We start from the raw sequence: 55,802 nt of genomic DNA on the forward strand, positions 1-55,802 counted from the left end.
CCGTCTCCGCCGCCCGCAGGGAGCTTCGATGTCGGACGTCACCAAGGTCGAGGTCGGGGGCGCGACCCTCTTCGTGGAAGCGCGGCGGCTCGGGCCCGACACCGAGCTCGAAGGGTTCGGCGACCGGCTGCCCGACCTCTCCGCCGTCACCGGAGCGCTCGCCGCCTTCGCCGGGCAGATCGGCGAGGCGCTCGACCGGGCGGCGCCGGACCGGGCGACCGTCGAGTTCGGCTGCCAGCTCGGCCTGGACGCGGGCAGACTCACCGCCCTTGTCGTCCAGGGCAGCGCCAACGCCAGCCTGCGGGTGACCCTCGAATGGGAGAAGTCGCCCCGCTGACCAGGGTGGGCCGGGGGAGGGGCGCGAGGGCCGGGTGGTCCTCTGCTCCGCTACTCCGTCCGGGTGTCCAAGGCCCGCTGAGCGTCCGGATCGGCCGGGGCCTCGACGCCGGACGGGGCCGGGGGAGCGGGGGCGCCGAGCAGGAGCTTGGGGCGCTGCTGGAGTCCGGCGCCGACGAGGACGCCCATGGCGATCGAGGCCACCGTGATCACCATGCTGACCATGCTGTCCAGGCCGCCTCCGGTGTCGCCCGCCACGATGATCTCGGAGATGCTGGTCAGCCCGACCGCGCCCGGGACGAGCAGCCAGAAGCAGGGCAGGAACACCACCTGGTCCGGGGTGTGCGAGCGCCGCGCGATCCATTTCGCCATCGGCGGCAGCAGCACCCCGGCCGCGAAGGCTCCGAAGGTCGGGCCGGCGAACTCCGAGGCCAGCGACTGCACGAGCCGCTCGGTGAGCAGGGCGCCGAGCAGCCAGCCCGTGACCCGCGGCGGGGCGGAGAAGTACAGGAGGAAGCCGAAGCCGAGGAGCAGCACGCCGACCCAGGGCGCCCAGGCCCCGAGCGGATCGGAGGCGGGCCCGTCCGGCGGGCGGGGGCTGAGCACTTCGGTGCCGACCAGGATGCCGATGGCGAGCAGCAGGAGCACGTTCGCGGCACCGGCCAGCCGGGAGATGCCCGACAGGGCGGCGCCGGTGGCGAGTTCGATGGCGCCCAGTGTCAGCGCGGAGCCCGGGAGGAAGGCGATCAGCGGGGGGATGTACAGGACGGTGGGCGCCTCGTGGAGGAGCGGTCCCGCCCACGCCTGCGAGGCCGTCGTGACGAGGATCGCCGCGACCACCGGCAGGGCGGTGCGGGCAGCCGGGAGCCGGTCGCCGAACAGGCGCAGCAGGCCGACGCCCGCGCCGAGCACCGCGTATCCGATGATGGCGGGGACGGTCGCGTGCCGCATCGTGCCCAGGCCGACGGTGAGCAGGACGTAGCCGAGGATGGTGGCGGCCGGGCTGAACCGCTCGGGTTTCGCCCGGACTTCCCGCAGCGCACGCCGCGCGTCGTCGAACGGCACTTCCCGCGTCCGCATCCGCTCGACCAGCGACTGGACCGCCTCCACCTGGTCGAGCCGCAGGTCCGGCCCCTCGACGGGGGCGAAGTCGAGCTCGCCGCCCCGGCCGTCGGGGCCGCCCCCGACCCGGACGAACAGCCCGGTCGGCACCACGAAACTTCGCACCCGCATGCCGTAGCGGGCGGCCACGTCGTGCAGGACCCGCTCGACCTCGGCGGTCCGCTCCCCGGCGCGCAGCAGCTCGGAGCCGAGTTCGCACAGGAGCGCGGCGAGATCCCGCAACCACTCCCGCCCGGCGCCTTCCGCCTCCGGCACGGTCACGGTGCTCCCGCGCCGCCGGGGCCGCAACGAGGCTGCCCGGCGGGCGAGACCACGCACATCGATACGGGACAAAAGGCGCATTCGCGCACGTTAGCAGCGCATTCACACCCTCACACCCGTGCCTCGTGCCCCGGCGCGGAGCCGCGTCGCGCCGGGTAGGGACCACGGCCGGTCTCTCCCTGAACTCGACCGTGAGAGTTACCGGCGTGTCCCCGTTCACGAAGAGTGGCCGCACGAGCTGCGAGGATGCCCTCATGGAGCACCACGAGGAGAAGAACGACCTGTTGGCCGAGGCGGTCGCCCTGCGCGAGCAGGGACGGAGGGAGGAGGCGCGCGAGCTGCTCGTCGCGCTCGCCGCCGACCGGCCGGACGACGCGGAGGTCGCGTACCAGACGGCCTGGGCACACGACGTCCTCGGTCTGGAGGCGGAGGCCGTGCCGTACTACGAGCGCGCCCTCGCCGGAGCCGGCACCGGGCTCACGCCGGACGACCGCCGCGGCGCCCTCCTCGGCCTCGGGAGCACCTACCGGATCCTCGGCAGGTACGACGAGGCGGTCACCCTGCTCACCGGCGCCGTCGAGGAGTTCCCCGAGGACGGGTCCCTGCGCACCTTCCTCGCCATGGCCCTCTACAACACGGGCCGGCACCACGAGTCGGTCCGTACCCTGCTGCGCCTGCTGGCGGCCACCAGCGAGGACCCGTCCGTACGCGAGTACAGGCGGGCCATCGAGCACTACGCCGAGGACCTCGACGCGACCGAGTGACCGCCTGACCGCACCCCGGACGCCTGCCGGGCGTCCGTCAGTCGTTCACGGCGGTCAGGAGGACCACCGCGTCCTCCAGAGCCGTCAGCCCGTGCCGCTCCTTCGGGATCATCCGCAGGGTCGCCGCGGGGAGCTCCTCCGCCCACCCGGGCGTCGTCAGCTTCACCCGGCCCCGCAGCACCTGGAGGCTCGCGGCCGGCGGCGCGTTGTGCTCGTCCAGCGACGTGCCCGACGTCAGGGCGATGACGGTCTGCCGGAGCACCCCGTCGTGCATCACCAGATGGGCGCTGCGCCCGTGCGGCGCGCTGCGGGCCGCGGTCAGGTGCTCGTCGGCGAGCGCGGCGAGGTCCAGGATCATGTCTCTCCCTGCGGGGTTCACTCCTGCGAGGTGCGCGGGCGGATACTCCCAGCCTCTCGTGTGGCGTCCGGGACGCAACTCGGGGCCGCCGGTCGCGCCGCGACCGTCACCACGAACCCGGCGACGGCCACGAACACGCCCGCGAGCAGCAGGGCGGCGGACCAGCCGTACGCCGTGTACAGCCAGGACCCGACGAACGAGCCGATCGCACCGCCGCAGAACGTCGCCAGCATGAAGACCGTGTTCACCCGGGCCGCCACCGCCCGGCCGATCGCGAAGATCAAGGCCTGACTCGCCACCTGGCTGGAGCTCACCCCCACGACCAGCAGGTTCGCCCCGACCACCAGCGCCACGGGGGAGTACGGGGCGAGCCCCGCCACCCCCAGACCGAGGCCCGCGCCCACCAGCCCCAGGGCGTTCACCGCCCATGGCCCGTACCGGTCGGCGAGCTGCCCGGCCCCTGCGGAGAGCAGCGCCGCCGGCAGCGTCAGCACCCCGTAGAGCCCGGCTGCGCCCGGCCCGTACCCGAGCGGCGGAGCAGCCAGGTGGAAGGCGAGCACGGCCCAGAAGACACTGAACGCGGCGAAGACGCAGGCCCCGAGCAGCGCCGAGATCCGCAGCTCCCGGTGCTCGGCGAGGAGCCGGGGCAGTCCGGCCAGGAGCCGGAGGTACGAGGAACGGCGGCGCGCACCCTTCGGTACCGCGCCACCCGTCCCCATCCGCTCGGGCAGCCGCCGCGGCAGGACCCACAGAAGCGCCGCCGTCGCCGCCGCTGCCACCACGTAGGCCGTACGCCAGCTTCCGCTCGCGTCGGTCACGGCCCCCGAGACCGTACGGGAGAGTGTCGAGCCCAGGGTGAGGCCGAGTCCGACGAGGCCCACGACCCTGCCCCGCCGACCCGGCCCCGCGAGCACCGCCGCCACCGGCGTGAGGATCTGCGGCAGGACCGTCGTGGTGGAGAGGGCCAGCGTGGCGAGCGCGAGCGTGACCACGTCCGGCGCCGCCGCGGCGACGAGCAGCGCGAGGACGGTCAGTGCCAGCAGCACCGAGGTGAGCCGGCGCAGCCGGGCGGTGTCGGCGAGCGGCACGAGCAGCAGGATGCCGAGCGCGTACCCGATCTGGGCCGCCGAGGCGATCAGCCCCGCCGTCCGCTCCGAGACGTCCAGACCGTGGGCGACGGCGGCGAGCAGCGGTTGCGGGAAGTAGATGTTGGCGACGGTGACCGCCCCGGCCACGGCGAACAACAGGACGTTCACGGACCCGGCGGGGGCGGGCGCGGCGGAGGGGACGGCGGCGGGGCTCGGTTCCACGGACTCTCTTCCGTACGGGGAGGGCGACGCCTCCAGGCTCCTCGCCGCGACCCCGCTCGAACAAGATGCGATCATCGAAGCGGCGTTGAGCCACACTCAACGATCATCGGGGGGATCCATGCTGGAACGGTACGAACTGGAGGCGTTCCTCACGCTTGCCGAGGAGCTCCACTTCGGGCGCACCGCCGAACGCCTCGGCGTCTCCACCGGCCGGATCAGCCAGACCGTCAAGAAGCTGGAGCGCCGCTTCGGCACCCCGCTGTTCGTCCGCACCAGCCGCAGCGTCCGCCTCACCCCCGTCGGTCTGCGCCTGTACGAGGACCTCCTGCCCGCGTACCGGCAGATCCGCGCCGCGGTCGAACGCGCCACCGATGCCGGGCGGGGCGTCCACGGCAGGCTCCGGACCGGTTTCGCCACGCCCTGGGGCGGCGACCTCCTCACGGCCGCCGCCGACACGCTCCTCACCCGCCACCCGGGGTGCGAGATCACGGTCCGCGAGGTCCCGCTCGACGGCGGCCTCGGCCCCCTCCGGGACGGAACGCTCGACGTCCAGTTCGTCGCGTTCCCCGTTCGCGAGCCGGACCTCACCGTCGGCCCCGTCGTCCTCGCGGAGGACCGGGTGCTGCTCCTGCCCGCCGCCCATCCCCTGGCGGGCCGGTCCTCCCTCGGTCTGGAGGACCTCGCGGGACTGTCCCTGATCGCCCCCGAGGGCGCCAACCCCCGCTACTGGCGCGACCACCACTACCCGTGCCGCACCCCGTCCGGCGCCCATGTCGGCCGGGGCCCCGTCGCCGCGACCTGGCAGGAGGTCCTCTCCCATGTGAGCGCCGGCCGGGGCGTCGCCCCCGGCGCGGCGCTCGGCGCCCGGTACCACCCGCGCCCCGGCATCGCCTACGTCCCCCTCCGGGGCGCCCCGCCCGTCGAGTACGGCCTGGTCTGGCCGACGGCCGCGGACACCGCGCTGCTCAGGGCCTTCGTGGAGGCGGTCGGCGGATCACGGCCCTGACGCCTCCGACGCCTCCTGAGACGCGTCGACGGGCGTGTGCGGGGACGTGGGTGGGGGCGAGTCCGGGTGTGGGGGCGTGGGTACAGGTACGGGTGCGGATGCCACCAGTGCCCCCGTCAGATGGTCGTACGCCACGTGCGCGTGGAGCCGGACGCCGGTGACGAGGGTGTCGTCATCCGCGTAGAAGCGCGGGTTGTGGTTGGTGGCGATCCCGCGCCCGCCCGGCACCGGCACCGGCCGCCCCGAGGCGTCCAGGGCCGCGTCCTGGACGCCGAGCATCACGTACAGGCCGCCGAAGCGGCGTACGAACTCGGAGACGTCGTCGTACCCGAGCGTCCCGCCGGTCTCCACCACCCGCTCCTCGCCCACCACCCGGCGGAAGGTCGGCAGCGCCGACTCGACCCAGGGCCGGCTGTTGTGCACGGGCGGCACGGGCTGCAGGTACTCCACCGAGGCCGTCGCCCCGTACGCCGCGGCGGAGTGCTCCACGAGCGTCGTGAGCCGGCGCCGGACCTCCGCCATGTCGGACTCCACGGCGCAGCGGACCGTGCCCCACAGGGTCACCGTCTCCCCGATGATGTTGAACCGGCCGACGTCCTCCACGTGCCCGATGGAGACCGTGACCGGCGCGAAGGCCGAGACCTGCCGGTACAGCTGGCCGACGCCCGTCAGGACCGCACCCACCGCCGGCATCGGATCGACGCCCTCCCAGGGCGTGGAGCCGTGCGTCTGCCTGCCGGTGACGACCACGCGGACGAGGGTGGACGCGGCGTACTGGTTGCCGATCCGGTACCCCACGTACCCCTTCGGATAGGGCGTCACATGCAGCCCGAACGCCATCGTCGGCACCGGGTCGGCGAAGGCGCCCGCCTCCACCATGGCCCGCGCCCCGCCCTCCTCCGTCACCGGAGGGCCCTCCTCAGCGGGCTGGAAGACGAAGAGCACGGTGCCCGGGAGCCGGTCGCGGACCCCGGCGAGCACCGCCGCCGCGCCGAGCAGCATCGCCGTGTGACAGTCGTGTCCGCAGGCGTGCGAGACCGGGAACGGGCCGCCGGGATAGTCGGCGTCCACGACCTCGGAGGCGAACTCCGTCCCGCACAGGTCCTTGACCGGCAGCGCGTCCGTGTCCGCCCGCAGCGCCACCACGCGCCCTCCCGGTGACGCGGCGCCGCCGCGCAGGACGCCCACGACCCCGTGGCCCGCGATGCCGGTACGGACCTCGTCGAGGCCCAGCGCGCGCAGCTCGTCCGCCACCAGCCGGGCCGTGTTCACCTCCCGGTTCGACAGCTCCGGATGCCGGTGCAGATGGCGCCGCCAGGCCACCACCCGGTCCGCCACCTTCGCCGCCCGCTCGTCCAGTTCGCCGTGGATCGACTCCGTACCCAACGGGGACTCCCTCCCGTTCCGGCTCACGCCGTGGCCATGGGGACCGTGCGCCAACAGCCTCCCACCCCGGGGTCACTCATGCCGGGTGAGTCCGGACACCCCGGGGTCACTCATGCCGGGTGAGTCCGGACACGCCGGGGTCACTCATGCCGGGCGAGTCCGGACACGCCGGGGACGCGGCACGCGGGGCTCAGGTCCGATCGACGGCCAGCGGCGAGAGCGGCCGCTCGAAGAAGGTCTCCAGCACCACGGTGGCCTGTGTCCCGCTGACTCCGTCGATGGCGTAGATCCGCCGCAGCACGTCCTGCAGTTGTTCGGTGGTAGCGGTCCTGACCTTCACGAGTACCGAGGCGCTGCCGGCGATGACGTGCGCCTCCAGGATCTCGGGGAGCGCGGCGAAGTCCTCCGCCGAATCGCCCATCCAGGAGGTCGAGTCGACCATCACGTAGGCGAGGACGGCGCTGCCCACCGCGACCGGGTCCACCTCGACGGCGGTGCGCCGGATGACACCGCGCTCCCGCAGCTTCCGCACACGCTCATGAGCGGCGCCGGCGGACAGGCCGACGGCCTGGCCCAGCGCGGCGTAGGACTGGGTGGCGTCCAGCTGGAGTTGGGCCAGCAGAGCGCGATCGATGTGATCCATAAGACTCCGTTCGAGATCTTCTTGTGCTGACCGTAGCTCATCCTGCAATCTTCCCCTGAAGCAAGATGAGCTTCGGTGAATGGTCTCCGTGAGAAGGGAAGTGCCCCATGAGCGGCGAGGGCCCCGGGCTGTACGAGATGCTCGACGACCGGTTCCGTACCGGGCGGTGCATGAACGGTGACGAAGCGCTGGAGGTCCTGTACACGGGCTGCCGCTGGGCCGAGGGGCCGATCTACGTGCCCGCCTGGCGCCAGCTGGTCTGGAGCGACATCCCGAACGACCGGATGCTGCGATGGGACGAGGAGACGGGCGCCGTCGGTGTCTTTCGCCGCGACGCCGGGCACACGAACGGCAACACCCTCGACCGGCAGGGCCGGTTGATCACCTGTGAGCAGGGCAACCGCCGCGTGACGCGCACCGAACACGACGGCACCGTCACCGTGCTGGCGGACCGGTGGAACGGCAAGCGGCTGAACAGCCCGAACGACGCGGCGGTGAAGTCCGACGGCTCGATCTGGTTCTCCGACCCGGACTTCGGCATCACCAGCGACTACGAGGGTTATCGCGCGGAGAGCGAGATCGGCTCCAACAACGTCTACCGCATCGACCCGGCCACGGGCGAAGTACGACTGGTGGCCGACTGCTTCGGCGCGCCGAACGGGCTGGTCTTCTCGCACGACGAGCAGCAGCTGTACGTTTCCGACACCCGGGCCGGCTTCATCAGGGTCTTCGACGTGCGCGACGACGGCACCCTCTCCGAGGGCAAGGTCTTCGCCGACGCCGCGGCACGCGAGAAGGCTCGCTTCGACAACCTGCGCTTCGACGACGGCGGTCGGCTCTGGGCCGCCGCGATGGACGACGGGGTGCACTGCTACGACCCCGACGGCACCCTCATCGGGCGGCTCAACGTCCCCGAGGCGGTCGCCAACATCTCCTGGGGCGGCGCCAAGCGCAACCGCCTCTTCATCGCCGCGGAGACCAGCCTCTACTCGGTGGTCATGGGCGCCACGGGCACGCACCCGACCGGACCGGGACGCCGCCCCTGGCTGGAGCCGGTGCGCGGCTGACGCCCGCACGGGCGTGGATCGGTAAGCCGGGCTACGCACGACGATACCTCGCCGACGTGCCCGGTCCCGGGCAGATCCGCACCTCTTTCCGGAGCCTGTCGTCGAAGTCCCGCCTGGGCCGCGGCGTCAGGCACGCACGCTTGCGGAGTCAGGCACGCACACTTGCGGAGTCAGGCACGCACACTCTCGGGGTCAGTGCGCGTCCGGACCGCTCCGCGCGATGATCGCCGCCGTGTCCACCCCGGGCGGCAGCGTGCCGAAGGCCAGGCCCCGGTCGCCGTCCAGGCGCGAGGCGCAGAACGCGTCCGCGATCGCCGGGTGACCGTGCCGGACGAGCAGCGAACCCTGGAGGACCAGTGCGAGCCGCTCGACGAGCCGCCGCGCCCCGTACGCCGCCGCCTCCGGGTCGCCGAGCCCCGCGAGCTCCTTGCGGAGGCCCGCGACCGCCGCGTCGAGCCGCCGGTCGGCACCCGCACCCCGGTCGACCTCCGCGAAGTACGCCTCCACCGCCTGCGGCTGACGGCCCATCGCCCGCAGCACGTCGAGCGCGGCGACGTTCCCCGAGCCCTCCCAGATGGACGGCAGCGGGGACTCCCGGTAGAGCCTCGGAAGGCCCGAGTCCTCCACGTAGCCGTTGCCGCCGAGGCATTCGAGCGCCTCGGCCGCGTGCGCGGGCGCCCGCTTGCACACCCAGTACTTGGTGACCGCGAGGCCCAGCCGCCGCAGCTGATCCTCCTCCGCGTCACCGCGCGTCGCCCGGTCCACCGCCCCGGCAAGGCGCAGCGCCGCGACCGTGGCCGCCTCGGCCTCCACCGCCAGGTCGGCCAGGACGTTCCGCATCAGCGGCTGGTCCACGAGCCGCGCCCCGAACGCCTCGCGGTGCGACGCGTGGTGCACCGCCTGTACGAGTCCCAGCCGCATCCCGGACGCCGAGCTGATGGCGCAGTCGAGCCGCGTCATGTTGACCATCCGGATGATGGTGGCCACGCCCCGCCCCTCCTCGCCGACGAGCCGGCCGAGGGCGCCCTCGTACTCGATCTCGGAGGAGGCGTTCGAGCGGTTGCCCAGCTTGTCCTTGAGGCGCTGGAGGCGGATCGCGTTGCGGCTGCCGTCGGGCAGCACCCGGGGGACCAGGAAGCAGGACAGGCCTCCGGGCGCCTGCGCGAGGGTGAGGAAGACGTCCGACATCGGCGCCGAGGTGAACCACTTGTGCCCGGTCAGCGCGTACAGGCCGGGCTCGCCCGCCGGCACCGCCCGGGTCGTGTTCGCCCGGACGTCCGAGCCGCCCTGCTTCTCGGTCATCGACATCCCGGCGATGATCCCGCGCTTCTCCGTCGGCACCCGCAGACCGAAGTCGTACGAGGAGGAGGTCAGCAGCGGCTCGTAGACCTCGGCCAGCTCCGGCTGGGCGCGCAGCGCCGGCACCGCCGCGTACGTCATCGACACCGGACACAGATGCCCGGCGTCCGCCTGCCCCCACACGAACACCTTGGCCGCGCGCGCCACGTGCGCGCCGGGCCGTTCGTCCCGCCACGGCGCGCCGTGCAGCCCGTTGCGGACGGCCACGTCCATCAGCTCGTGCCAGTACGGATGGAACTCGACCTCGTCGATCCGGTTCCCGTACCGGTCGTGGGTGTGCAGGACGGGGGAGTGGCGCTCGGCGAGCCGCCCCCACTCCTGGGCCCGCTCGCCGCCGGCCAGCGCGCCGAGCTCGCGCACCTCGCCCTCGGCCCAGCCGGCGCCCTCCCGGCGCAGCGCCTCCAGGAGCGCGGGATCGGCGGAGACGTCGTAACCGCTCAGCGGCGGTGCCTGGTTGGTGACCTCATGCGTGGTCGGCATCGGGAACTCCCAGTGCTCGCAGGGTGAAAGTGACGAGTGCGGGTACGGTGCCGGGCCCGACGGACCCTTCCGCCAGCGGACCGACGAGCGCCTCGGCGCCCGCGCCGACCAGGGCCGAGGCCGTGAGCGCCGGGTCCTGGGGCGGCAGCTCGCCGCTCCGTACGCCCTCGGCGACGCGCTCGGCGAACACGTCCCGGAACGCGCGCCGGAAGACCAGTCGTTCGGCGTCCACGGCGGGGTCGACCGGCTCGGCGAGCAGCGCGTACGCGAGGCGCGGCGACTTCAGGGCGCGCAGGGCGAAGGTCTCGATGACGGCGACGACCCGCTCGGCGGCCGAGCCGTGCCCGGGGTGCCCGGCAGCCTCGGAGACGGCCGCGACCTCCCGGCTCACCACGGTCCGGAAGAGCTCGACGGCGAGCTCGGCCTTGCTGGGGAAGTGGCGGTACACGCTGCCCGTGGCGATGCCGGCGCGGCCGGCGACCGCGGCCATCGTGCATCCCGCGTAGCCCTGCTCGGCGAGGAGCCCGAGCGCCGCGTCGACGACGGAGGCGCGCTGGGCGTCGAGCCGGGCCTGGACGGCGGGGGTGCGTCGGTAGGGCATGGAAGGAGTGAAGCAGTGATTCACTGCTTCATCAAGAGGTCCGACAACGGCGCCCCTGCCTGCGGGCAAGGGCGCCGGGTAGGGTCAGCGGCCGGTCAGGTCGGAGAGCCTGAAGTCGTCCGGCAGCGGTGTGCCGAGCTCGTTGAGGGCGGCGACGAGCTTCTTCTCCTCGTACGTGAAGTGTGACTCCACGAGGGCGATGAGCCCGTCCAGTTCGCCCCGCACCCGCCGTACCTCGGCAGGGTCCCGGGCGGCGCCGGATTCCGCGTCGCCCGTCGGCAGTCCGTCCAGGAGGCCCTGGAGGCGGAGCAGGATCTCCTCCACCTGTTCGTGGTCACGGGCGAGCTCGTCGAGTACCGGCCGCAGCGCGGGGAAGGTCTCGGCGAGGACGGGGAAGACGCCCTGGTCCTCCGCGGTGTGATGGCGGGTGAGCGCGGTGCAGAAGGCGAGGCAGTGCGCCCGCAGGTTCCGGGGGCGGCCGCTGTCGCCGGAGAGGAAGGAGTCGACGTCCTCGCGGAGTCGGGAGAGCTCCTCCCGGAGCCAGATGTGTACGTCGACGAGTTGGTTGCCGAACGCCGCGAGGCGGTCGCCCGGTTCGGAGGTGAGGGACATCCCCGCATGATCGCACCGGGGCCCGGACGCCGCACACCCCCGCCCGGGAGAGGACGGGGGTGCGCGGAGCGTGCCGGGGTCGCCGTCAGCCGGTGAAGACCTCGACCAGCGACCAGATCGCGAGACCCGCCATGCACACGCCGCCGACGCGCTGCACGGTCTTGAGCGGTACGCGCTTCGCGATGAACCGGCCCGCGACCAGGGCGAGGGCGGAGACGCTCATCAGGGCGGCGAGCGAACCGATGGCCGTCGACCAGGTGCCGTTGGTGGCGGCGAGGTTGGCGGTGGTGATCTGGGTGAGGTCGCCCCACTCGCTGATGAAGACGGCCATGAAAGCGGTCGAGAAGACCGGCCAGAAACCGGTCACCGTCCGGCCGCCCGTGTCGTCGTCCTCGTCGTCGCCCCCGCTGCGCAGCAGCATGAAGGCGCCGAAGCCGAACAGCAGGGCCGAGACCAGTTTGACGATCCAGCCGGGGAGCAGCCCGAGCAGGCTGCCGGCGCCCACGGCGATGGCGACGTGCGCCAGGAAGGCGGTCGAGGTGCCGATCCAGACGTACAGGGGACGCATCCGCGTGCCCATGGCGAGGGACGCGAACATCGTCTTGTCGGGAAGCTCGGCGAGGAAGATCAGCCCGAAGGCGGTGAGGATCGCCAAGGGGTCGAGGTGCATACCGGGGCTCTCTGCTCGGTCCGGGCCCGTGGGCTCCGCACCTCGAAGGCGACGGGAGGACCACTCGGCCCGGCATGACGGACCACGCCCACGGATGCGCGGACGCGGTTGATGCCTGGCCGAAGGTCTCGCCCGTCCGCGTCGTGCGCGGACCCGGTCACCGGGAACCCGGGGGTTCCAGTGTGTCGACGACCGGTTTGCAGGGCTACTCCCCTTCGCTGTCCCTCAGTGTAACCGAAGAGGGCGCGAGCGTAGGTAGACACCGTCTACTCGATCTTGGTAGACAGTGTCTATGCAGCATGAGGAGAAGAACGAGGGACATGACGAGCGCGAGGACGGACTGCGCGGACGGCTCGTCCGGGCCGGCGTCGAGCTGGTGAACGCCGAAGGCGCGCAGGCCCTGTCCCTGCGCGAGATCGCCCGCAGGGCGGGTGTCTCCCATGGCGCGCCCCGCCGCTACTTCCCGACCCACCTGGACCTCCTGTCGGCCATCGCGCGCCAGGGCTTCGCCGAACTGGCCGGCCGCCTCGCCGAGGAGGACCGGGAGGACGCGGGGCCGCGCGAACGGATCGCGATCCTCGCCCGCGTCTACCTCGCGTACGCGGGGACGCGGCGCGGCATGTACGAGCTGATGTTCCGGCACGACCTGCTCGAAAGCGGCCGGCTGGGCCTGCGGGAGACGAGCCTGCCGCTCTTCGCCCACCTCACCGGGCTCGTCGCGCGCGTCACGGCTCCGGGATCGGTCGCCGAACCCGGCGCGGGTGACGAGACCGGAGCCGGAGCCGCCGTCGGAGCCGGAGCCGGAGCCGACGCGGCGGTCCGCGCGGGCGCGCTCTGGGCCAACCTCCACGGCATCGCCCAGCTCTGGCACTGGGGCAGCCTCCGGCTCGTCACCGGAGGCGACGACCCCGGACCGCTCATCGCGGCGGCCCTCGACGCCCACCTCGGTCCCGTGGAGCCCGCGTCGTGAGCGGGCTTCACGGGACCGGTACGGGCTCCGCGACCGGGGCCGGTATGAGCTCCGCGACCGGGGCCGGTGCGAGCTCCGCGACCGGGGCCGGGACCGGCGCAGGTACCGGCGACAAGGCCGGCGCGGACACCGGCGCGCGCCGCGCCTCGACCGCCTCCACCCTCGCCTGCAGCGTCGTCGGCGCCGCCGTCGTCGCGCTCGACGGCACCGTCCTCACCGTCGCCCAACCCGCCCTCCAACGTGACCTCCACGCCGACGTCGGCCAGGTCCAGTGGACCAGCACCGCCTACCTCGTGGCCGTAGCGAGCCTCCTCGTCTTCGCGGGCCGTCTCGGCGACCGCTACGGCCACCGCCGTGTCTTCGCCGTCGGCGCCCTCGGCTTCGCCGCCGCCTCCACCGGCATCGCCCTCGCCCCCGGCATCGGCGCCGTGATCGCGCTGCGGGTGGTCCAAGGGGTGTGCGGGGCGCTCCTGCAGCCCGCGACCCTCGGGATGCTGCGCACCGCCTTCCCGCCCGAGCGACTCGCGACCCCGATCGCCGTGCGCACCGCCGCCATCGGCCTCGCCGCGGCGGCCGGGCCCCTCGTGGGCGGCGCGCTCGTCTCCTCGTACGGCTGGCGCGCGGTCTTCCTCCTGGGGGTGCCGCCCACCCTCGCCATCGGCCTGCTCGCCCTCGCCGGACCGGAACCGCGCGCCGGCCGGGAGCGCCGCCCCGCCACCGGACTCGCCGCGCTCGACCCTCTCGGAGCCGTCCTGCTCGCGGCCGCCCTCGGCCTCCTGATCCACGGACTCGTCGACGCACCCCGCCCCAGCGGAACCGGAACCGGACCCGGGGCATGGACCACCGCGCTCGTGGTCGCCGCCGCCCTGGCCGCCGGCGCCGCGCTCGTCCGGCACGAGCGGCGCGCCCCGTACCCCCTCCTCCCGCCGGAGCTGATGAGGAGCGGGCCCGTCCTCGCGGGGCTCGCCGTCCTCCTCGCCGCCTCCGCCGCCCTCTTCGGGTCGCTCTTCGTGGCGACGTACTTCCTCCAGGACGTCCAGGGCCTCGACCCCCTCGCCTGCGCGCTGCGCGTCCTGCCGCTCGCCGTCCTCATGGTGCTCGGCGCGCCGCTCTGCCCGCTGCTCCAGCGCCGGTTCGGCCCCCGGCGTACGGCGACCGCGGGCGCCGTCCTGCTCGCGCTCGGCGTCCTCCTGCTCTCGCGGCTCGACGCGACGGCCTCCGCGTCCTCCGTCGGCACCGCCTCCGCACTCCTCGGCGCGGGCTTCGTCACCCTCATGGTCACCGCGACCTCCGTCGTCGTGCACCGCGCCCCCGAGGCCCACGCGGGAGTCGCCGGCGGCCTCCAGCAGACGGCGATGAACATCGGCCCCGCGCTGGGCGTCGCCACCGCGACCCTGCTCCTCGCCCTCGTACCGGAAGGCGGCTTCGTCCCCGACCGGGGCGCCGCCCTCCCCGTCCTCGCCGTGATCGCGGCCCTCGCCCTCCCCGCCGCCCTCGCCCTGCCGGGAGCGGCGCGCGACCCGGGGACACGCCCGGGGCCGACGCCACCCCGGTCGGGACGGCGGTTCTGCGTACGATCATGAAATGCCCGATGCCGGTCACCGGCGCCCGCCGACCAGAGCGGAGCGCAACCAGTTCAACATCGGTCGGGCCCTGCCCTTCCTGATCCTCGCCGTGACGGCCGTCGCCGACGTCCTCACCCCCGACAAGGAGCGCTTCGAACGCCTCCTCGTCGCCGCGCCCGCGCTCGCCGCCGTCACCTGGAGCGTGCGCGGGACCATCGGCATCGGGCTGCTCGCCATGGGGGTGCGCGCCCTGCTCCACCTCGGCAGGTCCGAGACCCTCGTGCCCGAACTCCTCGCCAGCGAGGTCGTCCTCGCCCTCGTCACCGCTTCCGCCGCCTGGGCCAGCAGGGTCCGCACCCGCTACGAACAGGACCTGCGCGAGGTCACCGCCGTCGCCGAGGTCGTCCAGCGCGTGGTCCTGCGCCCGCTGCCCGGCCGTCTGGGCCGGTTCGACCTCCACCTGCTGTACGTCGCAGCAGCCGCCAAGGCCCGGATCGGCGGCGACTTCTACGAAGCCGTCCGGGTCCCCGGAGCCGTACGGATCATGCTCGGCGACGTCCAGGGCAAGGGCCTCGGCGCCGTCGAGACCGCCTCCGTCCTGCTCGGCTCCTTCCGCGCCACCGTCAACGAGGCCCCCGACCTCGCCGCCCTCGCCGACAGACTCGACGAGGGCCTCGCGCGCTACGGCGGCTGGGACCCCGAGTCCGACGCCGCCGAACGCTTCGCGACCGTCGTCCTCGTGGAGCTCCCCGACGACCGGGACGTCGCCCGGCTCCTCAGCTGCGGCCACCCCGCCCCGATGCTCCAGCACGGGAGCGAGGTCGCGCCCGTCGCCTTCGCCGACCCCTCGCTGCCCGTCAACCTCGCCGGCCTCGCCGAGAACCACCACCGGATCGAGGAGGTGCCCTTCGGCCCGGGGGACCGGCTGCTCCTCTACACGGACGGCGTCAGCGAGACCCGCGACCGGGCCGGCACCTTCTATCCGCTGGAACTGCGCCTGCGCGGCTGGGTACGGGAACCGGCCGCCGAGGTGCCCGGGCTCCTCCACCGGGATCTCGCCGCGTACGGCGCCGGCGGCCTCGACGACGACGTCGCCGCGTTGCTCGTCGTCCGTCCGCCCGAGTCCCACTGACTGCCCGCCGCACCACCCGCGCCGCCCTCAAACATCGAGTTCGGGGCGCCTTGTGTCGTTCCCGCACGGTTGCGTGACACGTGCGCCGTTCGTGCGCTCTGGTCGCTCCGCGCCACATACGTGAGGCTTGCGACCGTCCGCATCGCGGACAGTCAGCAGTCCACTCGAGAGGAACGGGTGCACGTGCCCCAGGACAACCCCATCGCCACCGGATCGTCCGAAGAGTTCCCCGGCTTCCCGGACGTCACGGCGGGCCTCACCGCCGCCGACACCGCCCGCATCGCCGAGAGCGGGAACGGCCTCTGGGCCGCCGACGGAACGGTGAACGCCGACGCGGTCCGGCTCGGCCAGACACTCGCCACCGCGCTCCTCGGCGGCGGCCCGGCCGAGAGGGCGGGCGCCGAACCCCTGCTCCCGGCCGAACTCGCCGCGCACGTCGAGGAGGTCCGCGGCCTGGCCTGGCCCGCGTACCACCGCATCGAGGCCGCGGACGGCGTCCGGCTCTCCGCCTTCAGCCTCCGGCAGCTCGGCCCCGGCCCGCACCCGCTGGTCGTCGTCCCGGCCGGCTGGACCCCCTTCGGCTGGCCGCTGTTCCTCTGGTCGTACCTCACCCTCGCCCGCAAGGGCTACCACGTCCTCGCCTACACGCCCCGCGGCCTCGGCATTCCCGGGCTGCCCTCCACCTCCGAGGGCTTCGTGGACGTCGCGGGACCCCACGACTGGGCCGACGGCTCGGCCGTCATCGACTTCGCCGTCGAGCACCTCGCCCCGAGCACCATCGGATTCCTCGGCGAGTCCTACGGCTCCGGCATCAGCCAGCTCGTCGCCGCGCACGACGACCGGGTCGCCGCCGTCGTCGCCCTCAGCACCTGGGGCAACCTCGCCACCAGCCTCTACGACAACAAGACCCGCCACCTCGCGGCCGTGAAGGCGCTGATCGGGCTGACCGGCGGACCGGTGGAGGACAAGTTCGACGAGGGGAACCAGCAGATCCTCGCCGACTTCCAGGCCGACCGGAACCTGGACAAGGTCGTCACGTGGGGCCGGCTGCGCTCGCCGGAGTCGTACCTGGAACTCACCCGCGAGAACGAGACACCCACCTTCTTCTCCAACACCTGGCACGAGAGTCTGTTCGCGGTCAACCAGGTCCTGACGACCTTCGAGGCCCTGCAGGTGCCCAAGCGGCTCAACCTCTGGATCGGCGACCACGCGGCCCCCGAGGGCCCGGGCCTCATCGGCACGGAACCCCGCAAGGTCAACCTCCCCATGGCGGAGGCGTACGCCTGGCTCGACCACCACCTCAAGGGCGAGAGCAACGGGGTGGAGGACTGGGAGCAGGTCAGCAACCAGGTGATGTTCACCTACGTCACGGAACCCGTGACGGATCCCGGCACCGGCGAGCCGACCGGGGAGAACCGCATCGTCGAACCCGCGGTCCGTGAGACCCGCGCCGACTGGAGCGAGGTGACCACCGGCGTCGAGGTGTTCGGCCTCACCGGCGACGGTGCCGGAGGCGCCGACGGCCTGCTCGTACCGCGCGTCGGCGAGGGGCCGACCCCACCGGAGGAGACCGGCTGGCGACGCGCGTTCGTCGCGGGCGTCGACACCGAGGCCACCGCCATGGACATGCCGCTCATGAAGACCGGCCAGGCGGAGTGGGGCGGCAACCCCAAGATCTACGACACCCGCAAGATCGACCGCCGGCACGCCGTGGCCTGGACCACCGAACCACTCCGCGCTCCCGACGGGGGACAGGCCGGCCGCCGCGTCCGGGGCATCCCGCGCCTGCGCCTCACGGTCCGCTCCACGTCCACCTCGGCGGGTCTCGTCGCCCATCTCCTGGACGTCGCCGAGGACGAGACGGCCCGGATCATCACCCACGAACCGCTCAACGTGTACGGCCTGACGCCCGAGCAGGACACCACCGTGACCTGGCGGCTCCAGGCGGCCGCGTACGACATCCCCGCCGGCCACCGGCTGATGCTGGTCGTCGACAGCATGGACCCGCTGTACGGCGGCGCCTCCATCACCTGGACGCAGACCGCCGTCGGCTCACCGGAGGACGAGCCGTCGTTCCTGGAACTGCCCCTCGGCTGAGTCCGGGAGGCCGTACGTGAGGTGGGTGGGGGCGCGTCCCGAGGCCGTGCCCCCACCGCGTCACGTCACTCCACCGGCGCGAGGCCCAGGTGTTCGCGGAGCGTCGTCCCCGTGTACGCGGTCCGGTACACCCCCCGCTCCTGGAGCTCGGGCACGAGCAGGTCCACGATGTCGTCGAGTCCGTCAGGCACCAGGTACGGCGAGATGTTGAAGCCGTCGACCGCGCCGTGCCGGGCGAACCGCGCGAACTTCTCCGCGAGCCCCGCGGGAGTGCCCACGTGCCCGCGCTGCGGGCCGAGTTCGATGACGGTCTCGCGGAGCGACCAGCCGTTGGCCTCCGCCCTGGCCCGCCACTCGGCGACCACGGCCCCGGGATCCTTCACCGAGCGCGTCCCGAACGTCCCCGTGTACGCGGCGACGACCGGGTCCTCGGCGGGCAGGGGACCGTCGGCGTCCCGCCCGGACAGGTCGAAGCCCCACAGTCGGCTCGCGATGCCGAGGGCCACGGCGGGCGTGACCTGTTCGAGGCGGACCCAGCGCTCCTTCTCCTCCGCCTCCTTCTCCGTGGCTCCGATGATGATCTCCGTACCCGGCAGGATCCGCAGGGCGTCCTCGGGCCGCCCCACCGCACGCAGCCGGCCTCGGACGTCCTCGGCGAAGGCCAGGGCGTCGTCGAACTCCGTCCCGTGCGCGGAGAAGATGACGTCCGCGTTGCGCGCCGCGAAGTCCCGGCCCTCGCCGGAGTCCCCGGCCTGGAAGATCACCGGGTGGCCCTGCGCGCTGCGCGGCAGGGTCGGCGCGAGATCGACGTCGAACTGCGCCCCCCGTGACCGGACGTGCCCGACCGCCCCCGGCACCGACCAGGACCGGGCCTCGGCGGAGCCGGCCACCGCACCCTCCGCCCAGCCGTCCCACACGGCACGCGCCACGGAGAGGAACTCCTCAGCGCGCCGGTAGCGGTCGGCGTGGTCGAGGTAGCCGCCGCGCCGGAAGTTCTCCCCGGTCCAGGCGTTGTGCGTGGTCACCACGTTCCAGCCGGCCCGGCCGCCGGAGAGCAGGTCGAGGCCCGCGAGGCGCCGGGCCAGATCGCCGGGCTCGTTGTAGGTGGTGTTGGAGGTGGAGACCAGCCCGATGCGGTCGGTGCCGGCGGCGAGCGCCGACAACTGGGTGATCGAGTCCGGCCGGCCCGCGACGTCCAGCTCGTGGATGCCGCCCTCCGACTCGCGCAGCCGGAGCCCGTCACCGAGGAAGAAGGCGTCGAAGAGCCCGCGTTCGGCGGTCCGGGCCACGCGCAGGAAGGAGGCCGGATCGATCTGCGAGCCGCTCGACGGGTCGGACCAGATCGTCCAGTGGTTGACCCCCTGGAAGAAGACCCCGAAGTGGAGCCGGGCGTCGGGACGGGGGACGTCGGTGGGGTCGGTGCGGGTCATCGGGTCTCCTCCCGGACGAGAGCGGCGGTGGCGTCGGCGTCGGCGGCGGGGCCGGCCGCGAACCGGCTGACGGGCCGGGGGAGCCCCAGCGACGTACGCAGGGTGCTGCCCGGCAGCGGGCGGGTCGCGAGCCTCCGGACGAACAGCTCGGGCAGGACGAGACGCGAGAGCACCGACAGGTCCTCGTCGAGGACGAGCGGCAGCAGCCGCACCCCGTCGACCTTCCCGGCGAGCTCCGCGAGGAGGGCCACCAGACCGTCCGCGGACCCCGTGTACCGGAGCCGGTCCGAGCGGCCCGCCCAGGGCGCGTACCGCTCCAGATCGGCGATCCGCTCCCCGGCCGCCTCGCGCGGGGTGTCGAGGGCCACCTCGATCTCGGCGAAGGCCAGCGGCGCACCGGCGGCCGCGGCCGTCCCGGCCGCCGCGGCCGTCTCGCCGGCGGTGGGCCCGCCGACCAGCGCCACGTCGGTCAGCCCGGCCGGGACGAGACCGGCGCGGGCGAGGACCACGGGACGGCCCTGCGGGGGACGCGGCACGATGGACGGGCCCTTCACCGAGTACGTCTCACCGGCGAAGTCGATGGAGTGGAGCCGCTTCCGGTCCAGATAGCGGCTCGTGGCGACGGACCGGATCACCGCGTCGTCCTCCCAGGAGTCCCACAGGTCCCGGACGACACGCAGGCCGTCATGCGCCTCGCGGGCGAGCGCCCCGTCGCCTTCGACGAGCGGGCGCCCCCAGGCCCGCGCGGCCGCCGGGTCGTCCTCGACTCCCACCACCCAGCCGGCGCGGCCGGCCGAGACGTGGTCGAGGGAGGCGAGCTGCGAGGAGACGTGGAACGGTTCGGCGTAGGTGGTGGCGAGCACCGGGGCCACTCCGAGGACGCTCGTCGACGCGGCGACGAACGCGGCCCGCTCGACCGCGCCGATCCGGCCGACCGGGTCGGTGCCGGAAGCCGGCGGCAGGATCGAGTCGTCGAGGGTGACGAGCGTGAACCCGGCGTTCTCGGCGGCGGCCGCGGTCCGGGTGAGCCGACGCGGTGTCAGCAGCTCGCCGGGGGCGTGCGCGGCACGGCGCCACGCGGCCGGATGGGCACCGTCGCCGTCGAGCTCGACGGCCAGGTGCAGGGCAGGGCGGGGCATGGAGGTGTCCTTCCGGAAGACAGGAGCGCGCGACGGGGCACGGGCGCGCGGAGACGCGCCGGCGTACGGCCGTGCGGCGGGATGTCACGGAACGCGCGGACCCGCGCGAAGCGGGGTCAGGCGCCGGGGGAAGGACAGATGGCCGAGGACGTACGGCAGAAGTCGACGTGCCGCCGGCAGACCAGCGGCGCACTCGCCCGGCCGGGGCCGTGCGCCACGGTGATCGCTGCGTCCACGTGCGCCTCCCCTCGGATCCGGTCCCGCTCCGCCCCGTGCGTCAGGGAAGGAACGTCTCACCTTAGGCAGGCGGGCTTCCCCACTGTCAAGGCCCGTCCCGGCTGGTGGGAGCGTCAGCGGGCCATGGGGGGAGGGCAGTTGGCGCGTACGGGGGCGGGGAGGCGATCCGTATGGCGGAGACACAGTTCCGTGCGGTGGGGACACAGCTCCGTGCGGCGAGGAGCCGGCCCGTACGGAGGCGGCGAGGAGCCGGCCCGTGCAGGCGCGGGCGGCCCGGGTCCTGTACGCCAAGGGTCTCCCGACCGCGCTCCCGCACCTGCCGGCCCGGTCGAAGATGCACCCGCAGAAGGACGCGTCGCCCCGCCCGATCCCCCTAGCGTGCCCGCATGACCCGATTCTCCCGGGCGGCCGCGGCCGCCGTACTCGCCTGCTCCCTCGCCTTACCCGGCGCCCTCGCCACCGCCGGCCCGTCCGCCGCGGCCCCGGCCACGGCCGTGGCCTCCATCGCCCCCTCCACCGCCGCACCCGCGCTGCCGGCTCCCACCGGGCCGTACGCCGTCGGCAGCACCGTCATCCCGCTTGTCGACCGGTCGCGTACCGATCCCTGGGTCCCGACCGCCGCCGGGCGCGAACTGATGGTCACCCTTCACTACCCGGCCGCGCGCCCCGGCGACGGGCGTCCCGCCCCGTACGCCACCGGTGAGGAGGCGCGCCTTCTGACCGAGGCGCTCGGCATCGGCTCCGTCGTCCCTGGCGACGCGCTCGCCCGGATGCGCACCCACAGCAGGACAGACGCCCGTCCCGCCCCCGGTCGGTACCCGCTCGTGCTGCTCTCGCCGGGATTCGGCGCCTCGCGCTGGACGCTCACCCACCTTGCCGAGGACCTCGCCTCGCGCGGCTACGTCGTCGCCTCGGTCGACCACGCCTACGAGTCGTACGGCATCTCCGTCCCCGGCGGCCGGACCCTCGACTGCGTCGCCTGCACGGCGCTCGACGAGGGAGGTGTCCACGCGAGCGTGGTGACCGCGACCCGCGCCGCCGACATGCGCTTCGTCCTCGACCGCCTCACCGGGCCGCGACCCGCCTGGCGCCATGCCCGGGTCATCGACGCGCGCCGCGTCGGCATGGCGGGCCACTCGATCGGCGGGGCGAGCGCGGCCACCGCCATGGCGGCCGACCGGCGGATCGACGCCGGGCTCAACATGGACGGCGCCTTCTGGGAGGACCTGCCGGTGGAGGGTCTGCGGGGCCGCCCCTTCCTGATGCTCGGCACGCACGACGCGATGCACCTGCCCGGCGGGGAGGACGCCAGCTGGGACCGGACGTGGCCCACGCTCGACGGCTGGAAGCGGTGGGTCACCGTGGCCGGTGCGGAGCACTTCACCTTCTCCGACTACCCCGTGATCCAGAGCGGGTTCGGACTGCCCGGGCCGACGCTCCCGGCCGACCGGGCCGTCGCCGTCACCCGGACGTACGTGGCCGCCTTCTTCGACCGGCACCTGCGCGGTGTCGCGCGGCCCGTGCTCGACGGGCCGACCGCCGACAACCCGGAGGTCCACTTCCAGCACCGCTGACCCCCGTCTGCCGGAGGCGGGGACGGGGGCGGGGCCAGGGGCGGTGCGGGGCCGTCAGGCGCGGTACGGGGTGTTCTCCGCCGCCCAGTCCGCCAGTGCCCGCGCGCACTCGGCGACCGACTCGCGCCAGGTGCGGGCCGCTCCGTCCCCCGCCTCGTCGCTGACGTGCTTCACGATGCGCAGCGGTACTCCGGCGAGCTCCGCGGCCGTCGCCAGCGCGTAGCCCTCCATGTCGACGAGCGCCGCCCGCTCCGCGAGCCGGACGCGAGAGGCCTCGTCCGAGATGAACGCGTCGCCGGTGGCCAGAACCACGTCCCCGCCGTCCGGCAGCGTCAGCGGCGCCCCGTACGTCTCGCCGGTGAGGGTGGCGAGGAGCGCGCCGTCCAGGTCGTGCTGGAGCACGGTGCCGACGACGTGCGTCCCGGTCCAGCCCGGGCGCAGCGCCCCGGCCGTGCCCAGGTTCACGATCCCGGACGGCCGCGGCCCCCGGCCGAGTACCGTCGCGAGGGCGGTCGCCGCGTTGACCTTGCCCATGCCGGTGAGCAGCACCGGCAGATCCGTGTCGAGGTACTGGGCCTCCTCCTTGACGGCGAGGACGAAGAGGGGACGGTCGGCGGTGATCTCTCCCAAGAGTTCCATGGGGGCCACGCTAGTTCGCCGCCCCGCCCGCCGTGAAACCGACGGCACCGCGAACCCTTGGAACCCTCGGGCTCACCCCAGGGTGCGCACGGCGCCCCGGACCGGGGGTCAGATCGGCAGCAGGCGCCCGATCAGCGTTCCGAGCCGGCGTGCGTTGCGGCACGGGCGCATGTCCACGACCTCGGCGTAGGCGGGAGCCTCCGAGTCGCCCGTGCCCCACAGCGAGGGCTGTTCGGGGTTGAGCCAGTAGACCCGGCGCGCCCGGTCCGCTACCCGCTTCAGCGCCGCGAGGTTGGGGTCGGCGCGGTTGGTCCGGCCGTCGCCGAGGACGAAGAGCACCGTGCGCGGGCCGACGGCCTCCGCGTACCGGTCGGCGAACTCCCCGAGCGCCGTCCCGTAGTCGCTCTGCCCGTGCCACCCGGTCACCTCCGCCTCCGCGAGGATGCGGTCGCCGAGCCCCGCCGGGTCCGCCGCGCCGCGTGCGATCAGCCCCGTCACCTCGTCGACGCGGTTGACGAAGGCGAAGACCCGTACCCGACTGAACTGGTCGTGCAGCGCCTGCACCAGCAACATCGTGAACTGCGCGAAGCCGGCCACCGAGCCCGACACGTCGCACAGCAGCACCAGCTCGGGCCGTCCGGGACGGCGCCGCCGAAACACCGGACGCACCGGGACGCCCCCGGTCGACAGCGAGCGCCGCAGTGTCCGCCGCAGGTCGATCTCCCCGCGTGCCGCCCGCCGCCGCCGGGCCGCCAGCCGGGTGGCCAGCTTCCGCGCCAGCGGTCGTACCGTACGGCGCAACTCGGCCAGCTGCTCCCGCCCCGCCAGCAGGAAGTCCACCCCGTCCACCGTCCCCGCGACCGCCCGCCGCGCGACCCGGTCCCGGCCCTGCCGCTCGGCGACCCGCCGTCGGGCCTCGCTCCGCACCCGCTCGCGGAAGGCCTCGATGCGCCGCCGGATCTCGTCGTCGAGCAGCCGGTCGGCGAACTCCGGCTCCTCGCTCCGCTCCGCCGCCCGCACCCGGGCGAGCAAGGTCTCGGGGCGGAGCCGGGAGAGCGTCTGGTACGAGGACCAGCCGTCCGACTCCGGGCCGGAACCGAAGCCGCCGAAACCGCCCACCGCCTCGGCGGCCAGCCCGTCGAGCGCGGCTCCGTCACCGGCGGCGAGCGCGGCCGCGAGCCGGTCCCGCAGCGCCGCGAGGTCGGCCGCCGTGCCGTGGAGCACCGCAGGGTCGGAGTCCCCGGCGAGCGGGAAGTACAGGTCGAAGACCCGGTCGAACACCGGGCGCTGCCGCTCTCCGTGGAGCAGCGTCGCCGCCAGCGCCTCCCGCATCAGCTCGCGGTCCGTGAACCCGACGGCCTCCAGGGCGTGGCCGGCGTCCACCGTCTCTCCGGTCCCGATCCCGAACCCGTGGTCGCGCAGGGCACCCACCAACCCGGTGAGCCGCGCGACGGTCCCGTCCGAAGGATCCGCCGTCGACCCGGCTGCCGCCGTCGACCCGGCTGCCGCCGTCGACCCGGCTGCCGCCGTCGACCCGGCTGCCGCCGTCGACCCGGCTGCCGCCGTCGACCTGGACGCCGCCGTCGAGCCGGTCTCACCCGTCGAGCCGGTCTCCGCCGTTGCCCCGGTCTCCGCCGTCGACCCGGCCGGGTCCGTCGGGCTCACACCGCGTCCAGGTCGAGCTTGGCCGCGGCCTTCACGATGTCCTCCTGGTGCTTGAGAAGGACCCCCAGGCTGTCCCGTACGACCCGCTCGTCCAGCCGGTCCGCGCCGAGCGCCAGCAGCGTGCGGGCCCAGTCGATCGTCTCCGAGACCGACGGCGCCTTGCGCAGGTCCATCGTCCGCAGCGCCCCCACGACCCGTACGACGGACGTGGCGAGCGCGGCGTCGAGCCCCGGGACCTTGAGGGTCACGATCCGGCGCTCCAGCTCTTCCTCCGGGAAGTCGATGTGCAGGAAGAGACAGCGCCGCCGCAGCGCCTCGGAGAGTTCGCGGCTCGCGTTCGACGTGAGCACGACGAACGGCCGGCGCGCCGCCCTGATCGTGCCGAGCTCGGGGACGGTCACCTGGAAGTCGCTGAGGACCTCCAGGAGCAGGCCCTCCACCTCGACGTCGGCCTTGTCGGTCTCGTCGACGAGGAGGACGGTCGGGTCCTCGGAGCGGATGGCGGTCAGCAGCGGCCGGGCGAGCAGGAACTCCTCGGAGAAGATGTCCGTCCGCGTCTCGTCCCAGGACTCGCCGCGGCCGGCGGTGATCCGCAGCAGCTGCTTGGCGTGGTTCCACTCGTACAGCGCGCGGGACTCGTCGACGCCCTCGTAGCACTGGAGCCGGACGAGCCGGGCGCCCGTCACCTCGGTGACGGCCTTGGCGAGCTCCGTCTTGCCGACTCCGGCGGGCCCCTCGACCAGGAGGGGCTTGCCCAACCGGTCGGCGAGGAAGACGGTGGTGGCGACGGCCCGCGACGCCAGGTAGCCGGTCGTGGCGAGTCGCTCGGCGACGTCGTCGACGGAGCTGAAGAATCCGGTCGTCATGTCTGTCCCCCCGGGGAGCGGAAACTCTTACTGGCCAGTAGCCTCGGTGGTACTTGATCAGATGCCGGAGCGCCGCACAACCGTTCCGCGCGAGGTCCCTGCCCGCGCGCGGAACGCGACCCGCTGGTCCAATGGGGGGACCGGGTACGCCGCCGGGAGAACCGCGCGGCGGTGGAGGTGTCGTGGCGGAACGGGACGAGGCACTCCTGGCCAGGGTGCGGGCGATGGAGCAGGCGATCGGCGAGATCGGTACGACGCTCGACGAGACGAACACCTGCCGCGAGCTCGCCGGCTTCCTCGTGCGCCGGTTGGGCGGCTCGGTGACGGTCGACCTCTTCACGGAGCCGGGCACCCCGGCCCGCCGCGCCGCGACGGCGAGAACAGCGACGGAGTCGCACCGGTCGGGCCCCGGCTCCGAGGCCCCCACGCGCGACGCACCCGGCGGGCCGGATTCCGTCGCGCCCGCAGCCCGCGCGCCCGAAACCCTTGGATCGTCCGAAGCCCCCGGCTCCGGATCCCCCGGCTCCGAAGCCCCCGGCTCCGGATCCCCCGGCTCCGGATCCCCCGGCTCCGAAGCCCCCGGATCCGACACCCCCGGATCCGACACCCCCGTGCGCACCCTCACCGCCGAGCTCGCCGTCGGCCGCGACGAGAAGCCCCTCGGCGCGGTCACCGTCACCCGTACCGGTGGCGCTTCCTTCGCCGATCACGAGGCCGCCGTCCTCCACCACGCCGCGCGGCTCGCCGCCCGGCACATCCGGCACGCGCGCCGCCTGGCCGTCACCGAGGACACCGCGCTCCACCTCCAGCGCGCCCTCGTCGCCGAGCCGGGCCGGCCGCATCCCAACCTGGAGATCGCGGGCGGCTATCTGCCCGCCGGGCACCACACCCTCGTCGGCGGCGACTGGTTCGAGACGGTACGGCTCCACTTCGGCCGCACCCTCCTCGTCGTCGGCGACGTGATGGGCCACGGCCTGGACGCGGCCGTGGACATGAACGCGTACCGCACGGTGCTCCGCGAGGTGGCCGCCACCGACCTGCCGCCCCACCGGGTCCTGCGCCACCTGGACTCCGTCGTCGCCGGGGACGACGCCCGACGCCCCGCCACCTGCCTGCTCGTCCGGGTCGACCCGGCCCGCGGCGCCGCGACCTTCGCCAGCGCGGGCCACCTGCCGCCCGCCGTGTTCGGCGCGGACGGTTCGGCGGAGCTGGTCGACCTCCCGGTCGGCCCGCCGCTGGGCACCGGGGTCGGCGGCTACGAGCCCGTCACCCGCCCCCTGACTCCGGCCGAGACGCTGCTGCTCTTCACCGACGGCCTCGTCGAGCGCCGCGGCGAGGACATCGACGTGTCGCTGGCGCGCCTCGCCGCGCTCCGGCTGCCCCCGGACCCGGGCCCGGAACAGGTCGTCGACGAGGTGCTGCACCGCCTCGGCGCCCACCAGGCCGAGGACGACGTGGCCGTCCTCGCGGCCCGCGTCCGCGCGCGTCGGACCACGTGACATGACGTCACTCCCGCGTCGACCCCACGCCACTCCCTCCCCGCGGGGAGGCCGTGACACACGGTCACACCGGCAAGTCCGCAGCAGGTTTCCCACCTGCGCGGGATTCTTTCGCCAGGATGCTTGTGCGCGGCCCCGGGGCCCGGCACGCTCCTCGTATGAACACGGCCAGGCATGCCAGTGAACGTCTGATGAGCTGGCCCTCGCTGACCCCCGGCCGCGCCCATTGCGGCGCCGAGCTCGGACTGGGCACCGCGACGCAGGAAATCGTGCACTTCCACGGGGAGCACGAGGCCGACGTCCACCTCACCCGCGCCATGGTCGCGAAACTGCGCCCGGCCCTCCTGGGGTCGAGCGCCGTCCGGCTGTGCGCCGGATCGGGGTGGGTGACGGTCCGGCTGGACATGGGCTCGGACATCGACCTGCTCGCCACGCTGGTGAGCGCGGCCCTCCAGGCCAACGGCGTCCCCGACGTCGCTCCGGACGGCTGCACCCGCACCCGCCCGGTACAGGGCATCCGCTGAACCACGTTCCTAGGTCGTGCCCCCGGAGCCCTGTCCGGGCATCGGGAACAGCATGCACGTGCTGGTCGCGTGGCCGAGCAGACGGTCCTCGGAGTCGTACAGGCCGGCCTCGGCCAACGCCGTGCGGCGTCCGCGTGACAGGACCGTGCCGATGGCCCGGACCTTCCCCGTGTCCGTGGTGATGGGCCGGAGGAAGCGGGTCGACAGGTCGAGCGACGTGTACGCCGTGCCCTGCGGGAGCGTCGAGTGCACCGCGCAGCCGGCGGCCGAGTCGAGCAGGGTCGCGTACATCCCGCCGTGCACGCTCCCGATCGGGTTGTAGTGCTCCTCGCCCGGCTCGAAGGCGAACACGGCACGGCCGTCCTCGACCTCCTCCAGGGTGAAGCCGAGCAGCGCGGCGATCGGAGGCCCGGGCAGCCGCCCGGCCACCATCTCGCGCAGGAAGTCGAGCCCCGCCATCGTCCCCGCGGCCCGGGCACTGACCCCGGCGTCCTGCCACTCGACCGTCCGTGACCGCACCGTCACCACTCCGCTCCGTGTCCGCCGACCGTGTCGACGCTGCTGACTCTGTACGGCGAAGCTAGCCCTCGTGTGAGCTGACTGTCAACGACGCAGTCAGGTGGTTAGAGTGTGACGATGAAGTGGCTGGAGACGGATACGGAGAACTGCTCGGTCCGCCGGACCCTGGACCTCGTGGGCGAGAAGTGGAGCCTGCTCATCCTGCGGGACGCCTTCAACGGGATCCGCCGGTACGACGAGTTCCGGCGCCACCTCGGCCTCTCCGAGGCCGTCCTCGCCGACCGCCTCCGCAAGCTCGTCGCGGCCGGTGTCCTGCGCGCGGAGCCCTACCGTGAACCCGGCGCGCGCACCCGGTACGAGTACCGGCTCACCGCCAAGGGCGTCGACCTCTGGCCCGTACTCCTCGCCCTCAAGCAGTGGGGCGACACCCACGCGGGGGACCCCGAGGGCCCCGCGCTCGACATCCGGCACACCGACTGCGGGGCGCCGGTCCGTGTGGTCGTCCAGTGCGAGGGCGAGGAGCACGCCACCCTCGCCGCCCGGGACGTCACCGTCCGGCCGGGCCCGGGAGCCCGCCCGCTCGTCCGCTGACGCACCCCTCCATCCGGCGTGGCTGCACCCGTTCGGCGGCACAGGGGAGGTGTCACACCTCCCATACGGGTACCCCACGAACCATGCCCCCCACTCCCGGCCCGCCGGACGACGGTTCCCCCGCCGAGCACGGCCACTGGCTCCACCGGCTCCACGCGCGCGTCGTCGCCTCACCGGTCGGCGTCGCGTGGAACCGCGGCCGCGCCATGGAGCTCATGCACCGCGCCATGGGTTTCGCGGCGCTCAGCCTGCTCACCCTCGTGCCCCTCCTCATCGTCGTCGCGGCGGCCGACCTCGCCAGGGGTCAGGGCTTCGCCCGCTGGCTCGTCCAGGGCCTCGGCGTCTCCGAGGTCTCGCAGGAGGAGGTCGAGCGGCTCTTCGGCCAGCCGGGGCAGGCCCTCCAGCGCACCACGGCCTTCGGTCTCGCGGCCCTCGCCGCGTTCGGTGTCACCTTCGGCTCCGCGGTCCAGACCGGGTACGAGCGTGCCTGGGACCTCCCCACCGCCCGCTGGCACACCATGTGGCGGCACGTCGTGTGGCTCGCCGTCCTCGTCGCCGCCCTGCTCCTCTTCGTCGCCACGCCCGCCCCCGAGGAGTCCCCGGCCTCGGTCACCGCGCTCGTCGCCGTCGCCGACGTCATCGGCACCTTCCTCTTCTTCTGGTGGTCGCAGCGCTTCCTCCTCTGTGGCCGCATCCGCTGGCGCGCGCTCGCCCCCGGCGCCGCCCTCACGGCGCTCGGCCTCCTCGGGCTGCGGATCTTCTCCCAGTTCGTGTTCTCCCCGCTCATCGCCTCCAACGCGGTCACGTACGGCCAGTTCGGTACCGTCCTCGTCCTCCAGTCCTGGCTCGTCGGCGTCGGATTCGTCGTGTACGGAGGCGCCCTCACCGGGCGCCTCGTCCACGAGCACCTCCTCCGCCGCCGCATCGGCCGGTCTCCGCTTCCTGACCCGGTTCGCCGACAGCCGTGATCACACGATCCGGTGATCTCCCCGTCACGGGCCGGTCGGCGGCCCCGGGGCCGATTGGATGGAGGAGTCCCACCGGCCCGTCGAAAGAGAGCGCCCATGGCGAACATCTGGCTGCCGCCCGTCGAGTACGTCGCGACCCTGCCGAGAGCGACGGCGTACGCCTGCCTGTACTTCACCGACACGGCAGGCCGCCCGTTCCAGCTCCGCGCCACCTACCGCACCGAGCTGTGGCAGTGGCCCGGCGGAAACATGGACCCGGGGGAGACCCCGTGGGAGACGGCGGTGCGCGAGTGCCACGAGGAGACGGGACTCGTCTTCACCGGGGAGCCGCGTCTCCTCGGTACCCATTTCATGACCGATCGGGGCGAGGAGTGGCCGGCCAACCACATCGGCTTCATCTTCGACGGCGGCGAGCTGACGGACGAGCAGATCGCCGCCGTCGTCCTCGACCCCGATGAGCACAGCGAGTACAGCGTGCGCAGCCTTGCGGAGTGGGAGCGCGAGATGACGCCGAGCGAGTTCACCCGCCTCGCCGAGATCGACCGGGCCCGCAGGACGGGATCGACCGTGTACGTGGAGGCCGGCGCCTCCGTGGACTGAAGCGGGGTGGGGCCGTCCGCCCGGACGGCCCCACCCGTGCCCGTCTTCCCTTCGTGGCGTCTCAGGCAGCCCGGCAGCCGACCGGGTGGGCGATGTCGACCACGAGGCGCTCAGGGGAGTGCAGTGTGAAGGTCTTGAAGGCGGGCTTGGTGTCGAAGGCCGCTCCGATCGTGACCACACCCTCGAAGTTGCCGGTGAGAGCGAGCCCCTTGAGCGTGGGCAGATAGATCTTCAGCAGCCGGGGCCCCTGGTAGACGTTCCTTCCGTTGTCGTCGTGGGCGGCGGCGGGGGAGAGGCTGATCTGCAGGAAGTACTTCCCCGCGAGGGGGACCTTCTGCCCCGAGCCGTCGTAGTGCAGGGCGCTCGCCTGCCGGACGGTGACCGGGGGCACGGCGCCCCGGATGTCGATGACGATCCGGTCGAAGCCGGCGTGTCCGCCCCAACGGGCGTTGACGACCTGGGCCGTGGCCGGTGGTGCGGAGGCGCGGGACGGGGCGCTCGAAGCGCCTGCCGGGATCGTGGCGCCGATTCCGGCGGTCAGGAGGATCCCTGCGGCGACGGCCGCGAGAGTGTGACGGTGATGCATGACGTCCCCCAATTTCTCCAGCTCCGGGGACAGTGGTGTCACTGACAGAGACATCCACCACAACCATACGGTTCCACCCGATATGGGGTAGAAGTGCGCTATGTGCTGGAGCGCGACGGCCGACCTCTGGGCCGGCCTCGGGGTCGGCGCCGTCGGCGTGGCCGCGATCGCCTCCGCACGCCGCGCCGGGGACGTCCCGCTCGCCGCGCTGCCCCTGCTCCTCGGCGCCCACCAGGTCGTCGAGTCCGCCGTCTGGCGCAACGGCGGGGGAGCGGGCCCCGCCGTCCTCGCCTGGGCCGTGATCGCGCTGCCCCTGCTGCCCGTCTGGGTCCCGGTCGGCGTCCTGACCGCGGCCCGTCCCGCCGGGCGACGGCGCGCGCTCGTACCGCTCGCGGCGGGTCTCGCGACCGCGGGCGCCCTCGCGTACCACCTCGTGACACGCCCGGTCACCGCGGAGATCCGCGGACACACCGTCGGGTACGTCGTCGACCTTCCGTACGCGGCCCTGCTCCTGGCCGGCTATCTCCTCGCCACCGTCGGCGCCCTGCTCCTCGCAGGCGACCGGCTCCTGCGGCTGCTCGGGCTTCTGACCGGAGCCGGAGCCGCCGTCTGCGCGCTGCTGTGGAGCGCGGAGTTCGTCTCCACCTGGTGCGCCCTCGCCGCCGTCGCGTCGCTGGTGCTCCTGGCCTGGGTCCGAAGTCGGCCGTAACCCCTCGGCGCCTCAGCAGTTGACCAGGGCATGAAGAAGCGCAGCATGCTCGCCATCGCCTCCCTCGCCGCAGGCGTCGTCACCGCCCTCGTCACCCCGCCGCCGCAGGCCAGCGCCGCCGAGAGCCCCCTCGGTGGGGCCACCGGCCTCCTCCAGGAGGATCAGGGCGTCGAGACCGTCGTCGAGACGGTCGAGACCGTGCAGGGCGCCGGCTCCGCCCTTCAGGCGCCGCAGACCGGCGGACTCCTCTGACCCCTCGCCCGAACCGCTGCGACCGGTCCCCCGCGTCCTCCAGGGCGGCGCGGGGCACCGGCGCGCCGTGACCCGGGAGGGGGTAGCCCGTGCGCGCGCCGTGCGTGAGTAATGACAGGATGTCCCCATGAGCGACAACGTTTACTTCGACATCACCATCAACGACGAGCCCGCGGGCCGGATCACCTTCAAGCTCTTCGACGACGTCGTCCCGAAGACCGCGCAGAACTTCCGCGAGCTGTGCACCGGCGAGCACGGCTTCGGCTACGCCGGCTCCCCGTTCCACCGCGTCATCCCGCAGTTCATGCTGCAGGGCGGCGACTTCACCCGCGGCAACGGCACCGGCGGCAAGAGCATCTACGGCGAGAAGTTCGCGGACGAGAACTTCAAGCTCAAGCACGACCGCCCGTTCCTGCTCTCGATGGCCAACGCCGGCCCGAACAGCAACGGCTCGCAGTTCTTCATCACGACGATCGTCACCGACTGGCTCGACGGCAAGCACGTCGTCTTCGGCGAGGTCGTCGAGGGCCAGGACCTGGTCAAGAAGATCGAGGGCCTCGGCTCCCGCTCCGGCGCCACCAGCGCCACCATCAAGGTCGCCGAGTCCGGCATCGTCAAGGTCTGAACAGGCTCTTGACCTGAGGCCGGATCAGCAGCACTGGTTCCAGCAGCACTGATCGGTAGCCTCGGCGGAGTACGAGCCGAGGGCCCGAGGCCCTCGCTCGCCCCGCACGGCGGGGCAGGGGAGCACCGTCCACCGGACACGCCGTCCCACTGGACACGCCGTCCACCGGACACGACGTCCAGCCGGACGCACCGTCCATGGGGCGCGGCTCCCCGCCCCGGCCACCCTCCCGCGAGCTGAGCCCCCGTTCGACGCCGTTCGGCCCTGTTGGGCCAGTTCGGCCTCCTCGCCTCAGGCGAAGGCGAAGGCGTTCCGCTTGGCCCACGCCGAGAACGGGCGCGGCGCACGGCCCAGGACCCGCTCCACGTCCGGGCTCACCCGCTGTTCCTCCGCGCTGGGCTCGCCCATCACCGACAACATGCCGTCGACGGCGTCCTCCGGCAGGAACCGCACCAGCTGCGAGCGTGCCTCCGCCGCGCTCTGCGCCACGAACTCCACCGGTTCGCCCACCGCTTCGGCGACGGCACGCACCTGCTCGCGCGGCGACACCGCGACCGGACCCGTCAGGACGTACGTCCGTCCCGCGTGCGCCGGATCGCGCAGCGCGGCGGCCGCGACCTCCGCGATGTCCGCCGGGTCGACGACGGGCAGCGCCACATCGGCGAACGGGGCCGCCACCGTACGTGCGGAGCGCACCCCCTCGGCCCAGAGGTACGCGTTGGAGGCGAAGCCGCCGGGCCGCAGTACCGTCCACTCCAGGCCCGAGTCCCGTACCGCCTCCTCGAAAGCGCGGAGGAAGGCGTGCGACACGGAGTCGCTCCGCGTCCCCACCAGCTGGGAGGACTGGAACACGACCCTTCGCACCCCGCAGGCCACCGCCGCCGCCACGATCTCGCGCGGCCGCAGGGTGTCGCCGAGTCCGGCGACGAGCAGATAGACGGCCTCCGCGCCCTCGAACAGCTCCTTGAGGCCATCGACGTCGGCCAGGTCGCCCTGCCGGTGGGCGACCCCGGCGGGCAGTCCGTCGACGGGGCGACGGCTCACCGCCGTGACCTCCTCGCCGGCCGCGGCCAGCGCCTCCACCAGCGGTCGTCCGACGTTTCCGGTAGCTCCGGTCACCACGATCACGGCAGTTCCCTTCCCAGGGGTCCGCGGCGGAGCACGTACGCTCCGCCGTCTTCGTGACCTCATCCTGGAAGGTGAACTGGCCATCTTCTGGCCAGTTTCGCGATCGGATCTCCGCGTGACCGGATTCGCTCCGTCAGCTCTCCTCGCCGTAGCGGCGTTCGAACTTCGCGATGCGGCCCTCGGAGTCCACCGTGCGCGCCGTGCCCGTGTAGAAGGGGTGGCTCTCGGAGGAGATCTCCACGTCGATCACCGGGTACGTGTTGCCGTCGTCCCACTCGATGGTCCGCTCGCTGGACGCGGTGGACCGGGTCAGAAAGGCGTACCCGGCCGTCCGGTCGCGGAAGACCACGGGTCCGTACTCGGGCTGCTTGTCCTGCTGCACGTGTCCTCCTCGGGCTTCCGCCCTGGTTGTCTCGCCCTGACTCGTACGCCCTGACGCACCCCCAGCCTCCCCGCGCCCGCGGCGGCCGACCAGCGCCACGGGCCCGACCGGGTGACGTGCGGTGACGTCGCGGGGACGTGCGGGGACATGCATGCTCAGCGGGTGTCCGGCCAGCGGGCCGCGAGGAGCAGCGCGATGTCGTCCGGTCGGGCCGTGGCCTGCCGGGCCTCCCGGATCAGCCGGTCCGCCGCGTCCGGGAGCGGCATCGATCCCGTCGCGGCGAGCGCCTGCCGCAGGCGTTCGATCCCCTCGTCGATGTCCGTGCCGGGCCGCTCGATCAGCCCGTCGGTGAACAGCGCGAGTACGGCTCCGGGCGCGAGCCGGAAGCGAGTGACCGGGTACGAGGCCCGGGCGTCGACCCCCAGCACCACCCCGCCCGCCAGCTCCACCGGCAGCGCCGTCCCGTCCGGGCGCAGCAGCAGCGGCTGCGGATGCCCGGCCCGTACCGCCCGCACCTCTCCCGTAAGGGGGTCGAGCAGGACGTAGCAGCAACTCGCGAACTGCCCGGGGTCCAGGTCGATGAGAAGGCGGTTGGTGCCCCGCATGACGTCCTGCGGCCGATGACCGCCCAGCGCGAACGCCCGCACCGCGCTGCGCAGCTGCCCCATAGTCGCCGCGGCCGCCACGCCGTGCCCCTGTACGTCGCCGATCACCAGGGCGAGCCGGCCCTGGCCCGCCTCGATCACGTCGTACCAGTCGCCGCCCACGTCCATGCCCTCGGTGCCCGGCAGATAGCGGCCCACCGTCTCCACCCCGTCCCGCACCGGCAGCCGGTGCGGGAGCAGTGCGTCCTGCAGCCCCCGCGCGACCGCCGACTCCGTGTCGTACCGCTGTGCCCGCGACAGCGCCTGCGCGATCAGGCCGGCCAGGGCGGTGAGCACGGTCCGCTCCTCCGAGCTGAAAGCGCGCGGACGGTCGAAGCCGAGGATGCAGGAACCCACCGGCCGTCCCGAGGCGATCAGCGGCAGGAAGGCACGCGCGCCCGCGTGCGCGTCGAGCGGCAGCCCGGGGTACGCCAGCCTGAGCTGTTCCATCGACTCGAAGAACAGCGGCCGACCGCTCGTCAGTGTGTCCACGCCCGGCATGCGGGAGTCCAGTGCGACACCGTCGAAGGGTTCGAGGAAACCGGTCGGGAAGCCGGTCTCCCAGGCCAGGTACAGGCGCCGGTCGCTCAGCAGATAGATCGCCAGCTGTCGCCCGCCGAAGGCCGGCAGCAGCTCCTCCGTCACCACGGCCGACACCTGGCGGGCCGTCACCGCCTCCGAGAGGGCGATCGCCAGCGCCACCGGCCGGTACAGGGCAGCCGCCCGGTCGCCGCGATCGGCGGGCTCGTCGTCCACGCCCGGGTCCGGAGGGACGATACGCCTGTCCGCGTCCGCGTCCGCGTCCGCGTCCTTGTCCTTGTCCGGTTCCGTGCTTGTGGCCGCCCCCGTGCTCGTGGCTGTGCCTGTGCCCGTGTCCGGGGAGAGCCGCACGGGGTCGTCCGCCGGAACCAGGACCATCGTCACGCCGTCCCGACCCGGATACAGCGAGACCGAAAGCCACCGGCCCCGTCCCGGACGGGCCAGGAAGCGCACGGGGTCGTCGGAGAGCAGCGAGGCGCGGAGCTGCTCCTCGTGGAAGGGGAGACCGAACCAGGGCAGGGCCTCCCACAGGGGCCGCCCCGCGAGCGCGCCGCGCGGCCGCCCGAGCAGCCGCTCCGTACGTTCGTTGAGGTACGTGATCCGGCCCAGCCGGTCGATCGCCAGGATCGCCCGGGGCAGCCGGTCCGTGGCGTCCGAGCCGACGAGGCCCGTCCCCAGGTCGACGAGCGTGCCCGCGAGCCGGTCGCCGGCATGGGGAGGGCCTGCGGCCGGGGCCGGGGCGTCTGGAGTGTCCGGCGCGCCCGGCGCAGGTGACCCGTCCGGTGGCTCCGGGGCCTTCGGCGGGTCCTGACGGGTCCTGGCGGACACTTCGAGGAGGTGCAGCCCGCCGTCCGGGCCCTTCAGCCGGATCCTGCGCACCGCAGGGCGCCCGTCCGTCCCCGTCGCCTGCAGGGCAGCCGCCCACAGCGCGTACGCGTCCTCCGCGTCCAGCCGTGAGGTCAGTACCTCGATCGAGCAGGGCGAGGCCACCCCGGTCCCGAGGATCTCCCGCAGCCCGACGTCCATCGTGACCGTGCCGGAGTCCAGGTCCCAGTCGAAGGAACCGAACCGAACCGGCGGCGCGGCCCCGGCGGACAGCTGCACGCACACCGGGTCGCCGCGCCACGTGGTCGCCGTCCCGAGCTCCGACAGGGCGGACAGCGTCGTGCCGAGGCGCAGGGCGTCGGCGGTCATCCGCTTCCGGTCGCGCGCGCTCACGTCCTCGCCCGGGCTCGGCGAGCGCAGCGCCACGAGCACCCCGAAGCGTTCCCGGCCCGCGACGACGGGCGCGTACAGCGAGGCGAAGGGGAACGGCAGGCTCGCCACGAACTGGGGGAACCGCCGCATCGTGTCCTCGACGTCGGCGAGCTGGACGGCCTGCCCCGAGCGGTGGACCTCGGCCACGGGGAACGGCCTGTTCACATGCATCCGCCACCACGGGCGGAACAACGGCCCCGGCAAACCCACGAGGACCGCGAGCCGCAGCAGCCCCGGCGTCTCGGAACGCAGGTACACCCCGCCCGCGTACCCGCCCACGGCCTCGATCGCCCGCAGCGCCGCCTCCGCCAGCGTCCGCGTCAGCACGCCCGAAGGGGGCCCGTGGGCAGCCCCGGTCCCGGACGGACGCCCAGGACCGCCCGCCGGGCCGGGGCCGGACGTGCCGTGCGAGGTCACACAGTCAGGATGCGCCCGTCGAGGAAGGCCCCGCATCCCGGACCCGGCGCGCGCGGTGTGCCCGGGGCGCGGGGGGCTCTCCGTACCCCGGCCATGTTGACCGCACGCGCCCGCGCCGTCACACTCGGTCGTCGACCACCGCCGCCGACGCGGCGCCACCACCTCGCTGCCAGGGGGCACGATGACGGGCCGGGTTCTTCCGTACGACGTTCAAGGCGAAGGTCCAGGGCGGGCCCTCGTCCTCCACAACTGGTTCGGTGACCGGACCAGCTTCGCGCCGCTCCGCGCCCACCTCGACGACACCGCGGGCACGTACGCCTTCGTCGACTGCCGGGGCTACGGCGAGGCCCGTGACGTCGAGGGCGCCTACACGATGGAGGAGGTCGCCGCCGACGCCCTCGCCGTCGCCGACGACCTCGGCTGGGAGTCGTTCTCCGTCATCGGCCACTCGATGGGCGGCAAGGCGGCCCAGCTGATGCTGCTGGACGCGCCCGACCGGATCCGCTCGATCGTCGGTATCTCGCCCGTCTCCGCCGCCGGGTTCCCGCTCGACGGGGCGACCTGGGAGCTCTTCGCGGGCGCCGCCGAGTCACCGGCGAACCGGCGCGCGATCATCGACAACACCACCGGCAGCCGGTACGACGACGCATGGCTGAGCGCGCTCGTGGACCGCTCCGTCAACCGCTCCTCGGCGACGGCCTTCCGCGCCTACCTGGACTCCTGGTCCGGCCCGGACTTCCACGAGCGCGTCCGCGACAACCCGACCCCCGTCCTGCTCGTCGTCGGCGCCCACGACCCGGCGCTCGGTACGGAGGCGATGGAGGCGACCTGGCTGCGCTGGTACCCCAACGCGCGCCTCGAGGTGCTCAAGGACGCGGGCCACTACGCGCCCGAGGAGACCCCGCAGGCCCTCGCCGAGGCCATCGAGGCCTTCCTCGCCGCCTGACGGGACCTTCCACGGTGTCACCGGGGACTTCCGTCCCGGGTGACACCCCGGTCGCCGGGCATCCGACGGGTGTACGGGTGCGCGAGCGCACCGGCCGGCGGACCGGAAGGCGGGAGGCGCGTGATGGGACGGGTCGAGAGGGAGCGGGAAAGGCCGCAGGGCCAGGCGCAGGGCGCGGGCGGTGGGCGCGGCGACGGCCCCGGCTCCGTACTGGTCGGGGCGGACGGCTCCGAGTCCGCGCTGCGGGCCGTGGAGGCCGCCGCTCACGAGGCACGCGTACGCGGAGCGCGACTGACCGTCGTCCACGCCTTCATCCGGCGGGACGGCTCCGGGGAGCGGTGAGGGCCGCTCATCCGAAGGTCGAGGCGACCGACGACTTTCGAGGACAGCGGCGTGCCCCCGTCGCACCGGATCATCGTGCTCACGTCCCCACGGACGGTCTCCGACGGACCGTCCACGACCGGCAGGAGTACGACCGATGGGCCTCGCGCAGTCGCAGCACCGCTTCCTGGTGCGGCAGAAGGTCACGCTGATGGCCAATCGCTATCTGGTGCACACCCTGGGCCCCGACGGAGAGGAGGCCGAGGTCGTCGCCTTCGCCCACCAGAAGCGGATGGCCTTCAAGGAGCACGTCACCTTCTACACCGACGAGTCCCAGCGGCAGGTCCTCTTCACCTTCTCGGCCCGCCAGGTCATCGACCTCGGCGCGACCTACGACGTGCACGGCGCCTCCGGCGCGCGCCTTGGCGGCTTCCGCAAGGACTTCGGCGCCTCCCTCCTGCGCAGCACCTGGCACCTGAGCCGGGACGGGGCGCGGCAGGAGACCACGGGCCAGGAGCGGAACAGGACCGTGGGGCTGCTGCGGCGCGTCTGGGAGTTCCTGCCCTTCACGGAGCTGCTCCCCTTCGTCGTGCCGTACCACTTCGACTTCGCGGAGGCAGGCCGGCCCGTCATGTCCGTCGAGAAGATCTTCGGAGTCCGCGACCGGTACGTGGTGGACATAGCCGACCCGGAGCTGGACCGGCGGCTCGCGATAGCCCAGGCCGTAGCCCTCGACGCCCTGCAGTCCCGCTGACCCGTCTCCCTCCGCGGTGACCCGTCTACGCTGGAGGGATGGGCAGGGGACGGGGCACACCGTTCCGCCCCGGGCCCGGCCGCGGACGCGGAAGGGCGGCGAACCATGGAGTTCAGCGATCGCACCGACGCGGGCCGGCAGCTCGCCGCCCGTCTCGACCACCTCAAGGGGCAGGACGTCGTGGTCCTGGGCCTCCCGCGCGGCGGGGTTCCGGTGGCCGCGCAGGTCGCCGACGCGCTCGGCGCGCCCCTCGACATCTGTCTCGTGCGGAAGCTGGGGGTGCCGTACCAGCCGGAGCTCGCCATGGGCGCGCTCGGCGAGGGCGGTGTCCGGGTCCTCAACGAGCGGGTGCTGCGCGAGACCGGGGTGGGGGAGCGGGACCTCGCGGCCGTGGAGAAGCGCGAGAGTGTCGAGCTCGAACAGCGCACTCGTCGCTACCGGGGTGGCCGGGAGCCCGTGCCGTTGGACGGCAGGACGGTCGTCATCGTCGACGACGGGCTCGCCACGGGCGCCACGGCCCTGGCCGCCTGCCGGGTGGTCCGTGCCAAGGGGGCCGCGCGGATCGTCCTCGCGGTGCCGGTCGCGCCGCACGGCTGGACCACTCGCCTCGGGGGCGAGGCAGACGAGACCGTCAGCGTCCGCGAGCCCGACTTCTTCTACGCGATCGGCCAGTTCTACGGGGACTTCTCGCAGACGTCCGACGCGGAGGTGCTCGCCTGTCTCGATCGGATCCGGGCCGTGCAGGGGCCCGTCGTCCGGGACTGGGACGTGCGGATCCCGGCGACCGGGGCAACCCTCGCCGGGCGGCTCGCCGTGCCCGACGGAGCGGCGGGCATCGTCCTGTTCGCCCATGGAAGCGGCAGCAGCCGGCACAGCCCGCGCAACCGGTCGGTCGCGGACGCCCTGAACAAGGCGGGCCTGGGAACGCTGCTGTTCGACCTGCTCACCGAGGCCGAGGCGGTCGACCGGGCGCATGTCTTCGACACCCCGCTCCTCGCCGGCCGACTCGTGAGCGCCACGGAGTGGCTGGCCGCCCGACCCGAGAGCGCCGGGTTGCCGCTCGGCTACTTCGGGGCGAGCACGGGCGCGGCCGCCGCGCTGTGGGCGGCGGCCGATCCGGGCTCCGGCGTCGCCGCCGTCGTCTCGCGCGGGGGCAGGCCCGACCTGGCGGGCGACCGCCTGGCCGGGGTGCGCGCCCCGACCCTCCTCGTGGTGGGCGGCCGGGACGCGCTCGTGCTGGACCTCAACCGGCGGGCGCAGTCACTGCTGCGCTGCGAGAACCGGCTGACCGTCGTGGAGGGCGCCACCCATCTCTTCGAGGAGCCAGGTGCCCTGGAGGAGGTGGCGGAGCTCGCCACCTCCTGGTTCGCGGGGCACTTCCGGCCTCAGTAGGCCCCGTTGACGTTGTCGATGGAGCCGTAGCGGTCGGCCGCGTAGTTGCAGGCGGCCGTGATGTTGGCGACCGGGTCGAACAGGTCGGTGGACGTGCCCGGCACGTGGTAGGCGTCGAAGGTCGGCTGGATCACCTGGAGCAGGCCCTTCGAGGGGGTGCCGGCCGCGGCGTTGGAGTCCCAGAGGTTGATGGCCTGGGGGTTGCCCGAGGACTCGCGCATGACGTTGCGGAGGATTCCGTCGTACGAACCGGGGATGCCGTGCTGCGCCATGATGGCCAGCGACTCCCGGATCCAGCCGTCGAGGTTGTCGGGGTACTGGGTGGCGGCCGCCGGGGCCGCCTGGACGGCGGGGGCGGCGGCGGGGGCGGGGGCGGCGGCGGGGGCGGCCTGCGCCGCGGAGGCGCCCGACGTACCGGTGGCCGGGGCCGCGCGGCGCTCGGAGCGGCTCGCGCGGTCGGTCGTGGCGGAGCTCTTCTTCCGGGCGTTCTCCGGCGCGGGGGCGGCCTTCGCGGAATTCCGACGAATCGTCAGTTCGAGACCGGGGTGAATGAGTGACGGATTGTCACCCACGGCCGCCTTGTTGGCCCGGTAAATCGACTTCCAGCCGCCCTGAATTCCCTTCTTCCGGGCGATCAGGGAAAGCGAGTCGCCGCTCACCACGGTGTACGTGCGGGTGGCGGCGGGCGCGGTCGGCGCGGACGGTGCCGCGAGAGCCGCGGGTGCCGCGACAGCGGCGGTCGGCGCGGTCGTGGCGGCCTTCGGTGCGGCCGAGACGGTCTCGGCGCCGGCCGTGGCGGGGACGATCAGCGGCAGAGCGAGGGCGACTCCGCCTGTGCCTGCGAGTGCGAGGCCACGGGAGACGGTGTGGCGGCGGGGGCGGCGGTGCTTACCGTGAGCAGGCATGACGGTTCCTCTCCGGCGCCTGCGGGGTGAGCTGTCGGGTTCGGACGGGAGATGTCCGGCCGCGAGCACGCGGCTTCACCCCGAGCCGTTCCGGATTCCGGACCGGCGAATTCGTGGGTCCCCCGCTCCTGCCGTCGGGTGAAATGGGAGGTGTTTCAAGCGGCGGCAGGATTAGGCGTTCCGCTCGAATGGGGGTGACCGTAGGCCAGTAATGCGGCGGATAACAAGGGGAGAGGATCCGCTTCTCGGGGGAAAGGATCACCGAATTCCGGTAATTCAAGATCGACCGAGCTCCGGGCCCACCGAACTTCCGTGCGCGGTACGGCCTCCGGGTGTTCTGGTCCGTGGCCGGGTGCGGGAAAAGTGAACCGCATCACCCGGCGAACAATGTCCGAATATGCGATGTAATTCCGTTGGTGAGCAAATGGGCGGAAATTGACCCTGATGGGCCCTTCGCTCGCGTGGGAGTGCGGCAGGCGTGAGGCGGGTGCGCCCGAGTGGCTAAAAGTCGCAAACCAGACATTCTTCTTGAAAGATGGGATCCACCCGACCCAGGAGTCCCACGATGTCGCCCACGCCCACGACCACCCCGCCCAGCCCTGACGCCCTCGATCGCGAGGCGGCCGCCCTCTTCGAGAGCGCCACCTGGCAGCGCATCGTCACGGACTGGACCACCCCCACACGGGAACCCGCACCGGAAGTCGCGGGGGAACCCGGGTGGAGACCCACGCTGGAACCCGGGCCGGAGCGAGCCGACTGGCGGGCCCTGCTCTCCGTGCCCGTGGACCGGCTCGTGGCCGACGCGCTCGACGCGCTGCCGCCGCCGGCTCCGGCCGAGCGCCGGCTGCCCGGGCGGATCGGAGCCGTACTCCCGGACCGTCTCCATGCCTGGCGCCGCATCGGCCGGGCCGAGCTGCGACCCTCGGTGCACCTGGGTTACGCGCGTCTGGTGCTCACGGAATGGGGCTGGCAGAACGCCCCGTACAAGCTGCGCGACGTCCGGGGGGCCCGGTGCGTCTGCGGCGCCCTCCTCGCCGCCCACCGCCTCGGCTACGGGAGCGCGGACACCATGAACGAGGCGGCGGCCTGGATCATGACCGAGCTGCGGTCGCAGGGGTGGCGCGAGCTGATCGGACCGTGGAACCGGGCCCCCGGCCGGACGGCCGCCGACGCGGTGGGCCTCCTCGACGCCACGATCCGCCGCGCCGAGCTCGCCGGTCGCTGACGCACCCTACGACCACTGATGAACCCGCCCGGACGCTGATGAACCCGCCCGGACGCCGACGAACCCGCCCGGACGCCGACGCAGCCGCCGGTCGCCGACGTACCCCCGGCCACTCAGGCACTCGCCGGGCGACGGTCTCGACCGTCGCCCGGCAGTCGGCTGCCTCCCGAAAGCGGCGGAGGTCGGCCGGGGTCAGCCGGTGACGCTCGGGGCTCCGGACTCGATGTGACCCGTGTACCGACGCGACCAGGTGCCGTCGATGTCGGCGAGGATCGTGAAGTCGTACCAGCCGCCGTTGTAGGCCACCGCGTTGAAGTAGTCCTCGCGGCTGGAGTTCGCCGGAACCGTGTACGTCCACGGCCCGTCCGAGCGGTAGGCGTTCGAGCGGATCGTGAAGGTCACCGGTCCGGCCGAGGTGTTGGTCATCTTCAGCCACAGGGCCGTCCGGCCCGACCCTGCCTCGGGCGCGAACCGGGCCGCGACCTCCACGGCCTTGCCCGCCTTGGACGCGTCACCGATGAAACGCCGCAGGAAGCGGTTGGGGCCCATCATCGAGATGTCGTACTTCCCGGAGCCGTGTCCCAGCCCGATGTTGAAGTAGTCGGAGGCCGTGCCGCCCGGGTCGACGGTGTACTGCCAGGCCGCCGTGTCGCGGTGCTGGTGCGGGTGGATGGAGAAGTGCGCCGCCCGCTTGGCTTCGGCCCCCTGGTTCGTCATCGAGAACCAGGCCAGGATCTTGCCCGCGGACCCGAACTCGAACCGGTCGAGGTTGCCGTTCACCTGGTACGGCAGGGCGCGCGCCGGGCGGGTGCCGGACTCCTGGGCGGGCAGCGCGTTGTTCTGGGGCGCCGGGTTCGGCAGCGGGCCGCAGGTGGCCTGGCCGATCACCTTCGCCGTGGACGGGAGGCCGGCGGGCACTCCGTACACGGGGTGGGCGAAGTCGAAGACGCTCGTCAGGTCGCCCGTCACCCGGCGCCGCCAGGCGCTGATGTTCGGGCAGGTGGCCGGTGTACCGAGGGCCGCCGTCCAGGTCTCCATGAAGCGCAGGACGGAGGTGTGGTCGAAGACCTCCGAGCTCACCCAACCACCCCGGGTCCACGGGGACATGACAACCATCGGGACGCGGAAGCCCAGCCCGATCGGCGCGCCGTCGAGGTACTCGCCCGGGGTCCCGGGCGGGGCCACCGGCGGCGGCACGTGGTCGAAGAACCCGTCGTTCTCGTCGTAGTTGAGGATCATCACCGTCGAGTCGAAGACCTCGGCGTCGGCCGCCAGCGCGCGGTAGACGAGGTCGACGAAGTGCGCGCCGTCCCCGGGCGGGGCGTAGGGGTGCTCGGAGAACGCCTCGCTCGCCACCACCCACGACACCTGCGGCAGCGTGCCCGCCACGACGTCGGCGCGGATCGCGGCGGCGATGTCGTCCGGGGTCGAACCGGTGACCTTGGGGACCGAGCCCATGCCCCGGTCGTACAGAGGGTCGCCGGGGCGGGCGTCGGTGAACTTCTTGAAGTACGCGAGGCCGTTGTCGCCGTAGTTGTCCTGCGCGTTCTGGTAGACCTTCCAGCTCACCCCGGCGCGCTGGAGCGCCTCGGCGTACGTCTCCCAGGTCAGCCCCGACTCGTCGCCGCCGTCCTTGCTGGAGGCGTCGATCTTCCCGCTCCACAGGAACGTCCGGTTCGGGCCGGTGGCGCTGAGCGCCGAGCAGAAGTACGCGTCGCAGACCGTGTAGTGGTCGGCGAGCGCGTGGTGGAACGGGATGTCCCCGCGGTCCAGGTGACCGAGCGTCCGCGTGTTGCCGACGCCCGTGACCCAGTTGTCCATGCGGCCCTTGTTCCAGGCCGCGTGCTGTGAGTTCCAGCTGTGCGGCAGGTCGCCGTTGCACTGGGCGAGGGCCTCGCCGTCCATGCCACCGGCGGGCGGGGTGTCGCTGAGCTTCCACGGGTACTGCCGGCCGCCCCAGTTGGGCTGGTGGAACATGCCCCAGCCGCCGGGCAGATTGCCCGCGGCGCGGTCGCCGAAGCCCCGTACCCCGCGCAGCGTGCCGAAGTAGTGGTCGAAGCTGCGGTTCTCCTGCATGAGGATCACCACGTGCCGGACGTCGGTGAGCGTGCCGGTGGCGGTGCTCGCGGCGGCCGACGCCTGGACGGGCGGCAGCGCCGCCCCGGCGACGAGCCCCGCGCCGATCCCGACGAATCCCCTGCGGCTGATGGGAAGCATGCCCCGCCTCTCATGTCGCGGCGTGCCCGGGCGGCACGTCGGGAGCCATGATGGGGGAGGGGAGCTTAAAGGTATACATCCGTGCGGTAATTCCTGGATTAACAACCAAGGACCAGGGAAAACCAGTGCGGGGATTGGTCCGACCTCATACCAATAAGGGATGTGGTCGGCCGGGCGAGGGGACGGGGGCTGTCGGGGCTCAGCGTTCTGCGGCGGGAGCGGCATCCTTGGGGTCGGGGGCGGCCGAGCCGCCGGCCTCACGCGCCGCGGTGCTCCGGGCGGTCCGGGTGCCGGGGATGCGGAACGCGGCGACCAGGCCAAGGGCGAGGAACCCGGAGGCGGCGAAGAGCGTGGTACGGGTCGCCTCGGCGAAGCCGTCGTCCAGGGCGGACACCGCGGCGGGAGTCGCGGCACCCAACGGGCCGTCGGTCCCCTGCGCGCGCAGGGTGTCGATGGCAGAGCCCGCCGACTGGCGCGTCGCCTCCACCAACTGGCTCGACACCTGCGGGGGAATCCCGGGGACCTCGTCGACATGGTCGGGCAGGGTGTGGGCGAGCTGCAGGGAGAGCAGGCCTCCGATGACGGCGGCGCCGAGGGCGGAGCCGACCTGGCGGGCCGTGCTCTGGACGGCGGAACCCTGCCCGGACTGCTCCACGCGCACCTCCGCGAGGACGGTGCCGGTCAGCTGGGCCGAGGCGAACCCGAGGCCGAGCCCGTAGCCGGCGAGGAGCAGCGCCAGAAGCCAGGGTGCGGTGTGCGCGGTGGCGACGACCGCCGTCAGGGCGACGAAGCCGGCTTCCAGGGCCAGCCCGATCCGGACGATCCGCACGGGCGGCATCCGCCGGGCCAGGCCCTCGGTGAGCCCGCCGGCCAGAAAGGCGCCGAGGGCCATGACCGCCAGGACCACACCGGCGCCCAGGGTGCTCAGGCCCAGGACGTTGACCAGGTAGAGCGGCAGGACGAACAGCAGCCCGAACTCGCCGAGCGCGACCAGCAGAGCCGCGGTGTTCCCCCAGAGGAAGCCGCGCGAGTCGAACAGATGGAGGTTCACCAGGACCGAGGCGCCACGTGCCGCGCGGCGGCGCTCGACGGCCACGAACGCGCCCAGCATGAGCAGCCCGGCTGCCAGGCACACGGGGATGGGCGACACGGGCGCGTCGGTGCTCCAGGTGAGACCGAGGAGGTGAAGGTCCTTCAGTGGCTCCCACCAGCCGTAGGACTGGCCCTCGATCAGCGCGAAGACGAGGAGCCCGAAGCCCCCGGCGCTCAGCACCACGCCCGCGATGTCGAAGCCCTCCGCTCCGTCGCGCGCCCGGGTCTCGGGCACCCACAGCAGGGTGCCCACGATGACGGCGACGCAGATCGGGAGGTTGACCAGGAAGATCCACGGCCAGGTGAAGGAGGTCGTCAGCCAGCCTCCGAGCAACGGACCGAGCGCGGCCATGCCCGAGATCACCGATCCCCAGATGGCGAAGGCGATCGTCCGCTCCCGGCCCCGGAAGAGGGTGTTCACCGAGGACAGCGTCGCGGGCAGGACGCCGGCGCCGCCGATGCCCTGCACCACCCGGCCGACGATCAGCGAGGTCGCGGACGTGGCGTCCGCCGCGAGCATGCTGCCGAACGCGAACAGCACCACGCCGCCGATGAACAGCCGGCGTCGGCCGAGCCGGTCCCCGAGCCGACCCGAGACGATGAGGAGGGCCGCGAAGACCACCGAGTAGACGGAGTTCACCCACTGGGCGTCGGTGAAGTCCAGGCCGAGTGCGTCGATGACGACCGGCAGCGAGACACCCACGATGGTGCCGTCGAGAACGATCATCGAGAGCCCCAGGGCGAGCACGCCCAGGGCCTTCCATCGGCGGGGATCGGCATCCACGGCTTGGACTCGCTCGGACGTCACACGTACTCCCCACCCCTGCCACCTGTGCCCGCGTGGTGCCGGGGCGATGACTCGCGGGCGTCCCGAGGCGGCTCCGGACACGCGTCCGGCAGCCGTCACCGAACGCTAAGCGGAGCGGACGGACTCCGCATCCCGAGGGCATGGGGCGGGTGCTGACGAACCATCATGGCGGCCGGTCGAGGCGGGGAGGGCGCTCCGGTCGCCTCGACGGGTGCGTCTCGCCGCGCCGACCGCTGCGGCCCCCCGGCCGCGTCAGACGGTGAGGACCTCCACCCCCGCCTCGGTGAGCTGCGCCACCGCCTCCGCCGAGATGCCGGTGTCCGTGACCAGGAGGTCGATCCGGTCCAGGCCGCAGATGCGGGCGAACGCCCGGCGGCCCATCTTGGAGGAGTCGGTGACGACGACGACCCGGCTCGACCGCTCGGCGAAGAGCCGGCTGATGCTCGCCTCGTCCTCCTGGTGGGCCATGACGCCCAGTTCGGGGTCGACTCCGTCGACCCCGAGGACCACGACGTCGAGCACGACCTCGTTGAGGACGCCGACGGTCAGCGGTCCGACCAGCTCGTACGTCTGCGGACGCGCCACCCCGCCCGTCGTGACGATCTTGATCTGTGGCCGCACCGCGAGCTCGCCGGCGATGTTCAGCGCGTTGGTGACGACCGTCAGCGCCGGCCCGGCCGCGACCGCGCCCGGCCCCTCCGGCCTGCCGCTCGCGAACCGCAGCGCGAGCGCCCGCGCCACCTCCGTCGTCGTCGTACCGCCGTTGAGCCCGACGACCTCCCCCGGCGCGACGAGATCGGCCGTCGCCGCGGCGATCCGCTGCTTCTCGGAGGCGTGCCGCGCCGATTTGTACCGGAGCGGCAGTTCGTACGACACGCCGTGGGCGACCGCCCCGCCCCGGGTCCGTACGAGCAGCTGCTGCTCGGCGAGTTCGTCGAGGTCCCGGCGGATCGTGGCGGCGGATACGGCCAGCGTGGTCGCCGCCTCCTCCACCTCGACCTTCCCCGAGGCCGCCAGCAACTCCAGGAGCGTGTTCCACCGCTCGTGCTTGGACATGGATCCATCCCTCCCCTTCGTGCGCGCGTCCGATTCTATCCGTCGATCAGCAGGGATCTGGCAACGCGATGCGTGTATCTGCTTGAATGAACCCATCTTCACGCATCTTCAATCATTCCTCGCGCACCCTTCTTGCAAGGAGTCCTGCATGACCACCTCTCGCACCGCAGTGGAGATCGCCTCCCAGCCGGCCACCTGGCGCCAGGCGGCCCGTACCCTTCCCCGGCACACCGCCGCCCTGCCCCGCCGGGGCGAGCGGGTCGCCGTGATCGGCTGCGGCACCTCCTGGTTCATGGCCCTGGCCTACGCCGAACTGCGCGAGGCCGGCGGCCACGGCGAGACCGACGCCTTCGCCGCCTCCGAGTTCCCCTACGGCCGCCGCTACGACCGGGTCGTCGCCATCACCCGCTCCGGCACCACGAGCGAGGTGCTGGCCGTTCTCTCCCGCCTGCGCGGCGAGGTGCCGACGGGCGCGCTCACGGCCGACCCCACGACCCCGGTGATGGACCTCGCCGACGAGGTCGCCGTCCTGGACTTCGCCGACGAGGAGTCGGTCGTCCAGACCCGCTTCGCGACCACGGCGCTCGCCCTGTTCCGCGCGCACCTGGAGACCGAGGGCGCCCTGCCCGAGGGCGTGCGCCCCCTCGCGGAGGCCGCCGAGGACGCCGAGCGCGCCCTCGCCGTCCCGCTCGACGAAGCGGTCCGCACCGCCGAGCAGTTCACCTTCCTCGGCACCGGCTGGACGTACGGCCTCGCCCTGGAGGCCGGGCTGAAGATGCGCGAGGCCGCCGGGGCGTGGACGGAGTCGTACCCGGCGATGGAGTACCGGCACGGTCCGATCAGCATCACCGGCCCCGGACGCGTCGCCTGGGGCTTCGGCACCCTCCCGGCCGGCCTCGCGGACGAGGTGCGCAAGGTCGGCGGCACCGTCGTCGAGAGCGACCTCGACCCCCTCGCGGACCTGATCAGGGCCCAGCGGCTCGCGGTGGCCGTCGCCGAGGCGCAGGGCCTCAACCCCGACACCCCCCGCAACCTGACCCGTTCCGTGGTCCTGGCCGACCACCATGCCTGACCGCCGCCCCGTAGCCACCGACACCCGCGAAGGAAGACCATGCCGCTGACGCCGACCGATGAGATCGTCCGCCGGGCCCGCGCGGCCGGTACGGGTGTGGGGGCGTTCAACGTCCTCCAGCTCGAACACGCACAGGCCATCGTCACCGGTGCGGAGACCGCCGACCGTCCGGTCGTCCTCCAGATCAGCGAGAACACCGTCCGCTACCACGGAGCCCTGGAGCCGGTCGCCCTCGCGTCGCTGGCCGTCGCCCGGGCGGCGAAGGTCCCCGTGGCGGTCCACCTCGACCACGCCGAGAACCCCGACCTCGTACGCGAGGCGGTCGCGCTCGGCCTCGGCTCGGTCATGTTCGACGCCTCGAAACTGCCGTACGCGGAGAACGTGGCCGCGACCTGCGAGGTCGTCGAGCACTGCCATCGCCACGGCGTCTGGGTGGAGGCCGAGCTGGGCGAGGTCGGAGGCAAGGGCGGTGCGCACACCCCCGGCGTCCGCACCGACCCCGAGGAGGCCCGCGCCTTCGTGGCGGCCACCGGCGTGGACGCGCTGGCCGTCGCGGTCGGCAGCGCCCACCAGATGGTGACCCGGGACGCGGTCCTCGACTTCGCCCTGATCGCCCGGCTGCGGGCCGCGGTCGACACCCCGCTGGTCCTGCACGGCTCCTCGGGCGTCTCGGACGCGGACCTCGCGGCGGCGATCGCGGCGGGCATGACGAAGATCAACGTCTCCACCCACCTCAACAAGGCCTTCACCCAGGCGATCCGCACCCACCTGGCCGACCATCCCACCGCGTTCGACCCCCGTCACTACCTCACGCCGGCCCGGTCGGCGGTCGCACGGGAGGTCTCGCACCTCCTGACGGTCCTGTCCCCGTCCTGACGGGGCCGGCCGCACCGGCCGCGGGACCGTGGCGTTCGGGTGGTGGCGCATGCGTCAGGATGGAGGCATGACCGAGATCCGTACCCCCCGCCTCATCCTCCGACGCTGGACCGACGACGACCTCGTCCCGCTGGCCGAGATCAACGCCGACCCCGAGGTCATGCGATGGATCGGGGACGGCTCGGTGCGGGATCTGGAGGAGACCGCCGAGGACATCGAGCGGTACGAGGAGGAGTGGGACGACGAGGGCTTCGGGCTGTTCGCCATCGAGCTCATCGCCTCCGGCGAGCTCATCGGCTTCGCCGGTCTGTCCGTGCCGGAGGCGCTGCCCGAGCTGATGTCGGAGGTGGAGATCAGCTGGCGTCTGGGCAGGCCCTTCTGGGGCCAGGGGTACGCCTCCGAGGCCGCCCACGCGGTCCTGGAGTACTCGCTCCAGGACCGGGGGCTCGACCGGGTCGTCGCCCTCACCCACATCAGCAACACGGCGGCCGAGAACATCCTGGGGAAGCTCGGCATGGCCGCCGAGCGCGAGGCGACCCACCCGGTCTTCGACGTCCCGCTGCGCGTCTACGCCATCGACCTCACCGAGTACGAGGCCTGACCCGCGCCCCGGGATCAGTGCCGCTCGGGCAGGTCCCGCTCCGCCGGCCGTGAGGTGAGGTCACCGGCCGTGGACTCACCGGCCGTGGGCTCGGCGGCCGCGCGCGAGGACGCCGCAGGCGCCGGCTTCTTGCCGCAGAACGCGGCCTCGAGCGTCCCGCCGAGCGCCGTGTTCGCGGAGCCGTGGTTCGACGTGTTCGCCACCGCCGAGAGGCTGCGGCGCCCGTCCCGGGTCGAGAAGGCGTACGTGTAGAAGCCCTGCACGGTCCCGGTGTGGCCGAAGATCTGCGTGCCGCACGACAGGTTGTAGCGGCGCAGCCCGAGCCCGTAGAACCGGGTGTTCGTGGCGTCCGTCGGCGTGACCGTCGTCATCGCGTCCAGCATCGCCGGGGAGAGCAGCCTGCCGCGCAGGAGCGCGCTCGTGAAGGTGTTCAGATCCCCGGGGGTGGAGATGACGGCCCCGGCGGACTGCGCCCAGGACACGGTCTGCTCCGTGGAGTCGACGAGCGGGGCACCGGCCTCGTCGGGGTGCAGGTAGCCGCGTACGTGCAGGCCCTTGATACGGGTGTCGGGGTGCACGTACGAGGTCGAGCGCAGCTTCAGCGGCTTGAAGATGCGGCGCTCGTACGCGTTCGCCACCGACCGGCCCGTGGCCTTCTCGATGAGCATGCCGACGACCACGAAGTTGGCGTTCGAGTACTTGTACGCCACGCCCGGCTCGGTCGTCCGGGGCAGCTTCAGGGAGAGGTCGACCAGCTCCTGGTAGCTGAACACCCGGTTCCGTACCGCCTCGAAGCCGGGCACGGTGTTCTGGAACATGGCGTCCGTGTAGTCGGCCAGGCCGCTGCGGTGCGTCAGCAGATGGCGGACGGTGATGCGGTCGTCGGGGAGCAGCCCGGGCAGATACGTGTTGACGGGCGCGTCGAGCTCCAGCTCGCCCTCCTCCACGAGCTGGAGGAGGACGACGGTCGAGAACGTCTTGCTGACGCTGCCGATCCGGAAGCGCGCGTGGACGTCCATGGCCGCGCCCGAGACGCGGTCACGCACCCCGACGGTGCGGCTCTGGACCCCGTCGGGGCCGACGTACCGGGCCATGGCGCCCGGTGCGCCGTTGGCCATCGCCGCGTTCAGAGCGGCAGTCACACCCTCCATGTCGGGCGCGGGCACGGGCACGGTCGTGGACTCGGAGGCGGTGACGGAGGCGGAGCTGATGGCGGTGGCATCGGCGGATCGAGCGTCAGGGGCGGCGAACGCGCTGGTGGCCGGGGCGACAGCCGATGCGAGCGCGGCGATCAGGGTGGCGCTCACGGCCAGGCGGCGGTGCGACGTCAGGGGCACGGTGGTTCCTCGACTTCTTCCGGTTCTTCCGGTGCTTCCGGAACGTTCGGATCGTTCGGCACGGCGCACGGCAGCGGTGCGCCGAGGGGCCCGGGAGTGCGTGACCGTCACGGCGCGCCCCCCTGTCCCCATGGATCATGAGTGCCAACGCCCGGGAAGGGTTCCTGACACGGGGGGAGCAGTTGCGGAGGGTGTTATTCCGAGTACGGGGGCGCCGGTGTCCGAGGGCGCCGCGTACCCTCGTTCACGTGCCCAGTTCCCACCCGCATCGCGTCGCCGTCCTCGTCCTCGAAGGCGCGAAGCCGCTCGACGTCGGGATCCCCGCGCAGGTCTTCACGACCCGCGCGAGCATGCCGTACGAGGTACGGGTCTGCGGCGCGGCGCCCGGGCCCGTCGCCGGCGGGGACGGGCTGTCCTACCACGTCGCCCACGGCCTCGACGCCCTCGCCTGGGCGGACATCATCTTCGTCCCCGGCTACCGGTTCCCCGACCGCGAGGACCCGCCGCGGGCCGTCGTCGACGCGCTGATCGCCGCCCACGAGCGCGGCGCGCGGCTGGCCGCCATCTCGACCGGAGCCTTCGCACTCGCCGCCACGGGCCTCCTCGACGGAAAGCGCGCCACGACGCACTGGCACTACGCACGGGCGCTCGCGGCGAAACGCCCCCTCATCCACGTCGACGAGAACGTCCTGTTCGTCGACGAGGGCAGCGTGCTGACCTCGGCCGGCGCCGCCTCGGGCATCGACCTGTGCCTGCACATCCTGCGCGGCGACCTCGGCGTCGCCGCGTCGAACCACGCGGCCCGACGGCTCGTCGCGGCGCCCTACCGCAGCGGCGGCCAGGCGCAGTACGTGCCGCGCAGCCTGCCCGAAGCCCTCGGCGAACGGTTCGCCGCCACCCGGGAATGGGCGCTGCACCGGCTCGACGAGCCCCTCACCCTCGACATCCTCGCCCGGCACGCGGCGGTGTCGGCACGCACGTTCTCCCGCCGGTTCGCCGAGGACACGGGGTACACGCCCATGCAGTGGGTGATGCGCGCCCGGATCGACATGGCCCGAGAGCTGCTGGAACGCTCAGAGCGGGGCGTCGAGCAGATCGCCGCCGACGTCGGTCTCGGCACCGGCGCGAATCTGCGGCTGCACTTCCAGCGCATCCTCGGTACGACACCGAGCGACTACCGGCGCACCTTCGCGCAGGGCGAGTAGCCCGCCCGCCGCCCCCGCATCCCCGCCCGCCCCCGCACGCCCGCCGCTTTCTCGCGCGTCCTCTCCGCACCCCCGTCGACCCCTCCGTCACACGGCTCCGCCGTCCCTGGCGCGATCCTTGCGGACCGTGGCGATCACGCCGCTGTCACGGGCGGATTTCGTGCGCGAGTCTGAAGCGCAACGGAACGGAACGGAAAGGGACACCGCTCATGACTCGCATCGCGATCAACGGATTCGGCCGCATCGGACGGAACGTGCTGCGCGCACTCCTGGAGCGCGACAGCGAACTCGAGGTGGTGGCCGTCAACGACCTCACCGAGCCGGCCAGCCTCGCGCGGCTGCTCGCCTACGACACCACCTCGGGTCGCCTCGGCCGTCCGGTGAGCGTCGAGGGCAACACCCTCGTCGTCGACGGCCGCCGCATCAAGGTCCTCGCCGAGCGTGAGCCCGCGCAGCTGCCCTGGGCCGAGCTGGGTGTCGACATCGTGCTCGAGTCGACCGGCCGCTTCACGTCGGCCAAGGCCGCCCGCGCCCACATCGACGCCGGTGCGAAGAAGGTCCTCGTCAGCGCGCCGGCCGACGGTGCCGACGTCACGCTCGCGTACGGCGTCAACACCGACGCGTACGACCCCGAGCTGCACACGATCGTCTCGAACGCCTCCTGCACGACCAACGCGCTCGCGCCGCTGGCCGCGGTCCTCGACGAGCTCGCCGGCATCGAGCACGGCTTCATGACGACGGTCCACGCCTACACGCAGGAGCAGAACCTGCTGGACGGCCCGCACCGTGACCCCCGCCGCGCCCGTGCCGCCGCCTGGAACATCGTGCCCACGACGACGGGCGCCGCCAAGGCGATCGGCCTCGTGCTCCCGAAGCTCGACGGCAAGCTGTCGGGCGACTCGATCCGCGTACCGGTCCCGGTCGGCTCGATCGTCGAGCTCAACACGACCGTCGCCCGCGACGTGACGCTCGAGGACGTCCTCGCCGCGTACCGCACCGCCGCGGAGGGCCCGCTCGCCGGCGTCCTGGAGTACTCGGACGACGCGCTGGTCTCCTCCGACATCACGGGCAACCCGGCGTCGTCGATCTTCGACTCGGCGCTGACCCGCGTCGAGGGCCGCCATATCAAGGTCGTCGCCTGGTACGACAACGAGTGGGGCTTCTCGAACCGCGTGATCGACTCGCTCGAACTCCTCGCCGGCCGCTGACCGTACGGTCAAAGCCTGGCCAACGGCCACAGCCGCGTAGGCCCGCACACCTGCGCGGCATCCCCGAGAGCGCTCCGGCCAGTCGTCACGACCCCGACGACCGGCGGCCGGAGCGCTCTGCCATGCCCGGCCGCTCGCCGTCGCCACGGCCCTCGACGCCGACGACGGTCTCGTCCGGAGGTCGAGGCGGATTGGGCAGATGCCCAGTCCGAGCACGGCAGCGCTGGGCTTCTGCGGGGAGACAGCCGTGTCGGGGACCCCGACCATGGGCACGGGTCGCGATTGCGAGGACGCGCAACGCGCCGTATCCGTAGAGGAGTTCCCATGTCAGGGAGATTGAGCCGCACACTCGGCAGTGTCCTGCTCGCCGTCGTGCTGGCGTCGTACGTCACGCCGGGCACCGCCGGCGCGGCGGAGGAGACCACGGGCAGCGTCACGTCGGCCACGGTCGACTGGGGCCAGACGGGCCCGTACGAGGTGAACGTCGACATCGGCGTCGTGCACACCTTCTACTACCCCCGGAACATGGGGCAGTCGGGAGAGCGGCACCCGGTGGTCATCTGGGGCAACGGCACCGGCGCCGTGCCGGGCGTCTACAGCTCGTTGCTGCGGCACTGGGCCAGCCAGGGCTTCATCGTCGCCGCCGCGAACACCCCCACCTCGAACTTCGCGATCACCATGCGCTCCGGGATCGACGTGCTGGAGCGGTGGAACGCGGACAGCGGCAGCCCGTTCCACGGCAAGGTGGACCTCGAACACATCGGCTCCGCGGGCCATTCGCAGGGCGGCGCCGCGGCGATCAACGCCGCGATCGACCCGCGCGTCGACACCGCCGTCCCCATCCAGCCGGGCCCCCTGGCCGACCCCGACCTGATGGGCGAACCCGTCTTCTACCTGGCAGGTCAGCGGGACCTGACGGTGTGGCCGGCCCTGGTGAAGGCGTTCTACCGGGACTCCTCCCACGTCCCCGCCGTCTACGGCGAGGTCCGCGGCGCCGGACACCTCAGCTCCATCGGCGACGGCGGCGAGTTCCGCGCCCCGACCACCGCCTGGCTCCGTTTCTGGCTGATGGGCGACGAGCGGGCCCGGGGCATGTTCTTCGGCGCCGACTGCACCTACTGCGTCGACGACGACCTGTGGTCCGGCTGGAGCCGCAACACCAAGGCGCTGCAGATTCCCGGCCCCACGGCCTGATGTCGCCGGGCGTGTCCGAGTGGGCAGCGGGTGGCCCGCCCCACTCGGACGCCTTCCGGTGACCGTCGCGTCCCGGCGGGCCCATGGGGGCCTGCCGGGACGCGACGACCGGATGACGAGGATCAGGCGTTGTCGAACCGGTCCAGTTCCATCACCTTGCTCCACGCGGAGACGAAGTCCGTCACGAACTTCTCCTTCGCGTCGTCGCTCGCGTAGACCTCGGCCAGCGCGCGCAGCTCGCTGTTGGAGCCGAAGACCAGGTCGGCGCGGGTACCCGTCCACTTGACGGCGCCCGTGGCGGCGTCCCGGCCCTCGAAGGTGGTGGCGTCCTCGGACACCGCCTTCCAGACCGTGCCCATGTCGAGCAGGTTGACGAAGAAGTCGTTCGTCAGGGAGCCCGGGGTCGTGGTGAGGACACCGTGCCGCGACTGCTGGTGGTTCGCGCCGAGCACACGGAGGCCACCGACGAGGACCGTGAGCTCGGGGGCGCTCAGGGTCAGCAGGTTCGCCCGGTCGATGAGCAGGTACTCGGCCGGGAGGCGGTTGCCCTTGCCGAGGTAGTTGCGGAAGCCGTCGGCGACCGGCTCGAGCGCCGCGAACGACTCCACGTCGGTCTGGTCCTGCGCGGCGTCCACGCGGCCCGGACGGAAGGGGACCTCGACCTCGAAGCCGGCGTCCTTGGCCGCCTGCTCGACGCCCGCGGCACCGGCCAGCACGATCAGGTCGGCGAGCGAGATCCGCTTGCCGCCGGTCTGCGCGCCGTCGAACGTCTCCCGGATGCCCTCGAGCGTACGGAGGACCGTCGCCAGCTGGTCGGGGTCGTTGACCTCCCAGCCGCTCTGAGGCTGGAGACGTACGCGCGCGCCGTTGGCACCGCCGCGCTTGTCGCTGCCGCGGAAGGAGGAGGCCGACGCCCACGCGGTCGAGACGAGCTGCGAGACGGTGAGGTCCGAGGCGAGCACGCTGCTCTTGAGGGCGGCGACGTCCGAGGCGTCCACGAGCTCGTGGTCCAGCGCGGGCAGCGGGTCCTGCCAGAGAAGGGTCTCGGAGGGGACCTCCGGGC

Annotated in this window: 53 protein-coding genes and 1 riboswitch (1 of these 54 only partly in view); of the genes, 28 read left to right on the forward strand and 25 right to left on the reverse strand. The window is 73.2% G+C overall.

The genetic code is table 11. The features are described 5' to 3' along the window. Window positions 1-28: 28 nt before the first annotated feature. The gene (locus OG580_RS34810) at window positions 29-337 is read left to right on the forward strand and encodes a CU044_2847 family protein (RefSeq protein ID WP_267047641.1); all 309 of its coding nucleotides are present in this window, start codon (window positions 29-31) and stop codon (window positions 335-337) included. Between the two features lie 50 nt (window positions 338-387). Here OG580_RS34810 and OG580_RS34815 read toward each other — a convergent pair whose 3' ends face one another. Then, complete coding sequence (locus OG580_RS34815) at window positions 388-1,719, reverse strand: threonine/serine exporter ThrE family protein (RefSeq protein WP_267047642.1); 1,332 nt, start codon at window positions 1,717-1,719, stop codon at window positions 388-390. A 254-nt stretch (window positions 1,720-1,973) separates the two neighbouring features. Between OG580_RS34815 and OG580_RS34820 the strand changes: the two genes are divergently transcribed. Continuing rightward, complete coding sequence (locus tag OG580_RS34820) at window positions 1,974-2,483, forward strand: tetratricopeptide repeat protein (protein WP_267047643.1); 510 nt, start codon at window positions 1,974-1,976, stop codon at window positions 2,481-2,483. 37 nt (window positions 2,484-2,520) lie between these two features. Here OG580_RS34820 and OG580_RS34825 read toward each other — a convergent pair whose 3' ends face one another. Beyond that, entirely contained in the window at window positions 2,521-2,838 is a 318-nt protein-coding gene (locus tag OG580_RS34825; RefSeq protein ID WP_267048229.1) for a cupin, read from the reverse strand. A gap of 20 nt (window positions 2,839-2,858) precedes the next feature. Then, window positions 2,859-4,151 (reverse strand): MFS transporter, encoded by a 1,293-nt coding sequence (locus tag OG580_RS34830; RefSeq protein WP_267047644.1) that lies wholly within the window; start codon window positions 4,149-4,151, stop codon window positions 2,859-2,861. A 118-nt stretch (window positions 4,152-4,269) separates the two neighbouring features. On the opposite strand from OG580_RS34830, the gene OG580_RS34835 reads away from it, so the two are divergent. Beyond that, window positions 4,270-5,157, forward strand: coding sequence for a LysR family transcriptional regulator (locus OG580_RS34835; RefSeq protein ID WP_267047645.1), 888 nt, complete (start codon window positions 4,270-4,272; stop codon window positions 5,155-5,157). On the opposite strand, the gene OG580_RS34840 is transcribed toward OG580_RS34835, so the two are convergent. Continuing rightward, the gene (locus tag OG580_RS34840; RefSeq protein WP_267047646.1) at window positions 5,146-6,543 is read right to left on the reverse strand and encodes a M20 family metallopeptidase; all 1,398 of its coding nucleotides are present in this window, start codon (window positions 6,541-6,543) and stop codon (window positions 5,146-5,148) included. The genes OG580_RS34835 and OG580_RS34840 overlap by 12 nt on opposite strands. 190 nt (window positions 6,544-6,733) lie before the next feature. Beyond that, window positions 6,734-7,186 (reverse strand): Lrp/AsnC family transcriptional regulator, encoded by a 453-nt coding sequence (locus OG580_RS34845; protein WP_267047647.1) that lies wholly within the window; start codon window positions 7,184-7,186, stop codon window positions 6,734-6,736. Between the two features lie 107 nt (window positions 7,187-7,293). On the opposite strand from OG580_RS34845, the gene OG580_RS34850 reads away from it, so the two are divergent. Beyond that, window positions 7,294-8,253, forward strand: a complete 960-nt coding sequence (locus OG580_RS34850; protein ID WP_267047648.1) for an SMP-30/gluconolactonase/LRE family protein — start codon at window positions 7,294-7,296, stop codon at window positions 8,251-8,253. A gap of 192 nt (window positions 8,254-8,445) precedes the next feature. Here the strand turns inward: OG580_RS34850 and OG580_RS34855 are convergent, their stop codons facing one another. The 4 genes from OG580_RS34855 to OG580_RS34870 form a co-directional block, all read right to left on the reverse strand. Next, a complete protein-coding gene (locus tag OG580_RS34855; protein ID WP_267047649.1) occupies window positions 8,446-10,092 on the reverse strand; it encodes an acyl-CoA dehydrogenase family protein in 1,647 nt (548 codons plus the stop codon). Next, complete coding sequence (locus OG580_RS34860) at window positions 10,076-10,693, reverse strand: TetR/AcrR family transcriptional regulator (protein ID WP_267047650.1); 618 nt, start codon at window positions 10,691-10,693, stop codon at window positions 10,076-10,078. The genes OG580_RS34855 and OG580_RS34860 overlap by 17 nt, the downstream gene beginning before the upstream one ends. A gap of 84 nt (window positions 10,694-10,777) precedes the next feature. Then, window positions 10,778-11,305, reverse strand: coding sequence for a hemerythrin domain-containing protein (locus tag OG580_RS34865; protein ID WP_267047651.1), 528 nt, complete (start codon window positions 11,303-11,305; stop codon window positions 10,778-10,780). An 85-nt stretch (window positions 11,306-11,390) separates the two neighbouring features. Continuing rightward, entirely contained in the window at window positions 11,391-11,975 is a 585-nt protein-coding gene (locus tag OG580_RS34870; protein WP_267047652.1) for a TMEM165/GDT1 family protein, read from the reverse strand. A gap of 292 nt (window positions 11,976-12,267) precedes the next feature. Here OG580_RS34870 and OG580_RS34875 point away from each other — a divergent pair, with 292 nt between their 5' ends. From OG580_RS34875 to OG580_RS34890, 4 genes are all read left to right on the forward strand, one after another. Then, window positions 12,268-12,945 (forward strand): TetR/AcrR family transcriptional regulator, encoded by a 678-nt coding sequence (locus OG580_RS34875; RefSeq protein ID WP_267047653.1) that lies wholly within the window; start codon window positions 12,268-12,270, stop codon window positions 12,943-12,945. Next, window positions 12,942-14,528: an MFS transporter gene (locus OG580_RS34880; protein WP_267047654.1), complete on the forward strand. Its 1,587-nt coding sequence runs from the start codon at window positions 12,942-12,944 to the stop codon at window positions 14,526-14,528. The genes OG580_RS34875 and OG580_RS34880 overlap by 4 nt, the downstream gene beginning before the upstream one ends. A 1-nt stretch (window position 14,529) precedes the next feature. Continuing rightward, the gene (locus tag OG580_RS34885) at window positions 14,530-15,642 is read left to right on the forward strand and encodes a PP2C family protein-serine/threonine phosphatase (protein ID WP_267047655.1); all 1,113 of its coding nucleotides are present in this window, start codon (window positions 14,530-14,532) and stop codon (window positions 15,640-15,642) included. Between the two features lie 183 nt (window positions 15,643-15,825). Further along, a complete protein-coding gene (locus OG580_RS34890) occupies window positions 15,826-17,739 on the forward strand; it encodes an alpha/beta fold hydrolase (RefSeq protein ID WP_267047656.1) in 1,914 nt (637 codons plus the stop codon). Between the two features lie 65 nt (window positions 17,740-17,804). Here the strand turns inward: OG580_RS34890 and OG580_RS34895 are convergent, their stop codons facing one another. Next, entirely contained in the window at window positions 17,805-19,169 is a 1,365-nt protein-coding gene (locus OG580_RS34895; protein WP_267047657.1) for an NtaA/DmoA family FMN-dependent monooxygenase, read from the reverse strand. Further along, window positions 19,166-20,308, reverse strand: coding sequence for an LLM class flavin-dependent oxidoreductase (locus OG580_RS34900; RefSeq protein WP_267047658.1), 1,143 nt, complete (start codon window positions 20,306-20,308; stop codon window positions 19,166-19,168). The genes OG580_RS34895 and OG580_RS34900 overlap by 4 nt, the downstream gene beginning before the upstream one ends. 623 nt (window positions 20,309-20,931) lie before the next feature. On the opposite strand from OG580_RS34900, the gene OG580_RS34905 reads away from it, so the two are divergent. Further along, window positions 20,932-22,119, forward strand: a complete 1,188-nt coding sequence (locus OG580_RS34905) for an alpha/beta hydrolase (RefSeq protein ID WP_267047659.1) — start codon at window positions 20,932-20,934, stop codon at window positions 22,117-22,119. Window positions 22,120-22,173: 54 nt separating this feature from the next. Here OG580_RS34905 and OG580_RS34910 read toward each other — a convergent pair whose 3' ends face one another. The 3 genes from OG580_RS34910 to OG580_RS34920 all read right to left on the reverse strand — a co-directional run bounded on the left by OG580_RS34910 (window position 22,174) and on the right by OG580_RS34920 (window position 25,289). Further along, window positions 22,174-22,758, reverse strand: a complete 585-nt coding sequence (locus tag OG580_RS34910) for a nucleosidase (RefSeq protein WP_267047660.1) — start codon at window positions 22,756-22,758, stop codon at window positions 22,174-22,176. A gap of 108 nt (window positions 22,759-22,866) precedes the next feature. Then, complete coding sequence (locus OG580_RS34915) at window positions 22,867-24,192, reverse strand: VWA domain-containing protein (RefSeq protein ID WP_267048230.1); 1,326 nt, start codon at window positions 24,190-24,192, stop codon at window positions 22,867-22,869. A 227-nt stretch (window positions 24,193-24,419) separates the two neighbouring features. After that, window positions 24,420-25,289 carry a MoxR family ATPase gene (locus tag OG580_RS34920; protein ID WP_267047661.1) on the reverse strand — a complete coding sequence of 290 codons (870 nt, stop codon included), beginning with the start codon at window positions 25,287-25,289 and terminating at the stop codon, window positions 24,420-24,422. Between the two features lie 182 nt (window positions 25,290-25,471). On the opposite strand from OG580_RS34920, the gene OG580_RS34925 reads away from it, so the two are divergent. Both OG580_RS34925 and OG580_RS34930 read left to right on the forward strand, forming a co-directional pair. Further along, window positions 25,472-26,788, forward strand: coding sequence for a PP2C family protein-serine/threonine phosphatase (locus OG580_RS34925; RefSeq protein ID WP_267047662.1), 1,317 nt, complete (start codon window positions 25,472-25,474; stop codon window positions 26,786-26,788). Window positions 26,789-26,946: 158 nt separating this feature from the next. After that, window positions 26,947-27,312, forward strand: a complete 366-nt coding sequence (locus OG580_RS34930) for a luciferase family protein (RefSeq protein WP_267047663.1) — start codon at window positions 26,947-26,949, stop codon at window positions 27,310-27,312. A 9-nt stretch (window positions 27,313-27,321) separates the two neighbouring features. On the opposite strand, the gene OG580_RS34935 is transcribed toward OG580_RS34930, so the two are convergent. Next, a complete protein-coding gene (locus OG580_RS34935) occupies window positions 27,322-27,837 on the reverse strand; it encodes a PaaI family thioesterase (RefSeq protein ID WP_267047664.1) in 516 nt (171 codons plus the stop codon). A gap of 111 nt (window positions 27,838-27,948) precedes the next feature. On the opposite strand from OG580_RS34935, the gene OG580_RS34940 reads away from it, so the two are divergent. From OG580_RS34940 to OG580_RS34950, 3 genes are all read left to right on the forward strand, one after another. Next, the gene (locus OG580_RS34940; protein WP_267047665.1) at window positions 27,949-28,422 is read left to right on the forward strand and encodes a helix-turn-helix domain-containing protein; all 474 of its coding nucleotides are present in this window, start codon (window positions 27,949-27,951) and stop codon (window positions 28,420-28,422) included. Between the two features lie 83 nt (window positions 28,423-28,505). Continuing rightward, window positions 28,506-29,390, forward strand: coding sequence for a YhjD/YihY/BrkB family envelope integrity protein (locus tag OG580_RS34945; protein WP_267047666.1), 885 nt, complete (start codon window positions 28,506-28,508; stop codon window positions 29,388-29,390). Between the two features lie 96 nt (window positions 29,391-29,486). Beyond that, a complete protein-coding gene (locus tag OG580_RS34950; RefSeq protein ID WP_267047667.1) occupies window positions 29,487-29,990 on the forward strand; it encodes an NUDIX domain-containing protein in 504 nt (167 codons plus the stop codon). A 61-nt stretch (window positions 29,991-30,051) separates the two neighbouring features. On the opposite strand, the gene OG580_RS34955 is transcribed toward OG580_RS34950, so the two are convergent. Then, a complete protein-coding gene (locus tag OG580_RS34955) occupies window positions 30,052-30,576 on the reverse strand; it encodes a hypothetical protein (protein ID WP_267047668.1) in 525 nt (174 codons plus the stop codon). A 100-nt stretch (window positions 30,577-30,676) separates the two neighbouring features. Between OG580_RS34955 and OG580_RS34960 the strand changes: the two genes are divergently transcribed. From OG580_RS34960 to OG580_RS34970, 3 genes are all read left to right on the forward strand, one after another. Next, window positions 30,677-31,285 carry a DUF6629 family protein gene (locus tag OG580_RS34960; RefSeq protein ID WP_267047669.1) on the forward strand — a complete coding sequence of 203 codons (609 nt, stop codon included), beginning with the start codon at window positions 30,677-30,679 and terminating at the stop codon, window positions 31,283-31,285. Window positions 31,286-31,315: 30 nt separating this feature from the next. After that, window positions 31,316-31,537 (forward strand): hypothetical protein, encoded by a 222-nt coding sequence (locus OG580_RS34965; RefSeq protein WP_267047670.1) that lies wholly within the window; start codon window positions 31,316-31,318, stop codon window positions 31,535-31,537. Between the two features lie 127 nt (window positions 31,538-31,664). Next, entirely contained in the window at window positions 31,665-32,162 is a 498-nt protein-coding gene (locus OG580_RS34970) for a peptidylprolyl isomerase (protein WP_267047671.1), read from the forward strand. 291 nt (window positions 32,163-32,453) lie between these two features. On the opposite strand, the gene OG580_RS34975 is transcribed toward OG580_RS34970, so the two are convergent. The 3 genes from OG580_RS34975 to OG580_RS34985 all read right to left on the reverse strand — a co-directional run bounded on the left by OG580_RS34975 (window position 32,454) and on the right by OG580_RS34985 (window position 36,566). Further along, window positions 32,454-33,290 (reverse strand): NAD(P)H-binding protein, encoded by an 837-nt coding sequence (locus OG580_RS34975; RefSeq protein WP_267047672.1) that lies wholly within the window; start codon window positions 33,288-33,290, stop codon window positions 32,454-32,456. A gap of 133 nt (window positions 33,291-33,423) precedes the next feature. Further along, the gene (locus OG580_RS34980; RefSeq protein WP_267047673.1) at window positions 33,424-33,672 is read right to left on the reverse strand and encodes a type B 50S ribosomal protein L31; all 249 of its coding nucleotides are present in this window, start codon (window positions 33,670-33,672) and stop codon (window positions 33,424-33,426) included. Window positions 33,673-33,827: 155 nt separating this feature from the next. Continuing rightward, window positions 33,828-36,566 carry a SpoIIE family protein phosphatase gene (locus tag OG580_RS34985; RefSeq protein ID WP_267047674.1) on the reverse strand — a complete coding sequence of 913 codons (2,739 nt, stop codon included), beginning with the start codon at window positions 36,564-36,566 and terminating at the stop codon, window positions 33,828-33,830. Window positions 36,567-36,711: 145 nt separating this feature from the next. Here OG580_RS34985 and OG580_RS34990 point away from each other — a divergent pair, with 145 nt between their 5' ends. The 4 genes from OG580_RS34990 (at window position 36,712) to OG580_RS35005 (ending at window position 39,943) form a co-directional block, all read left to right on the forward strand. Beyond that, window positions 36,712-37,476 (forward strand): alpha/beta fold hydrolase, encoded by a 765-nt coding sequence (locus OG580_RS34990; RefSeq protein ID WP_267047675.1) that lies wholly within the window; start codon window positions 36,712-36,714, stop codon window positions 37,474-37,476. Between the two features lie 123 nt (window positions 37,477-37,599). Further along, window positions 37,600-37,818, forward strand: a complete 219-nt coding sequence (locus OG580_RS36215) for a universal stress protein (RefSeq protein ID WP_323182667.1) — start codon at window positions 37,600-37,602, stop codon at window positions 37,816-37,818. 136 nt (window positions 37,819-37,954) lie between these two features. Continuing rightward, on the forward strand, window positions 37,955-38,551 hold the full coding sequence (locus OG580_RS35000; protein WP_267047676.1) for a hypothetical protein: 597 nt from the start codon (window positions 37,955-37,957) through the stop codon (window positions 38,549-38,551). Window positions 38,552-38,656: 105 nt separating this feature from the next. Continuing rightward, window positions 38,657-39,943, forward strand: a complete 1,287-nt coding sequence (locus OG580_RS35005; protein WP_267047677.1) for a phosphoribosyltransferase family protein — start codon at window positions 38,657-38,659, stop codon at window positions 39,941-39,943. Here the strand turns inward: OG580_RS35005 and OG580_RS35010 are convergent. Further along, a complete protein-coding gene (locus tag OG580_RS35010; RefSeq protein WP_267047678.1) occupies window positions 39,937-40,848 on the reverse strand; it encodes a LysM peptidoglycan-binding domain-containing protein in 912 nt (303 codons plus the stop codon). The genes OG580_RS35005 and OG580_RS35010 overlap by 7 nt on opposite strands. A 1-nt stretch (window position 40,849) precedes the next feature. Next, window positions 40,850-41,036: riboswitch (cyclic di-AMP (ydaO/yuaA leader) on the reverse strand. 377 nt (window positions 41,037-41,413) lie between these two features. On the opposite strand from OG580_RS35010, the gene OG580_RS35015 reads away from it, so the two are divergent. Beyond that, entirely contained in the window at window positions 41,414-42,073 is a 660-nt protein-coding gene (locus OG580_RS35015) for a hypothetical protein (RefSeq protein WP_267047679.1), read from the forward strand. A 192-nt stretch (window positions 42,074-42,265) separates the two neighbouring features. Here OG580_RS35015 and OG580_RS35020 read toward each other — a convergent pair whose 3' ends face one another. The 3 genes from OG580_RS35020 to OG580_RS35030 all read right to left on the reverse strand — a co-directional run bounded on the left by OG580_RS35020 (window position 42,266) and on the right by OG580_RS35030 (window position 47,246). Further along, window positions 42,266-44,290 carry a phosphocholine-specific phospholipase C gene (locus tag OG580_RS35020; protein ID WP_267047680.1) on the reverse strand — a complete coding sequence of 675 codons (2,025 nt, stop codon included), beginning with the start codon at window positions 44,288-44,290 and terminating at the stop codon, window positions 42,266-42,268. Between the two features lie 199 nt (window positions 44,291-44,489). Next, complete coding sequence (locus OG580_RS35025; protein WP_267047681.1) at window positions 44,490-46,190, reverse strand: MFS transporter; 1,701 nt, start codon at window positions 46,188-46,190, stop codon at window positions 44,490-44,492. A gap of 252 nt (window positions 46,191-46,442) precedes the next feature. Then, window positions 46,443-47,246 (reverse strand): DeoR/GlpR family DNA-binding transcription regulator, encoded by an 804-nt coding sequence (locus tag OG580_RS35030; RefSeq protein WP_267047682.1) that lies wholly within the window; start codon window positions 47,244-47,246, stop codon window positions 46,443-46,445. A gap of 148 nt (window positions 47,247-47,394) precedes the next feature. On the opposite strand from OG580_RS35030, the gene OG580_RS35035 reads away from it, so the two are divergent. From OG580_RS35035 to OG580_RS35045, 3 genes are all read left to right on the forward strand, one after another. Next, a complete protein-coding gene (locus tag OG580_RS35035; RefSeq protein WP_267047683.1) occupies window positions 47,395-48,318 on the forward strand; it encodes an SIS domain-containing protein in 924 nt (307 codons plus the stop codon). A 39-nt stretch (window positions 48,319-48,357) separates the two neighbouring features. Further along, window positions 48,358-49,194 carry a class II fructose-bisphosphate aldolase gene (locus OG580_RS35040; RefSeq protein WP_267047684.1) on the forward strand — a complete coding sequence of 279 codons (837 nt, stop codon included), beginning with the start codon at window positions 48,358-48,360 and terminating at the stop codon, window positions 49,192-49,194. Between the two features lie 67 nt (window positions 49,195-49,261). Beyond that, window positions 49,262-49,795, forward strand: coding sequence for a GNAT family N-acetyltransferase (locus tag OG580_RS35045; protein WP_267047685.1), 534 nt, complete (start codon window positions 49,262-49,264; stop codon window positions 49,793-49,795). A 14-nt stretch (window positions 49,796-49,809) separates the two neighbouring features. On the opposite strand, the gene OG580_RS35050 is transcribed toward OG580_RS35045, so the two are convergent. After that, window positions 49,810-51,132, reverse strand: a complete 1,323-nt coding sequence (locus tag OG580_RS35050; protein ID WP_267047686.1) for a serine hydrolase — start codon at window positions 51,130-51,132, stop codon at window positions 49,810-49,812. 248 nt (window positions 51,133-51,380) lie between these two features. On the opposite strand from OG580_RS35050, the gene OG580_RS35055 reads away from it, so the two are divergent. The 3 genes from OG580_RS35055 to OG580_RS35065 all read left to right on the forward strand — a co-directional run bounded on the left by OG580_RS35055 (window position 51,381) and on the right by OG580_RS35065 (window position 54,739). Further along, the gene (locus OG580_RS35055) at window positions 51,381-52,337 is read left to right on the forward strand and encodes a GlxA family transcriptional regulator (protein WP_267047687.1); all 957 of its coding nucleotides are present in this window, start codon (window positions 51,381-51,383) and stop codon (window positions 52,335-52,337) included. Between the two features lie 209 nt (window positions 52,338-52,546). Then, window positions 52,547-53,545 (forward strand): type I glyceraldehyde-3-phosphate dehydrogenase, encoded by a 999-nt coding sequence (gene gap, locus OG580_RS35060; RefSeq protein ID WP_267047688.1) that lies wholly within the window; start codon window positions 52,547-52,549, stop codon window positions 53,543-53,545. 324 nt (window positions 53,546-53,869) lie between these two features. Then, complete coding sequence (locus OG580_RS35065; protein WP_267047689.1) at window positions 53,870-54,739, forward strand: acetylxylan esterase; 870 nt, start codon at window positions 53,870-53,872, stop codon at window positions 54,737-54,739. A gap of 122 nt (window positions 54,740-54,861) precedes the next feature. Here OG580_RS35065 and katG read toward each other — a convergent pair whose 3' ends face one another. Further along, window positions 54,862-55,802, reverse strand: the 3' end of a protein-coding gene (gene katG / locus OG580_RS35070; protein ID WP_267047690.1) for a catalase/peroxidase HPI. Its footprint extends 1,291 nt past the window's final position; the window shows 941 of its 2,232 coding nt (coding positions 1,292-2,232); the start codon falls outside the window, past its right edge; the stop codon is at window positions 54,862-54,864.

Source organism: Streptomyces sp. NBC_00094, assembly GCF_026343125.1.
Classification (GTDB): Bacteria; Actinomycetota; Actinomycetes; order Streptomycetales; family Streptomycetaceae; genus Streptomyces.

Excerpts from the sequence above, each read along its gene's own strand:
- OG580_RS34810 (WP_267047641.1), top strand. The coding sequence starts at position 29 with ATGTCGGACGTCACCAAGGTCGAGGTCGGGGGCGCGACCCTCTTCGTG.
- OG580_RS34820 (WP_267047643.1), top strand. The coding sequence starts at position 1,974 with ATGGAGCACCACGAGGAGAAGAACGACCTGTTGGCCGAGGCGGTCGCC.
- OG580_RS34835 (WP_267047645.1), top strand. The coding sequence starts at position 4,270 with ATGCTGGAACGGTACGAACTGGAGGCGTTCCTCACGCTTGCCGAGGAG.
- OG580_RS34845 (WP_267047647.1), bottom strand. The coding sequence starts at position 7,186 with ATGGATCACATCGATCGCGCTCTGCTGGCCCAACTCCAGCTGGACGCC.
- OG580_RS34850 (WP_267047648.1), top strand. The coding sequence starts at position 7,294 with ATGAGCGGCGAGGGCCCCGGGCTGTACGAGATGCTCGACGACCGGTTC.
- OG580_RS34855 (WP_267047649.1), bottom strand. The coding sequence starts at position 10,092 with ATGCCGACCACGCATGAGGTCACCAACCAGGCACCGCCGCTGAGCGGT.
- OG580_RS34860 (WP_267047650.1), bottom strand. The coding sequence starts at position 10,693 with ATGCCCTACCGACGCACCCCCGCCGTCCAGGCCCGGCTCGACGCCCAG.
- OG580_RS34865 (WP_267047651.1), bottom strand. The coding sequence starts at position 11,305 with ATGTCCCTCACCTCCGAACCGGGCGACCGCCTCGCGGCGTTCGGCAAC.
- OG580_RS34870 (WP_267047652.1), bottom strand. The coding sequence starts at position 11,975 with ATGCACCTCGACCCCTTGGCGATCCTCACCGCCTTCGGGCTGATCTTC.
- OG580_RS34875 (WP_267047653.1), top strand. The coding sequence starts at position 12,268 with ATGCAGCATGAGGAGAAGAACGAGGGACATGACGAGCGCGAGGACGGA.
- OG580_RS34885 (WP_267047655.1), top strand. The coding sequence starts at position 14,530 with ATGCCCGATGCCGGTCACCGGCGCCCGCCGACCAGAGCGGAGCGCAAC.
- OG580_RS34895 (WP_267047657.1), bottom strand. The coding sequence starts at position 19,169 with ATGACCCGCACCGACCCCACCGACGTCCCCCGTCCCGACGCCCGGCTC.
- OG580_RS34900 (WP_267047658.1), bottom strand. The coding sequence starts at position 20,308 with ATGCCCCGCCCTGCCCTGCACCTGGCCGTCGAGCTCGACGGCGACGGT.
- OG580_RS34905 (WP_267047659.1), top strand. The coding sequence starts at position 20,932 with ATGACCCGATTCTCCCGGGCGGCCGCGGCCGCCGTACTCGCCTGCTCC.
- OG580_RS34910 (WP_267047660.1), bottom strand. The coding sequence starts at position 22,758 with ATGGAACTCTTGGGAGAGATCACCGCCGACCGTCCCCTCTTCGTCCTC.
- OG580_RS34920 (WP_267047661.1), bottom strand. The coding sequence starts at position 25,289 with ATGACGACCGGATTCTTCAGCTCCGTCGACGACGTCGCCGAGCGACTC.
- OG580_RS34930 (WP_267047663.1), top strand. The coding sequence starts at position 26,947 with ATGAACACGGCCAGGCATGCCAGTGAACGTCTGATGAGCTGGCCCTCG.
- OG580_RS34940 (WP_267047665.1), top strand. The coding sequence starts at position 27,949 with ATGAAGTGGCTGGAGACGGATACGGAGAACTGCTCGGTCCGCCGGACC.
- OG580_RS34945 (WP_267047666.1), top strand. The coding sequence starts at position 28,506 with ATGCCCCCCACTCCCGGCCCGCCGGACGACGGTTCCCCCGCCGAGCAC.
- OG580_RS34950 (WP_267047667.1), top strand. The coding sequence starts at position 29,487 with ATGGCGAACATCTGGCTGCCGCCCGTCGAGTACGTCGCGACCCTGCCG.
- OG580_RS34955 (WP_267047668.1), bottom strand. The coding sequence starts at position 30,576 with ATGCATCACCGTCACACTCTCGCGGCCGTCGCCGCAGGGATCCTCCTG.
- OG580_RS34960 (WP_267047669.1), top strand. The coding sequence starts at position 30,677 with ATGTGCTGGAGCGCGACGGCCGACCTCTGGGCCGGCCTCGGGGTCGGC.
- OG580_RS34965 (WP_267047670.1), top strand. The coding sequence starts at position 31,316 with ATGAAGAAGCGCAGCATGCTCGCCATCGCCTCCCTCGCCGCAGGCGTC.
- OG580_RS34970 (WP_267047671.1), top strand. The coding sequence starts at position 31,665 with ATGAGCGACAACGTTTACTTCGACATCACCATCAACGACGAGCCCGCG.
- OG580_RS34985 (WP_267047674.1), bottom strand. The coding sequence starts at position 36,566 with ATGCGGGGCCTTCCTCGACGGGCGCATCCTGACTGTGTGACCTCGCAC.
- OG580_RS34990 (WP_267047675.1), top strand. The coding sequence starts at position 36,712 with ATGACGGGCCGGGTTCTTCCGTACGACGTTCAAGGCGAAGGTCCAGGG.
- OG580_RS36215 (WP_323182667.1), top strand. The coding sequence starts at position 37,600 with ATGGGACGGGTCGAGAGGGAGCGGGAAAGGCCGCAGGGCCAGGCGCAG.
- OG580_RS35000 (WP_267047676.1), top strand. The coding sequence starts at position 37,955 with ATGGGCCTCGCGCAGTCGCAGCACCGCTTCCTGGTGCGGCAGAAGGTC.
- OG580_RS35005 (WP_267047677.1), top strand. The coding sequence starts at position 38,657 with ATGGAGTTCAGCGATCGCACCGACGCGGGCCGGCAGCTCGCCGCCCGT.
- OG580_RS35010 (WP_267047678.1), bottom strand. The coding sequence starts at position 40,848 with ATGCCTGCTCACGGTAAGCACCGCCGCCCCCGCCGCCACACCGTCTCC.
- OG580_RS35015 (WP_267047679.1), top strand. The coding sequence starts at position 41,414 with ATGTCGCCCACGCCCACGACCACCCCGCCCAGCCCTGACGCCCTCGAT.
- OG580_RS35020 (WP_267047680.1), bottom strand. The coding sequence starts at position 44,290 with ATGCTTCCCATCAGCCGCAGGGGATTCGTCGGGATCGGCGCGGGGCTC.
- OG580_RS35030 (WP_267047682.1), bottom strand. The coding sequence starts at position 47,246 with ATGTCCAAGCACGAGCGGTGGAACACGCTCCTGGAGTTGCTGGCGGCC.
- OG580_RS35035 (WP_267047683.1), top strand. The coding sequence starts at position 47,395 with ATGACCACCTCTCGCACCGCAGTGGAGATCGCCTCCCAGCCGGCCACC.
- OG580_RS35040 (WP_267047684.1), top strand. The coding sequence starts at position 48,358 with ATGCCGCTGACGCCGACCGATGAGATCGTCCGCCGGGCCCGCGCGGCC.
- OG580_RS35045 (WP_267047685.1), top strand. The coding sequence starts at position 49,262 with ATGACCGAGATCCGTACCCCCCGCCTCATCCTCCGACGCTGGACCGAC.
- gap (WP_267047688.1), top strand. The coding sequence starts at position 52,547 with ATGACTCGCATCGCGATCAACGGATTCGGCCGCATCGGACGGAACGTG.
- OG580_RS35065 (WP_267047689.1), top strand. The coding sequence starts at position 53,870 with ATGTCAGGGAGATTGAGCCGCACACTCGGCAGTGTCCTGCTCGCCGTC.